47 protein-coding genes and 1 riboswitch (2 of these 48 running past the window's edge) are annotated in these 57,671 nt (G+C 69.5%); of the genes, 22 read left to right on the top strand and 25 right to left on the bottom strand.

Annotated features, from left to right (window positions below; genetic code table 11):
• A protein-coding gene (locus tag ABFT43_RS13300) for a nitroreductase family deazaflavin-dependent oxidoreductase (protein WP_347960835.1) crosses the window boundary here: on the top strand, positions 1 to 264 show its 3' portion. 204 nt of this gene lie to the left of the window's left edge; only the last 264 of its 468 coding nucleotides appear in the window; its start codon lies off the left edge, out of view; its stop codon occupies positions 262 to 264.
• An 82-nt stretch (positions 265 to 346) separates the two neighbouring features.
• On the opposite strand, the gene ABFT43_RS13295 is transcribed toward ABFT43_RS13300, so the two are convergent.
• Both ABFT43_RS13295 and htpG read right to left on the bottom strand, forming a co-directional pair.
• On the bottom strand, positions 347 to 1,309 hold the full coding sequence (locus ABFT43_RS13295) for a hypothetical protein (protein WP_347960834.1): 963 nt from the start codon (positions 1,307 to 1,309) through the stop codon (positions 347 to 349).
• Positions 1,310 to 1,346: 37 nt separating this feature from the next.
• Entirely contained in the window at positions 1,347 to 3,344 is a 1,998-nt protein-coding gene (gene htpG, locus ABFT43_RS13290; protein WP_347960833.1) for a molecular chaperone HtpG, read from the bottom strand.
• 218 nt (positions 3,345 to 3,562) lie between these two features.
• Here htpG and ABFT43_RS13285 point away from each other — a divergent pair, with 218 nt between their 5' ends.
• On the top strand, positions 3,563 to 4,318 hold the full coding sequence (locus ABFT43_RS13285) for a PIG-L family deacetylase (RefSeq protein ID WP_347960832.1): 756 nt from the start codon (positions 3,563 to 3,565) through the stop codon (positions 4,316 to 4,318).
• A 1-nt stretch (position 4,319) separates the two neighbouring features.
• Here the strand turns inward: ABFT43_RS13285 and recD are convergent, their stop codons facing one another.
• From recD to ABFT43_RS13265, 4 genes are all read right to left on the bottom strand, one after another.
• Positions 4,320 to 6,293: an exodeoxyribonuclease V subunit alpha gene (recD, locus tag ABFT43_RS13280; protein ID WP_347960831.1), complete on the bottom strand. Its 1,974-nt coding sequence runs from the start codon at positions 6,291 to 6,293 to the stop codon at positions 4,320 to 4,322.
• Positions 6,290 to 9,733: a UvrD-helicase domain-containing protein gene (locus tag ABFT43_RS13275; protein WP_347960830.1), complete on the bottom strand. Its 3,444-nt coding sequence runs from the start codon at positions 9,731 to 9,733 to the stop codon at positions 6,290 to 6,292. The genes recD and ABFT43_RS13275 overlap by 4 nt, the downstream gene beginning before the upstream one ends.
• Positions 9,730 to 13,149: an exodeoxyribonuclease V subunit gamma gene (gene recC / locus ABFT43_RS13270; protein ID WP_347960829.1), complete on the bottom strand. Its 3,420-nt coding sequence runs from the start codon at positions 13,147 to 13,149 to the stop codon at positions 9,730 to 9,732. The genes ABFT43_RS13275 and recC overlap by 4 nt, the downstream gene beginning before the upstream one ends.
• 121 nt (positions 13,150 to 13,270) lie before the next feature.
• Positions 13,271 to 13,735 (bottom strand): acyl-CoA thioesterase, encoded by a 465-nt coding sequence (locus ABFT43_RS13265; RefSeq protein WP_347960828.1) that lies wholly within the window; start codon positions 13,733 to 13,735, stop codon positions 13,271 to 13,273.
• A 176-nt stretch (positions 13,736 to 13,911) separates the two neighbouring features.
• Here ABFT43_RS13265 and ABFT43_RS13260 point away from each other — a divergent pair, with 176 nt between their 5' ends.
• Together ABFT43_RS13260 and ABFT43_RS13255 are read left to right on the top strand one after the other, a co-directional pair.
• A complete protein-coding gene (locus ABFT43_RS13260) occupies positions 13,912 to 14,526 on the top strand; it encodes a GNAT family N-acetyltransferase (RefSeq protein ID WP_347960827.1) in 615 nt (204 codons plus the stop codon).
• 229 nt (positions 14,527 to 14,755) lie between these two features.
• A complete protein-coding gene (locus ABFT43_RS13255) occupies positions 14,756 to 16,279 on the top strand; it encodes an NAD(P)/FAD-dependent oxidoreductase (protein ID WP_347960826.1) in 1,524 nt (507 codons plus the stop codon).
• A 59-nt stretch (positions 16,280 to 16,338) separates the two neighbouring features.
• Here the strand turns inward: ABFT43_RS13255 and ABFT43_RS13250 are convergent, their stop codons facing one another.
• The 8 genes from ABFT43_RS13250 to ABFT43_RS13215 all read right to left on the bottom strand — a co-directional run bounded on the left by ABFT43_RS13250 (position 16,339) and on the right by ABFT43_RS13215 (position 22,772).
• Positions 16,339 to 17,064 (bottom strand): urease accessory protein UreD, encoded by a 726-nt coding sequence (locus ABFT43_RS13250; protein WP_347960825.1) that lies wholly within the window; start codon positions 17,062 to 17,064, stop codon positions 16,339 to 16,341.
• A gap of 3 nt (positions 17,065 to 17,067) precedes the next feature.
• Positions 17,068 to 17,754, bottom strand: coding sequence for an urease accessory protein UreG (ureG, locus tag ABFT43_RS13245; RefSeq protein ID WP_347960824.1), 687 nt, complete (start codon positions 17,752 to 17,754; stop codon positions 17,068 to 17,070).
• Positions 17,755 to 17,844: 90 nt separating this feature from the next.
• The gene (locus ABFT43_RS13240; RefSeq protein ID WP_347960823.1) at positions 17,845 to 18,522 is read right to left on the bottom strand and encodes an urease accessory protein UreF; all 678 of its coding nucleotides are present in this window, start codon (positions 18,520 to 18,522) and stop codon (positions 17,845 to 17,847) included.
• Positions 18,522 to 20,240: an urease subunit alpha gene (locus tag ABFT43_RS13235; protein WP_347961010.1), complete on the bottom strand. Its 1,719-nt coding sequence runs from the start codon at positions 20,238 to 20,240 to the stop codon at positions 18,522 to 18,524. Before ABFT43_RS13235 ends, ABFT43_RS13240 begins: the two co-directional genes overlap by 1 nt.
• A complete protein-coding gene (locus ABFT43_RS13230) occupies positions 20,240 to 20,614 on the bottom strand; it encodes an urease subunit beta (protein ID WP_347960822.1) in 375 nt (124 codons plus the stop codon). The genes ABFT43_RS13235 and ABFT43_RS13230 overlap by 1 nt, the downstream gene beginning before the upstream one ends.
• 42 nt (positions 20,615 to 20,656) lie before the next feature.
• Positions 20,657 to 20,959 carry an urease subunit gamma gene (locus tag ABFT43_RS13225; protein ID WP_347960821.1) on the bottom strand — a complete coding sequence of 101 codons (303 nt, stop codon included), beginning with the start codon at positions 20,957 to 20,959 and terminating at the stop codon, positions 20,657 to 20,659.
• A 151-nt stretch (positions 20,960 to 21,110) separates the two neighbouring features.
• Positions 21,111 to 22,343 (bottom strand): DUF6986 family protein, encoded by a 1,233-nt coding sequence (locus ABFT43_RS13220; RefSeq protein ID WP_347960820.1) that lies wholly within the window; start codon positions 22,341 to 22,343, stop codon positions 21,111 to 21,113.
• A gap of 9 nt (positions 22,344 to 22,352) precedes the next feature.
• Entirely contained in the window at positions 22,353 to 22,772 is a 420-nt protein-coding gene (locus ABFT43_RS13215; protein WP_347960819.1) for a PaaI family thioesterase, read from the bottom strand.
• A gap of 373 nt (positions 22,773 to 23,145) precedes the next feature.
• On the opposite strand from ABFT43_RS13215, the gene ABFT43_RS13210 reads away from it, so the two are divergent.
• The 9 genes from ABFT43_RS13210 (at position 23,146) to ABFT43_RS13170 (ending at position 34,654) form a co-directional block, all read left to right on the top strand.
• Entirely contained in the window at positions 23,146 to 23,544 is a 399-nt protein-coding gene (locus ABFT43_RS13210; protein ID WP_347960818.1) for a BlaI/MecI/CopY family transcriptional regulator, read from the top strand.
• Between the two features lie 45 nt (positions 23,545 to 23,589).
• Positions 23,590 to 24,540 (top strand): M56 family metallopeptidase, encoded by a 951-nt coding sequence (locus ABFT43_RS13205; RefSeq protein WP_347960817.1) that lies wholly within the window; start codon positions 23,590 to 23,592, stop codon positions 24,538 to 24,540.
• Between the two features lie 106 nt (positions 24,541 to 24,646).
• Positions 24,647 to 26,104, top strand: coding sequence for an NADP-dependent phosphogluconate dehydrogenase (gene gndA, locus ABFT43_RS13200; RefSeq protein ID WP_347960816.1), 1,458 nt, complete (start codon positions 24,647 to 24,649; stop codon positions 26,102 to 26,104).
• A gap of 50 nt (positions 26,105 to 26,154) precedes the next feature.
• On the top strand, positions 26,155 to 27,588 hold the full coding sequence (gene guaB1, locus ABFT43_RS13195; protein ID WP_347960815.1) for a GMP reductase: 1,434 nt from the start codon (positions 26,155 to 26,157) through the stop codon (positions 27,586 to 27,588).
• A gap of 1 nt (position 27,589) precedes the next feature.
• The gene (locus ABFT43_RS13190) at positions 27,590 to 29,005 is read left to right on the top strand and encodes a hemolysin family protein (RefSeq protein WP_347960814.1); all 1,416 of its coding nucleotides are present in this window, start codon (positions 27,590 to 27,592) and stop codon (positions 29,003 to 29,005) included.
• The gene (locus ABFT43_RS13185) at positions 28,998 to 30,071 is read left to right on the top strand and encodes a hemolysin family protein (RefSeq protein WP_347960813.1); all 1,074 of its coding nucleotides are present in this window, start codon (positions 28,998 to 29,000) and stop codon (positions 30,069 to 30,071) included. Before ABFT43_RS13190 ends, ABFT43_RS13185 begins: the two co-directional genes overlap by 8 nt.
• Entirely contained in the window at positions 30,068 to 30,967 is a 900-nt protein-coding gene (locus ABFT43_RS13180; protein ID WP_347960812.1) for a 3-methyladenine DNA glycosylase, read from the top strand. Before ABFT43_RS13185 ends, ABFT43_RS13180 begins: the two co-directional genes overlap by 4 nt.
• A 72-nt stretch (positions 30,968 to 31,039) precedes the next feature.
• Entirely contained in the window at positions 31,040 to 33,271 is a 2,232-nt protein-coding gene (locus tag ABFT43_RS13175) for a malate synthase G (RefSeq protein ID WP_347960811.1), read from the top strand.
• A 147-nt stretch (positions 33,272 to 33,418) separates the two neighbouring features.
• Positions 33,419 to 34,654 carry a hypothetical protein gene (locus tag ABFT43_RS13170; protein WP_347960810.1) on the top strand — a complete coding sequence of 412 codons (1,236 nt, stop codon included), beginning with the start codon at positions 33,419 to 33,421 and terminating at the stop codon, positions 34,652 to 34,654.
• A gap of 70 nt (positions 34,655 to 34,724) precedes the next feature.
• On the opposite strand, the gene gcvP is transcribed toward ABFT43_RS13170, so the two are convergent.
• From gcvP to secA2, 8 genes are all read right to left on the bottom strand, one after another.
• Positions 34,725 to 37,595: an aminomethyl-transferring glycine dehydrogenase gene (gene gcvP, locus ABFT43_RS13165; protein WP_347960809.1), complete on the bottom strand. Its 2,871-nt coding sequence runs from the start codon at positions 37,593 to 37,595 to the stop codon at positions 34,725 to 34,727.
• A gap of 172 nt (positions 37,596 to 37,767) precedes the next feature.
• A riboswitch (glycine riboswitch) is annotated at positions 37,768 to 37,867 on the bottom strand.
• Between the two features lie 92 nt (positions 37,868 to 37,959).
• Positions 37,960 to 38,598 (bottom strand): MerR family transcriptional regulator, encoded by a 639-nt coding sequence (locus tag ABFT43_RS13160; protein WP_347960808.1) that lies wholly within the window; start codon positions 38,596 to 38,598, stop codon positions 37,960 to 37,962.
• Between the two features lie 253 nt (positions 38,599 to 38,851).
• The gene (locus tag ABFT43_RS13155) at positions 38,852 to 39,364 is read right to left on the bottom strand and encodes a bifunctional nuclease family protein (protein ID WP_347960807.1); all 513 of its coding nucleotides are present in this window, start codon (positions 39,362 to 39,364) and stop codon (positions 38,852 to 38,854) included.
• 145 nt (positions 39,365 to 39,509) lie between these two features.
• Positions 39,510 to 40,232, bottom strand: coding sequence for a transcriptional regulator FtsR (gene ftsR, locus ABFT43_RS13150; protein ID WP_457590149.1), 723 nt, complete (start codon positions 40,230 to 40,232; stop codon positions 39,510 to 39,512).
• Between the two features lie 7 nt (positions 40,233 to 40,239).
• Entirely contained in the window at positions 40,240 to 40,692 is a 453-nt protein-coding gene (garA, locus tag ABFT43_RS13145; RefSeq protein WP_347960805.1) for a glycogen accumulation regulator GarA, read from the bottom strand.
• 353 nt (positions 40,693 to 41,045) lie between these two features.
• Positions 41,046 to 41,450 (bottom strand): glycine cleavage system protein GcvH, encoded by a 405-nt coding sequence (gene gcvH / locus ABFT43_RS13140; RefSeq protein WP_347960804.1) that lies wholly within the window; start codon positions 41,448 to 41,450, stop codon positions 41,046 to 41,048.
• Positions 41,451 to 41,489: 39 nt separating this feature from the next.
• Positions 41,490 to 42,101, bottom strand: coding sequence for a CDP-alcohol phosphatidyltransferase family protein (locus tag ABFT43_RS13135; RefSeq protein ID WP_347960803.1), 612 nt, complete (start codon positions 42,099 to 42,101; stop codon positions 41,490 to 41,492).
• A complete protein-coding gene (secA2, locus tag ABFT43_RS13130) occupies positions 42,098 to 44,509 on the bottom strand; it encodes an accessory Sec system translocase SecA2 (RefSeq protein WP_347960802.1) in 2,412 nt (803 codons plus the stop codon). Before secA2 ends, ABFT43_RS13135 begins: the two co-directional genes overlap by 4 nt.
• Positions 44,510 to 44,671: 162 nt before the next feature.
• On the opposite strand from secA2, the gene ABFT43_RS13125 reads away from it, so the two are divergent.
• A complete protein-coding gene (locus tag ABFT43_RS13125) occupies positions 44,672 to 46,210 on the top strand; it encodes a hypothetical protein (RefSeq protein WP_347960801.1) in 1,539 nt (512 codons plus the stop codon).
• 59 nt (positions 46,211 to 46,269) lie between these two features.
• Here the strand turns inward: ABFT43_RS13125 and ABFT43_RS13120 are convergent, their stop codons facing one another.
• The gene (locus ABFT43_RS13120) at positions 46,270 to 47,478 is read right to left on the bottom strand and encodes a hypothetical protein (protein WP_347960800.1); all 1,209 of its coding nucleotides are present in this window, start codon (positions 47,476 to 47,478) and stop codon (positions 46,270 to 46,272) included.
• Positions 47,479 to 47,656: 178 nt separating this feature from the next.
• On the opposite strand from ABFT43_RS13120, the gene ABFT43_RS13115 reads away from it, so the two are divergent.
• From ABFT43_RS13115 to ABFT43_RS13100, 4 genes are read left to right on the top strand one after another with little or no spacing between them, the layout of a single operon-like run.
• On the top strand, positions 47,657 to 48,025 hold the full coding sequence (locus ABFT43_RS13115) for an META domain-containing protein (RefSeq protein ID WP_347960799.1): 369 nt from the start codon (positions 47,657 to 47,659) through the stop codon (positions 48,023 to 48,025).
• A complete protein-coding gene (locus ABFT43_RS13110; protein ID WP_347960798.1) occupies positions 48,022 to 49,005 on the top strand; it encodes a malate dehydrogenase in 984 nt (327 codons plus the stop codon). The genes ABFT43_RS13115 and ABFT43_RS13110 overlap by 4 nt, the downstream gene beginning before the upstream one ends.
• Before the next feature lie 27 nt (positions 49,006 to 49,032).
• Positions 49,033 to 49,863 (top strand): polyphosphate kinase 2, encoded by an 831-nt coding sequence (ppk2, locus tag ABFT43_RS13105; protein ID WP_347960797.1) that lies wholly within the window; start codon positions 49,033 to 49,035, stop codon positions 49,861 to 49,863.
• A complete protein-coding gene (locus ABFT43_RS13100) occupies positions 49,863 to 50,159 on the top strand; it encodes a DUF503 domain-containing protein (RefSeq protein WP_347960796.1) in 297 nt (98 codons plus the stop codon). Before ppk2 ends, ABFT43_RS13100 begins: the two co-directional genes overlap by 1 nt.
• Here the strand turns inward: ABFT43_RS13100 and ABFT43_RS13095 are convergent.
• Positions 50,140 to 50,718, bottom strand: a complete 579-nt coding sequence (locus tag ABFT43_RS13095; protein WP_347960795.1) for a mismatch-specific DNA-glycosylase — start codon at positions 50,716 to 50,718, stop codon at positions 50,140 to 50,142. The genes ABFT43_RS13100 and ABFT43_RS13095 overlap by 20 nt on opposite strands.
• A 16-nt stretch (positions 50,719 to 50,734) precedes the next feature.
• The gene (locus ABFT43_RS13090; protein WP_347960794.1) at positions 50,735 to 51,091 is read right to left on the bottom strand and encodes a VOC family protein; all 357 of its coding nucleotides are present in this window, start codon (positions 51,089 to 51,091) and stop codon (positions 50,735 to 50,737) included.
• A gap of 124 nt (positions 51,092 to 51,215) precedes the next feature.
• On the opposite strand from ABFT43_RS13090, the gene ABFT43_RS13085 reads away from it, so the two are divergent.
• The 4 genes from ABFT43_RS13085 to ABFT43_RS13070 form a co-directional block, all read left to right on the top strand.
• Positions 51,216 to 54,494, top strand: a complete 3,279-nt coding sequence (locus tag ABFT43_RS13085; RefSeq protein ID WP_347960793.1) for a BTAD domain-containing putative transcriptional regulator — start codon at positions 51,216 to 51,218, stop codon at positions 54,492 to 54,494.
• A 134-nt stretch (positions 54,495 to 54,628) separates the two neighbouring features.
• Entirely contained in the window at positions 54,629 to 56,056 is a 1,428-nt protein-coding gene (locus ABFT43_RS13080; protein ID WP_347960792.1) for an FAD-binding oxidoreductase, read from the top strand.
• A 65-nt stretch (positions 56,057 to 56,121) separates the two neighbouring features.
• Complete coding sequence (locus ABFT43_RS13075; RefSeq protein ID WP_347960791.1) at positions 56,122 to 56,556, top strand: hypothetical protein; 435 nt, start codon at positions 56,122 to 56,124, stop codon at positions 56,554 to 56,556.
• A 162-nt stretch (positions 56,557 to 56,718) separates the two neighbouring features.
• Positions 56,719 to 57,671, top strand: partial view of an FAD-dependent monooxygenase gene (locus ABFT43_RS13070; protein ID WP_347960790.1) — the 5' portion only. It continues 679 nt past the right edge of the window; 953 of the gene's 1,632 nt are visible here — the first part of the coding sequence; the start codon lies at positions 56,719 to 56,721; the stop codon falls past the right edge of the window.

Below are 57,671 nucleotides of genomic sequence, written 5' to 3'. Positions count from 1 at the left end.
GCGGTCCCCGACGGTGACGACTGGCTCATCGCCGGCTCCTACTTCGGCGGACCCAAGATGCCGGCCTGGGTGTACAACATCCGCGCGGCAGACCAGATCGAGATCGTGGTCCACGGTGAGACCTCCACCGCGGTGCCGACCGAACTCGAGGGCGACGAGCGGGCCGAGGCGTGGCAGAAGCTACGCACCGTGTGGCCGAACTTCGATCTCTATGAGAAGCGCACGGAGCGACGGATTCCCGTCTTCCGGATCCGCCCGGTCTGATGTAATGACCGGAGGTGCGGGTTGCCACGTCGACCCTTGTGCGGCGGGTCACGGGCTCGCGCCTGTTCGATCCACGTGAGGGTCACGCGGCCGGTTCGGCGCTGAACGTCGGCGGCCCGGCGGTCAGGTCGACCTCACCGACCAGGTACTGGTCGTCGGTCGTCTCGACCCGAGGACCGTTCTCGTCGTATTCGGGCGTGTAGGAGACGCGCCATTCGACGGCGCCCGCGACGTCGACCACCCCGCCGGGGCGTCGGAGCAGATACCGCAGGCCGGAGAGGTCGGTCGGCGCCGTCCAGCGAACGTTGCCGTCGACAGCGGAACGGTGTAGCCGCTGGGTACAGCCGTCGACATCGGAACCCGCGTCGGCGCGGGTGGACGCGGCGCATCGGGTGAGGTATGCCGACACCGCGTCGGTGACCGCGGACACCCCAGTAGGGCTCAGTTCGGCCACGACCGTCACCGACACCGGGGCTTGCGGGGTCAGCGGCGGGTCGTCGACAGCGGTGGCGGTGAAGTCGGTGTCGCGGGAGCCCCATCGCAACGGTCCGGGGAAGACGTGCACCGTATCCCCCTGCTCCACCTCGGCGCCGAAGAGGGTCGGGCGTGGGACCTGCAGCGATTCGATGTGCACGGCGATCGCGCCGTCGACGACGGCCCAGCCGTCACCGGCGCGCCGCGTCGCGATCTCGGTGTCCACCTCCCGGCCGCCGATCCGGTAGCGCGCACGGACGACGCCGACCTGCTCACCCGCCTCCCCTGTCTCGGCATCGGCGACCTCGATGTCGCTGATCGGGGCGTCGGACCGCTGCTGTCGGAGGGTGCGGTCGGTGAGGAACCGTTCGTCGGGACGCGGATAGATCACCGACAGCGCGTGCGACGCGTCGGCGTCGGCCAGGGCCGTCAGATAGGTGCGGACGGCCTCGCCGGGCGTGCGGGCGTGTTCGTCCTCGCGGGACAGGCCCACGAGGAGCACGGACACCAGCACGACCGCGAGCAGCAGCGCCCCGATCCCGAAGAGGATCGTCCATGCGCGGCGGCTCATCGGCGCCGCCGCGCATGGACGTCGGCCAAGGCGCCGATCAGGACGCGTTTCCGCCGGTGAACGACTCGGTGAGCCGGCCGGCGAGCAGCTTCGCGAACTCCGCCGGATCCTCGAGTTCACCGCCCTCGGCGATCACCGCCATGCCGTAGACGAGCTTCGCGACGGGCTCCAGCTTCTCGCGGTCACCGTCGGCGAATGCCTTGTTGAGCTCGGTGATCAGCGGGTGGTCCGGGTTCAGCTCCAGGGCGCGCTTGGTCTTGGGCAGGGTCTGGCCCGAAGCGCGGTACAGCTTCTCCAACTGCGGCGACATCGACCAGGTGTCACCGACGAGGCAGGCCGGGGACTCGGTGAGGCGCGAGGACAACCGGGTCTCGCTGACGTCGTCGGACAGCGTCTCGGTCATCCACTTCATCAGATCCTCGAAGGCCTTGTTCTGCTCCTCCTTGGCCTTCTCGTCCTTTTCCTCGTCGTCATCGTCGAGATCGACCGCACCCTTGGCGATGGACTGGAAGCGCTTGCCCTCGAACTCGACACCGGAGGTCACCCACATCTCGTCGACCGGGTCGGACAGGATGAGCACCTCGATGCCCTTGGCGCGGAACGCCTCCATGTGCGGCGAGTTGACGATCTGCTGGCGCGACTCGCCGGTCATGTAGTAGATCGCGTCCTGGCCACTCTTCATCCGGCCGACGTAGTCGGCGAGCGTCGTCGGTTCCTCCTCGGAGTTCGTGCTCTGGAAGACCGACGCCTTGAGCAGTGCCTCACGGTTGTCGAAATCGTTGACGAGGCCTTCTTTGAAGACCCGGCCGAACACGTCCCAGAACTTGCGGTAGTCCTCGGGACGGGTGTCGCGCATCTCGGTGATCGTCGAGATGACCTTCTTGGTGAGGCGACGGCGGATCGCGCGGATCTGGCGGTCCTGCTGCAGGATCTCGCGGGAGACGTTGAGCGAGAGGTCTGCGGCGTCGACGACGCCCTTGACGAACCGCAGGTACTCGGGCATGAGTTCCGCGCAGTCGTCCATGATGAACACGCGCTTGACGTACAGGTGGATGCCCACCTTGGAGTCGCGCATGAACAGGTCGAACGGCGGCTGCGTCGGGATGAACAGCAGGGCCTGGTATTCGAAGGTGCCCTCGGCCTGCAGCGTGATGGTCTCCAGCGGGGAATCCCAGGCGTGCGAGACGTGCCGGTAGAACTCCTGGTACTCCTCGTCGGAGACCTCCGAGCGCGGCTTGGCCCACAGGGCCTTCATCGAGTTGACGGTCTCCTCCTCGACGACCGTCTTGGTCTCGGGAGTCTTCTTCTCGCCGGACTCCTGGTCACCGTCGCCCTCCGACTCCGGCTTCTCCACCGGGACGGTCTTCTCGACGTCCATCCGGATGGGCCAGGCGATGAAGTCGGAGTACCGCTTCACCAGCTGACGCAGCTTGGTCTTGTCGGTGTAGTCGTAGAGGTGGTTCTCGGTGTCGACGGGCTTGAGGTGCAGCGTGACCGCGGTGCCCTGGGGTGCGTCGGGCACCTCGTCGATCGTGTAGGTGCCGTCCCCGGTCGACTCCCACCGGGTGCCGGTGGTCTCGCCGGCCTTCCGGGTCACCAGCGTGACCTTGTCGGCGACCATGAAGGTCGAGTAGAAGCCGATGCCGAACTGGCCGATGAGCTCCTCGGCCGCGGCTTCCGACAGCCCCTTCTCCCGGGCCTCGGCGAGCGAACGGCGCAGTTCGGCGGTGCCGGACCGGGCGAGGGTGCCGATGAGCTCGATGACCTCGTCACGGCTCATGCCGATGCCGTTGTCGACCACAGTGAGCGTGCGCTTCTCGGCGTCCGGGACGAGCTTGATGTGCAGGTCGGAGGTGTCGACGTCGAGGTCCTTGTCGACCAGCGACTCCAGGCGCAGCTTGTCGAGGGCGTCGGACGCGTTCGAGATCAGCTCGCGAAGGAAGCTGTCCTTGTTCGAATAGATCGAGTGGACCATGAGATCCAGCAGCTGCCGCGTCTCCGCTTGGAACTCATGAACTTCGGGCGCAACGCTCATCGCAGTCCTCCGTGTTCTGTTCTTCCATGTTCTGTTCTCGCCTGATGTGGTCTCGGCGGACGTGTGCACGGCACGCGCTGACGCCCGGCGCGACACGTCGTCACGGACACCGACTTTACCGAGCACCGGAGTGGCTACCCTGGGTCGGGACCGACTACCCCGAATGTGGATCGAACCCGTCGGGTCGATGCACCGGGAACGATCAGGAAGCCAGGTGGATGGGTACACCTCGACTGCTGTTGGTGCATGCGCACCCCGACGACGAGTCGCTGTGGACCGGCGGGTTGACCGCCCGTCACGTCGACGCGGGGGGCGAGGCGGATCTCGTGATGTGCACGTGGGCCGAGGGCACCATCCGGCACAAGGAACTCACCGATGCCGTCGACATCCTCGGGATGCCGCGCCCACCGATCATGCTCGGGTACGCCGACGACCGCCGGCCCGAGTCCGCACCCGACACCGAGCGGCTGTGCGCGGCGTCCTTCGACGATCAGGTCCGGACGCTGACCAAGCACATTCGGGACCTGCAGCCGGACATCGTCGTCACCTACGACGCGCTGGGCATCTACGGGCACCCCGATCACATCCACGCGCATCGTCTCGCGGTGGCGGCCGTCGACGCCGCCGCGTCGCACAAGCTCTATCACCGTGCCGGGCCGGCATGGCGGGTCCGTTCCCTGTACTTCGCGACGATCCCCGAGTGGATGATGGACCTGCTCGCACCCAGCCTGTTCCCGGAGATCCCGCGCGAACAGCTGCCCGGGACCCCCGACTCCGACATCGACGTGGTGGTAGACGTCGCCGATCTCGCCGCCCGCAAGAAGGCCGCGGTCGTCGCGCACCGGTCGGAGGCATCGCGCAGCCGCGCCATCTCGGGATTCCTCGGGCTGCCCGACGAGGTGCAGGAGCGCCTGCTGAGCGTCGAGTGCTACCAGCGCCGGGACCTGGTGCCGGGTGGGTGTGAGCTGATCTGAGCTACAGCTCGGTGAGCGCCGAGCGCAGGCCGCTGGCACGCTGCACCCGGCGGTTGACCGCCGCGGCGAGCACCTCGGGGGTCCCGATGATCCGGACATGGCTCTTGGCACGCGTGATCGCGGTGTAGAGGAGCTCCCGGGTCAGCAGCTCCGAGCCGGCCGGCGGGAGCACGACGGTCACCCGGTCGAACTGGCTGCCCTGACTGCGATGGATGGTCATCGCGTGCACCGACACCACGTCGGCGAGCTGGGTGGGGTGCAGCAGCCGGATGTGGCCGCCCCGCCGGAATGCGACCCGCACCGCGTCGGTACCCGTGGTCTGCGCGGTCCCGGTGGTCTGGGAGGCCTCGGGGTCGGCGATGACCACGCCGGTGTCGCCGTTGAAGGTGCCGGTCTGGGTGTCGTTGGCGGTCACCAGGATCGGTTGTCCCACGTACCAACCCAGATGTTCGGCCTCCGTGGTGCCGAGCCAGTCGGTGATCCGAGTCGTCCACCCGCGGACACCCCAGGCGCCCTCGCGGTGGGCGCAGAGCACCCGGTGGCTGTCGAGGGCGTCGAGGGCCGCCTCCGCGTCGGCGCGCCGCGCCGCCGTGCGCAGTGCCCGCCCCCACGCGAGGATCCCCTCGGTGACCGTGTCGAGGTCGTCGGGTGCGACGAGTTCGACGTCATCGACGTCCGCCGCGGTGACCAGGTCGAGGACGGTGTCCGGGTCGCCGGCGTTTACGGCCGCGGCGACCTTCGAGATGCCACCGCCGAACCGGAACTGCCGCCGGAGAGTGATGACGCCGTCGGCCATGCGCGCCAGGTCCTCCGCATCGATGCCCTCGGCCTCGACTCCCTTGACGTCGGTTCCCCTGAGGTCGGCTCCATCGGCGCCGACCTCCTCGGGCACCCGGCCGGTGTCCGGGTCCAATCCCACGGCGGAGAACGCCTGCGCGAGCGCCGCCGGGGGCCTGCCGTCGGCGGCTTCGGGCAGGTCTGCGCGCTCGACCAGGTCGGCGAGCACCGCACCCGCCTCCACCGAGGCGAGCTGGTGCGGGTCGCCGACGAAGACGAGCCGCGCGTCGGGCCGCACCGCCTCGAGTAGCCGGCTCATCGCGGTCATCGACAGCATCGAGGTCTCGTCCACGACGATGACGTCGTGCGGGAGGGTGCGGCCACGCCCATGCCGCGGGTTCGATCCCGGCCGCCAGCCCAGCAGGGAGTGCAGCGTGACGGCGTGCGCGGTGACCGGCAGGGTCGCCTCCGACTCGACCGAGGCCTGCAGCTGCGCGGCGGCACGGCCGGTGGGCGCGCACAGGCCGATCCTCAGACCCGGTCCCTGGAGTCGGTCGAGGACGGCGAGGATACGGGCGACGGTATAGGTCTTGCCGGTACCCGGACCGCCGGCGAGGACGGTCGTCCAGCGAGTGGCGGCAACGGCGGCGGCGAGCTTCTGCCGCATCCCGTCGGCGGGCGAGGAGTAGACCGCGGCGATGGCCTCTGCGAGGGCGTCGGCGTCCACGGCGGGCGCAGACCTCGCGCGCCGTTCGAGGATCTCGCGGATGGTCTGTTCCTGCCGGAAGTACTTCTGCAGGTACACGAGTGGGCCGTCGGCAGAATCCCGCACGACCAGCGGCCTCAGTGGTCCGGCGGCGCTGCCGGTGACAAGCGGGCTGGCGGCGAGTGCGTCGAGGATCTCCTGCGCGGGCGGCAGGCTCAGGTCCGGCGTCTCACCGTCGACACGCTCGTCGGCGGCACCCTCGGCCGCGACGAGTTCGCCGAGGCGGTCGAGTGCCAGGCAGGTCGAGCCGAGCCGGACGGCACGGACCGCGAGAGCGGCGCCGAGTCTTGCCTTTTCACTCACCGGCTCGCCGCACATCCGGATCAGCCGGTCGGTGATGTGGACGTCCGCGGCGGCGAGCACGCCGGCGGCGTTGAGGTCCGCGAGGAGTCCGGTGGCGGTGTCGACGAGCTGGACGTCGGGCAGACTCATCGCGCACCTCCGGTTCGGGCCGGGCTCGTCGTGTCCGCCCCGGCGAGCGCGTCGGACAGCTCCACGACGAGTCCCGGCGGGAGATCCCACTGGAAGACACCGCATCCGGCCGGGGTGTCGGGTCCGGCCATGCCGCGCACGAAGTGATACTGCACCGGCCCCAGGTGCCGGGCGGGATCGTAATCCGGTATCCGCCAACGCAGATACCGGTGCAGCGCAACCGAATACAGCATCGCCTGCAACGGATAGTGGGCGGCGATCATCTCACCGGCCATCGCCTCGGCGTCGAAGTCCTCCACGACGAGGTCGCCGGGCCGGATGCGGTTGGTCTTGTAGTCGACGATCACATACCGGCCGTCCGGGATCCGCAGCACGGAATCGATGCTGCCGGTGAGGAATCCGCGCAGCCTCCGGCCGGGGACGGCGCGGAGGTGCTCGGCATAGGGCCGCAACGGATCCCCCGGCGGGAGGTGCTGTTCCATCAGGTCGGCGAGATGTCCCAGCGTGGTGCCGATGCGGCCGTGTGACGCGGCGGCACCGGCCGGCCCGAGCGGCAACTCGAAGTCGAGCTCGGCGAGCCGGTCACCCGGCGCGATGCTCCACAGGTCTCCGAAACCCAGCGGGGTGGTGAGCACACCGACCAGCGCCGCGACGAGCTGCTCGGGATCGATGTCGCCGGCGAGACCGCCGAGCGCCCTCGAACAGAGTTCCCGGACGTGCTCGACGATGTCGGTAGCGGAGGTGTCGACGTATTCGAGGACCTCGTGCACGAGGGTGCCGAAGGCGGCGCCGAACGGCATGCCGTTCATCAGCGACGGCGTACCGGGACGCGCTGCACCGGAACCGATCTCATCGTCGAGCGAGTCGTCGGGCACGGTGATCGGTTCGTCGTCGAGGAGGACGGCCGCCTCGTCGTCGGGTTCGCTGCCGGTGCCGACGATCGGCTGGGCCGGTCCGCCCGGGGCCCCGTGCGCTCCATGGGCGACGTCGGCGGTGAGCGCCGAGTACGAGGTCCTCCGCCAGTCCTGGTCGATGCGGCGTTCGAAACCGGCGACGTCCAGGGCGTCGGGGTCGATCCCCGGGTCTACCGGCGGCGCAACGGCGTCGGTGGCGTGTCGTCCGGCGGGTTCGATGGAGATCGCCGGATCACGTTCGGCGAGCGAGCGCAGTACGGAGACGCACTCGGAATCGGCTTCGGGGATCGGCACCTCGGAGGCGACCGTCCACTCCCCCATCATGCCGGGCTGCCGCCGGGCCTCCTCACCACCGAAGACCAACCGGTGCAGCGGCCCGGTGGGTGTGTTGACCGACGGCGCCCACCAGGCCACCACCTGTGACTGGGCGCGGGTCAACGCGACGTACAGCAGGCGGAGGTCCTCATTGGCGACCTCGGCGGCGTAGCGACGCCGGCGTTCTTGGCGTCCCGGGGCCCCGAGGCCACCCACATCGAGTCGGCGGGTCCCCTTCTCGTCGTGGTACGTCAGGTTGCCGCGGTCGCCGATCCAGGTGCCGTCCCACCCGAAGGGCACGTAGACGATCGGGAATTGGAGCCCCTTGCTCGCGTGCACGGTCATGATCTGGACGGCCCGGGTGTCACGGTCGAGTCGGCGACTCTGGTCCTCGTACCGCTGCCGGGACGAGGTGTCGGTGACGCGTTCGGTCAGCCATTCGACCACGGCGCTGAGCCCCTCGCCGCTCTCCACGACGTGCTTGTTGCACAGCGCCGACACCTGGATGAGGTCGGTGAGGGTGCGTTCGCCGTTCTCCACCGCGAGGACGCGCGCGGCCACCCGATGGCCGTCGAAGAGTCGCTGAGCCATCGCCGCGAAACCCGCCTCCGTGAAAACCCTTGCCAGCGAGGCAAGCTCGGCGGCCAGCTCGGCGACCTCGGATTCGGAGGCGGTCGCGACCCGTTCGGCGGACCAACCGAAAAGGGTGGTCATCGCGGCCAACCGCACACGATCGGAGCGGGACGGCTGTTCGAGGGCGCGCAACACCCACAGCCAGTGGCGGGCCGCGGCCGTGGTGAAGACGTTCACGCCGGAACCGATGACGGAGTTGATGCCGCGGTCGGCGAGTTCGCGCTGCAACGGTTCGATGGTGCTGTTCTGCCGGACGAGCACGGCGATGTCGCCGGGGTCCACGGGACGGGTTCTGCCACCGTCGTCGATCCGCGTCCCGCGCGCGAGCGTGGCAGCGACGTCGTCTGCGACGTCGGCGATGATGCGCGACCGGACATCACCGACCGAGGGCAGGTTGTACGAGTTGAGCGCTGTGAAGTCCGTGCGCAGGAAAGCACGTATCCGCAGCGGCGGGCACCCTTCCTCGAGCCGGCTGCCCTCGAACGCCGCGCGTACCGGTCGGGCGACGATGTCGGGGTGGCCCAGGGTGGCGTCGCCGTAGATCTGTCCGAGAGCGTCGACCAGGGCGCCGTCGGAGCGCCGGTTCACGTCGAGGGCCTTGAGGGTGTCGGCCGACGACACCGCGGACAGGTAGCTGAGCACCTCGGCGCCGCGGAAGCCGTAGATCGACTGCTTGGGGTCGCCGACGAGGATCATGCGGCGGTGGCCGTGGAAGCAGCGACGCAGGATCTCCCACTGCAGCGGGTCGGTGTCCTGGAACTCGTCCACGAGAACGACCGAGAAGGTGTCCCGGATCCGTTTGCAGGCACGCTCCCCTACCACGTCGTCGGTGACGATGCGGTGCAGGATCGCCTGCAGGTCGTCGTAGGTGCGCACACGGGCGTCGCGCTTGCGGTTCTCGACGTGCTGTCGCACCGCGCGGGCGAAGCTGACCCGTCGTGCCGCGATCGGGTCCTCGGCGAGCTCGGCGTCGGTGGGCGCCAGGTCGACCGAGGCCTGGCGCACCGCGTCACGAGCGATGTCCCGGGCGTCGGAGAAACTGAATTCCGGGGCGTCGCTGGCCCAGAAGCCGCGCAGGTACAGGTCGAGGGCGACCTCCTCGGTGAGCTCGTCGACCTCCTCGACGATGGAGTGGACGAGTTCGCGTTCCCCGAGGAAACCGAGCGCCTCGAGCATCCGGTTGCAGAACGTGTGGGTGGTCGCGATGGTCGACGCGTCGAAGTCGCTCAGTGCCCGGGCCAGGTGACGTCGACGTGCGTCAACCTCTTCCGGCACGCCGCTCGCCAGTTCGCGCAGCAGGAGGTCCTCGGTCCGCTCCGCGGTGGCCAGGGCGCCGGCCGGATCGGTGAGGGTCTCGAGCAGCTCACGCACCCGGGACCGCATGCGTTCGCGCAGCTCGGCGGTGGCCGCACGACTGAACGTGACCAGCAGCATCTCCGAGATGGGCACGCCGGCGGCCAGATGGCGGGCGGCGAGGCCGACGATCGCGTAGGTCTTGCCGGTGCCTGCGGACGCCTCCAGCACGGTGGTGTGTTCGGGCAGGTCCGCGGTGATGTCGAAGGGTTCGGGCTGTCTCACGTGGTCTCCCGGTGCTCTGCGACGGGCGCCCAGACCGCGCGGGCCAGTCCGGCGAACAGCGAATCCCCTTCGGTGAGGGCGAGTTCCACGCCGCCGAGGGTGCGGTCGGCGGGTGGTGTCACCGCGAGGACATCGTCGAATCCGACCTCGGCGCGTACGTCTCCGCCGAACGCGAGCCTGACGTAGGGACTCGTCGCCGGACCGAACCGGTCCTCGAACGCGCGGCGTGCGCTGGTCAGGGCCCACTGGGCACGACGGCCCGGGCCGTCGTGGTCGACGAAGGCGAGCGCGGGTTCGAGTGGCAGCGGCAATGGCCGGCGCAGGCCCTCGTCGCGCAGTCGCACGAGGTCGTAGAGCAGCGCATGTGCGTCGTCGGGGCGGCGGAACGTCACCGTCGAGGTGCCGCTGCCCTTCGGTGCGCGTCCGACGAACACGCCGCTGCCGACGCGCTGCGCCGCGGCGTTGCCCTGGTCGGCCGCGGCGGCGACGGCGAGCAACGTGATCCAGAGTGTCAGTTGCTGTTTCGCCTTCAGTTTGGAATAGGTGGCGCGCACGATGCGGGCGCGGTCGTCGTCGCCGGTGAACACGTCGCCGATGGTGCCGTGGACGCGGCGCCCGTCTGGTAGGGCGACGAGGACGTCGAGGGTCTGCGGCGCCCCCGGGCGCAGCGGCGCGACCACGCCGTGGAGACGGGTCACCGCCGACGAGATCGCCTGTAGCTCGCGGGTGCCGAAGGCGAAGGGCGGCAACGTGCCCCGGCGCAGCTCGGCGGCCTCGCAGTCGGCGAGCGGGACGCCGGACAACATCCGGGTGAGGAAGCGGTCGCCGATCCCCCACTTGTCGAGGGGCTCGAGTTCGACATCGAGTTGGTCGTCGTGGGGCGTCTCGTCGTCCGGGATGCGGGCGCCGAGCCGCTGGCGGACGAAACCGGTGATCGGGTCGACGTGGAACTCGATCAGCGTCGACAGGTCGATGTCGGAGTCCTCGAGAGTCGTCTCCGGCCCGGGCAGCTCCCGTCGTGCGACCGGGACGATCGCCTCGACCCGTCCGCGCAGCGCCTTCGCGCCGTCGAGCAGGGAGGCGTCGTGGCTGAAGGGGCCGGGGATGCCGGGCACACCGCCGTCGACGAAGTTGCGGGCGTCGAAGCCGTGCAGGGTGTGCCGGCGCACGATCGAGTCGTCACCGGCGCCGGTGAGACCGTCGAGGGTGTCGATGAGTTCACTGACCACCACCGCAGGCGGGATGGGCCGGCCCGACACCGGGTCGGCGCCGCTGTAGAAGACGAGCAGCGCCTCGCGCGCCGCGTTGATCGCGTCGAGGAAGCACTGGCGGTCCTCGTCGCGCGGATTGCGCTCGCCGACGAGCGGGTCGACGCCGAGGATGTCGTCGCCGTCCATGCGCTGCACGCGCGGGAACACCTCCGCGTCGATCCCGAGCAACACGATGACGCGATGCGGCACCGACCGCATCGGCACCATGGTGCACACCGTGAGTTCCCCGGTGCGGAAGTTGGAGCGGGTGGGCCGACCGGCGACCAGCGCAGACAGCAGGTCCCGGACATCGGCGAGCCGGAGTGTCTCGTCGGTGTCGGCGAAGGCGTCCTCGAGCATCCGGATCGCCTGTGCGCGTTGCCAGTCCTCGGTGGGTGCGGTGGCCGTCAGCGAGCCGACCGCCCCGACCAGTGTCTGCGCCCAGTGCCGGGAGGGCGCGGGGGCGCCGAGCGCGCGGAGGATGCGGCCGAGTCGGTCGAGGAATTCGTCGAGGCGCCCGACCAGGTCGATGCCGGTGCTCTCGACGCCGGCGAGCGGCAATGCGGCACCGAGCCATTCGTCGTCGGTCTCCTCGGCGACGACACCGAGGGCGATACGGTCGAGGCCGGCGTCGAAGGTGCCGTGCCGGAACCGTTCGAGGCCGAAGCGCTTGCGTTCGGCGGTGCCGAGGCCCCAGCGGACGTTGCTGTGGATCAGCCATTCCCGGACGAGGTCGAGGTCGTCGTCGGTGAACGCGAACCGGGCACGGACCGGCGGGGCCGCGAGCAGGTCGAGGACGTCGCCGGCGGTGACGCGTCCGGCGGCGAGTTCGACGACCGCGACGATGGTGTCGATGATCGGGTTGACGTGACGCAGCCCGCGGTCGGCGAGGCGGACCCGCAGATCGAACGCGGGATGGGGCAATCCGGTCTGCCCGAACGCGCCGCGGATGAGGGGGGCGAAGGTCTCCACGTCCGGGCACATGACGAGCACGTCGCGGGGTTCGAGCGTCGGGTCGGCGGCGAACAGGTGCAGCAGGCGGTCGCGGAGCACCTCGACCTGCCGTTCCGGACCATGACACGCGTGGACCTCGACCGAGCCGTCGTCGGTGACGTCGCCCGCGCCCACCCGGACGGCGTCGTCACGGATGCCCGCCTGCAACGCGCCGAGCAGGGTGTCGGTGCGGGGAGGCCCCGCCGGTTCGTGATGGAGGTCGGCGTCGACGATGCCGTCGAGCCGCAGCTGCAGTTCCTGCAGGTCACGGGAGAGTCCGGCCAGCAGCGGGTTGTTCAGCTCGGGCACCGGCCGCGCGCGCCTGCGCGGCGGAACCCCGACGCCGGGCGCGGCGGTGTCGAGGGCACGCAGGTGGTCCCAGAGCCTCGGACTCGGATGCGGGACGAACAGGTGTACGTCGTGGTGGACGGCGACCGCGGCGATGATGTTTCGGAACGACTCGGTGATCCGAGTGGGACCGAAAACCGACAGGCGCTCGGGCAGGTCGGCGGCCTGCGGGTCGGCGCGGAGCCGGTCGCACACCTCGTCGAGCAGTTCGGCCGGGTGCGGGCGCCCGATCTCGGCGCGGACCGCGCGCCAGAAATCGGCCTGCCAGGCGAGGTCCTCGCGCAGCGGTGCGCCGGCGCCGTCGAGATCGTCGCCGGACGCCCATCCGGCGATCATCGAGGGCCGGGACCGGCCATACCGCTCGAAGAGTTCGGCGAGATGGTGGGCGGTCGCGTAGCGGCGCCCGATGTTCGGGGACGACTCGTCGCCGAAGCCGACGTGCCGGGCGATGACGGTCAGCTCCGGATCGTCGATGCGCTCGTCGAGCACCCGGAGCACCGGCCACACGAGTTCCGCGGCGCGCCAGGGATTCTCGATAGACAGAGGAGTGCCGGTGACGAGCCGGTTTCCCTCGAGCACGGCATCGGCGACGGCGTCGGCCAGCCGGGCGGGGCCGGTGAAGTCGATGTTCGCCGCGATGCCGTCGGCCCCGCCGGGACCGGCGCCGAGCCGGCACGCGAGGTGCTGGGCGATCCATCGTTCGACACCCGCGGCGGGCACCGAGACGATCTCGGTTCGCATCGGGTCGCGCAGCGGGGTGGACAGGACCTCGGCGAGCGCGTCGGCGAGGGTGTCGGTCCGTTCCGCTCGGTGAAGGATCAGCATCCGTGGGTCTCGGGATTCGGGGGTCTCGGGATTCGGGGGCCTCGGGATTCGGGGGTTCGGGATTCGGGGGCCTCGGGAATCGGGGTGTCGGGCGCCCTGACGAGCGGGCCGCCGACCGGGATCAGCTCGCGGTGTTCGCGCGACGGCCGCCGAACTCGATCGGCCGGCCGAGGCTACGGGTCAAGACCTCGCGCAGCTTGTCCTGGATCGGCGCGGGCCGCCCGGCCGCGGGGTCGACGACGACCATCGTGGTCTCTGCGGACGCACAGTGCACGCCCTCCTTGTCGAACAGGCGCAGGGCCATCGTGAACGACGAGTTGCCGACCCGGCCGATGCAGGACTTCACGATCACGGGATGCGTCGAGTAGTGGACGGGCGCATGGAACTCGATGTCCTGCCGGACCACGAGGAACGAGAAATCGCGCGGTCCGTCCGAGATCCAGGTGTGGAACGAGCGGACGCGTGCCTCCTCGAAGAGGCGTGCGATCTGCACGTTGTTGATGTGGTTGTTGATGTCCATGTCGCCCCACCGCAGATGGACGGGGATCTCGAGGACGTAGTCGGCTGTCGCGGAGTCAGATGCCACGAGGCAACCTTATCGGCGGGACACGCGCATGGTGAACAACGGTGCACACCGCGCCGAGACCGTAGACTCGCGGCGGGGGAACCGCAGGACCATACGCCGTGCACCGGACCGGGAGGACACAGGACCGGGAGGACACAGGACCGGGAGGGCACGGCGGCCGCAGTGAGGGGACTCGGGTGAACATCGACACCGCACGGGCACGGCTGCGCCCGGTGTCCGCGCACGACATCGACGACCTCGTCCATCTCGACAGCGATCCCGAGGTCATGCGATACGTCAGCGGCGGGACGCCGACGCCGCGCGCCGTGATCGAGGAATGGATGGTCCCGCGCGCCGAGGCCGAACGACGACGCCACGGCACCGGCACGTGGGTACTGTGCGATCCGGCCACGGGCGCGTTCCTCGGCTGGACGTCGTTGCGGACCCCGCGGCACAGCAACCGGGCCGAACTCGAACTGAGCTACCGCCTGCGTCGAACGGTGTGGGGCCGGGGCCTGGCGACCGAGGCCGCGTTCGCCCTCATCGCCTTCGCGTTCGACCATCTGAAGACCGAGCGCGTCTTCGCCAGCACGCTCGCCAGCAACCTGCCGTCGCGGCGTGTCATGGAGAAGGTCGGCATGTCGCTCACCGGCATCCATCTCTGCGACGAGTCCGACGCGCCCGGGCACGGTAGGAATTCGGCTCCCCCCGCCTACGACCCCGATCGCTACGAGGTGGAGTACGAGATCTTGCAGACCGAGTGGCGACAGCGTTCTCTTCGCTGGTCATCGCACCGCGACCTGTCCGCGTGAACCGGCATTCCGCCCGTTCGGGGGTTCCCCGACCTGCCCGGCGACCCGGAATACGCGACTCTGGCCGCGCCCGGCGCGCAGTCATTGACTACCGTTGTGGGCATGCACGGTTTCTCGTCGGCTCGCACGACGATCTGAACGGCCTCCCGCGGTCCGATCAGACCACCATCAGCCCCCGCGGCACCGACGACGAACCGTCCACCATCGAGCGAGAAGGAGATGTCTGGAGATGAGCAGCCCCGCCGCCCAGGCCCCCGCACCTGCGGGCAACGACCGCAGGAAAGTGGTCATCATCGGCTCCGGCTTCGGCGGATTGTTCGCCGCCCAGCGTCTGGCCAAGGCCGACGTCGACGTGACGTTGATCGCCAAGACCACGCACCATCTCTTCCAGCCGATGCTCTACCAGGTCGCGACCGGCATCGTCGCCGAGGGTGAGATCGCCCCGGCCACCCGCGTCGTCCTGCGCAAGCAGAAGAACACTCAGGTGCTCTTGGGGAACGTCTTCGACATCGACCTCCAGGCGAAGACCGTCACCTCACGATTCCTCGAGCGCATCACGGTCACCCCGTACGACGACCTGATCGTCGCGGCCGGCGCCGACCAGTCGTACTTCGGCAACGACCACTTCGCCGAGTACGCGCCCGGCATGAAGACCATCGACCACGCCCTCGAACTGCGCGGCCGCATCCTCGGGGCCTTCGAGCAGGCCGAGCTCTCGCATGATCCGGCCGAGCGCGCCAAGCTGCTGACCTTCGTCGTCGTCGGCGCCGGTCCGACCGGTGTCGAGCTCGCCGGCCAGATCGCCGAGATGAGCGACAAGACCCTCAAGGGCGCGTTCCGCAACATCGACCCCACCGAGGCCCGCGTCATCCTCCTCGACGCGGCGCCGTCCGTGCTGCCGCCGTTCGGCCCGAAGCTCGGCAAGAAGGCCGCCGACCGCCTGGAGAAGCTGGGCGTCGAGATCCAGCTCAACGCGATGGTGATCGACGTCGACTACGACGGCCTCGTGGTCAAGGAGAAGGACGGCACCACCCGCCGCATCGAGTCGCAGTGCAAGGTGTGGTCGGCAGGTGTCCAGGCCAGCCCGCTGGGCAAGTTGCTGGCCGACCAGTCCGGCGCCGAGCTCGACCGCGCCGGCCGCGTCAAGGTGCTGCCCGACCTGACCATCCCGGGCCACCCGGAGGTCTTCGTGGTCGGCGACATGATGGCCGTTGACGGTGTCCCGGGTGTCGCGCAGGGCGCGATCCAGGGTGGCCGTTACGCCGCGGACGCGATCAAGGCGTCGATGAAGGGCCAGACCCCCGAGCAGCGCAAGCCGTTCAGCTACTTCGACAAGGGCTCGATGGCGACCATCTCGCGCTACTCCGCGGTGATGCAGGTCCCGATCCCGGGCACCAAGAAGAAGTTCGAGACCGAGGGCTACTTCGCGTGGCTCGGTTGGCTCGCGCTGCACCTCGTGTACCTGGTCGGCTTCCGCAACCGCCTGAACACGCTGATCAACTGGTTCTTCGCGTTCACCACCCGCGGCCGCTCGCAGCTCGCGGTCACCGAACAGCAGGTCTACGCGCGCACCGCGCTGTCGGCACTGGAGAAGCAGAACGCCGAGATCGAGGAAGCAGCCAAGCAGCGGGCGAAGTCCGGTGCCGCCGCCGAGTCCGATCCGGGGACCGTGGCGTCGAGCGAGACTGACGCCACCGGCTCGGTGCCGACCGAGGGCGAGAACTCCAAGGAGAAAGAGCCCGAGGCCAGCTGACCGGCCGGCCCCACGACTTCCGCAACCCTGGTTCCCCGTCCGGAACCAGGGCTGCGGTGTCAGTTGGGGGCGAGTGCGGCGGTGTCCAGGGCATCGGTCAGGCGCCGGGTCGCGGTCACCGACCGGCCGAGGGCACTGGTCAGCGTCGCTTCCCCGCTGAGGCGGAGGCGCGCCGCGAACGCGGTGGGATGCACGTCCTCGCCACGGTCGTCGGGGTAGCGGAAGACACTGCTCATCGCCCGATGACCCGTCGCGGCGGCCGGCGTCGAGGCCCCGAGCGCGACCCGGTGCGCGAGCATGATCTCTCCCCCGACCTCGACGCGCAGGCCTCCGGTCCACCGGCCGGCGCGGTCGCGTTCGTCCCGTACCGGGTCGTCGGCGCTCGACGCCCGCCCGATCTGGACATGCTCGTGCAGATCCAGGGCTGCGCCCGGGTGCAGGCCGACGACCAGATCCGAGGTGTGGACGGCGCCGCCGGCGACGATCGTCGGCTGCGGTTCCACCCTCAGCCGTCCACCCGCGCCGACCTCGAGCTCCCAGCGTGCCCGGGAGTCGGCGCGGTCGTGCGCCGGCAGCGCGATGGTGGCTGCGACGCTGCCCACGTCGAGGTACGCGCCCGGCTCGACGCACACCCGGACGACGATCTCGTCACCGCCGAGCGGGGTCGCCGCGGTGCCGACGAGCTGGACCGCACCCGGTGAGGTGACCCGGACGGCGAGACCGCCGGTTGCGCTGTGCCGCACCCCGCGGTCGGCGGTCGCGACGATCTCGACGTGGGTGCGCACCGGTCAACCGGCCGTCACGGGTGCGGCGAGCTGCTCACGCACCCACTTCAGCACGTCGGTCGCGGCCGGGTCCTCGGTCAGCGAGATCATCGCCGTCGGCCGGCCCTCGCGGACCTTCTCCGCGTCGCGCCTCATCACCTCGAGGTCGGCGCCCACGCGCTCGGCGAGATCGGTCTTGTTGATCACCAGCAGGTCCGAGAAGGTGACGCCGGGACCACCCTTGCGGGGAACCTTGTCACCGCCGGCGACGTCGATCACGAAGATCTGCACATCGATGAGACCGGTCGAGAAGGTCGCGGTGAGGTTGTCGCCGCCGGACTCGACGAGGATCAGGTCCAGTGGCGGGTTCGCCTCGATGAGGTCGTCGATGGCGTCGAGGTTGGCGGTGATGTCGTCGCGGATCGCGGTGTGCGGGCAGCCGCCGGTCTGGACGGCGGTGATCCGCTCGTCCGGGAGAACCGCGTTGCGGCGCAGGAAGTCCGCGTCCTCGGTGGTGTAGATGTCGTTGGTCAGGACCGCGACCGACAGTTCGTCGCGGAGCTGGCGGCAGAGTGCGGCGACCAGCGCGGTCTTCCCGGAACCGACGGGGCCGCCGACTCCGATCCGCAGCGGCTCCCCCGGTTCACGCTTGCGACGGGGCCGGTCGTGGTCGTGGGTGTGGGGCTGCCCGTCGATGAGATGCGGGGGCATCGGTGACTCCTCTCGGTCGGGGCTTGCTCGGCCTCGGGTGTTGCTCGGCTTCGGGTGTTGCTCGGCCGGGTCCCGGTCAGGGGTTCACGATCAGGACATGAACAACGGCATCGGTTGGCGCTCATGACGTTCGGCGAGAACGTCGAGCACCGGATCGGACAGGTCCGCGAGTCCGACGGCCGCCTCGGCGGCGACGCGTTCACACTCGGCGCCGAGATCGGCGATCATGATCGACACGTCGGCCGGGTCGAGCGCGAGAAGGCGCTGGCCCGCGGTCGCCGAACCGCTCATGGTCGTGTACACGAGGACCAGTGCGGTGTGGAATCCCGACAACGACGACGCGGCGCCGATGGACCCGCTGATCACCGGCAGGTGGGTGGTCGGACGGTGTGGCGACCAGTCGTGGTCGGGGAACATCCGGCGCGCGAGGCGGACCATCCCCCTCCCCTGCGCCAGCGACGCCTTTCGCGCGGCCGCCGACGGGGTGCGGGCGTCGGTCTCCCGTTGAGCCGCCGCGACGTCGAGCTTGCCGTCGGCCACCGCCGCGGCGATCGACGCCGCCACCAGTCCGCTCGTCGTCACGCGGCGGTACAGGAAGTCCGCGAGATCGCCCGCGGTGCGGACGAATCCGTCGGCGATCGCCTGTTCGACACCGCCCGAGTGGACATGTCCGCCCACCGGCAACCGCGAGTCGGCCAACGAGAGCATCATCGCGAGCGGTGCATATCCGGGCGAGGACGGTGTCGCCGGCATCGGGTTCCCGGACATCAGAACAGGAAGTAGCGCTGTGCCATCGGGAGCTCGGAGACGGGTTCGGCCTCCCACACCTCACCGTCGACCCTCACCGCGAACGTGTCCGGATCCACCTCGATGGTCGGACAGGCGTCGTTGTTGACCATGTCCGCCTTGCCGACCCCGCGCGTGTTCTTCACCGGGACCAACCGGCGGTCGACACCGATGCGCCCGGCCAGGTCGGGGTCCGCACCGGGCGCCACGAAGCCGACCGAGGTGGCGGCCGCGAGCTTCGGTGCCGCACCGAACATCGGGCGCGGCAGCACCGGCTGCGGGGTCGGGATCGACGCGTTCGCGTCACCCATCGCCGCCCAGGCGATGGCGCCGCCCTTGATGACGAGCTCCGGCCGGACGCCGAAGAATTTCGGATCCCATACGACCAGATCGGCGAGCTTGCCGACCTCGACCGAGCCGATCTCGTCGTCGAAGCCGTGGGCGACGGCCGGACAGATCGTGTACTTCGCGACATACCGCCGGGCGCGGTTGTTGTCGGCACGGCCGTCCCCGGGCAGCGAACCGCGCTTGCGCTTCATCACATGCGCGGTCTGCCAGGTGCGCAGCACGACCTCGCCGACCCGGCCCATCGCCTGCGAGTCCGAGCCGATCATCGAGATCGCGCCGAGGTCGTGCAGCAGGTCCTCGGCGGCGATCGTCGAGGGTCGGATCCGGCTCTCCGCGAACGCGAGATCCTCGGGCACCGTCGGGTTCAGGTGATGGCACACCATCAGCATGTCGAGGTGCTCGTCGAGGGTGTTCACGGTGTGCGGACGCGTCGGATTCGTCGACGACGGAAGCACATTGGGGTACGTGGCGACCGTGATGATGTCGGGCGCGTGTCCGCCGCCGGCGCCTTCGGTGTGATACGCGTGGATACCACGCCCGGCGATCGCGCCGAGCGTCGACTCGACGAAGCCGGCCTCGTTGAGCGTGTCGGAATGCAGGGCGACCTGGACCCCCGTCTCGTCGGCGACCCTCAGGCATGCGTCGATCGCCGCCGGGGTGCTGCCCCAGTCCTCGTGGAGCTTGAAACCGGAAGCGCCGGCACGGATCTGCTCGTGCATCGCCTCGGCGCTGACGGTGTTGCCCTTGCCGAGCAGGGCGATGTTCATCGGCCAGTGATCGGTCGCGGCCAGGATCGACGACAGGTGCCACGCGCCGGGCGTGACCGTGGTCGCCTTGCTGCCCTCCGCCGGGCCGGTGCCGCCGCCGATGAGCGTGGTGATGCCGTTGCCGAGCGCCTCGTCCATGATCTGCGGACAGATGAAGTGGACGTGGCAGTCGATGGCCCCGGCGGTGACGATCTTGCCGTTGCCCGCGATGATCTCGGTCGACGGCCCGATGACGAGGTCGGGATGGACGCCGTCCATCGTGTCGGGGTTGCCGGCCTTGCCCAGCGCCACGATGCGTCCGTCGCGAATACCCAGGTCCGCCTTGATGATTCCCCAGTGGTCGAGGACGATAACGCCGGTGATGACGGTGTCCGGGGCGCCGTCGGCACGGGTTGCGCGACTCTGCCCCATCGACTCGCGTATCACCTTGCCGCCGCCGAAGACGGCCTCCTCGCCCGCGCGGCCGGGGCCACCCGACAGGTCGTCGGTCACCTCGATCAGCAGGTCGGTGTCCGCGAGGCGCACCAGGTCACCGGTCGTCGGACCGAAGAGCTGCGCGTACCGGTCACGTCCGAGGATCGCCATCATGCCCTCCCGTCGTCGGGGTCGGTCACCGGCCCGAGCGCGCCCGGCGGATCCAACGAGATCCCGTGCACCTCACGGGATCCCCCGAGCGGGACGAGGGTGACGGTCATCTCGATTCCCGGCTCGAACCGCACCGCGGTCCCGGCCGGGATGTCCAGGCGCCGGCCACGCGCGAGTCCACGGTCGAACTCGAGCGCGGCGTTCGCCTGGGGAAAGTGGACGTGGCTGCCCACTTGCACCGGCCGGTCACCGGAGTTGACCACGGTCACCTGCACGGTGTCGGCGCCGGCGTTCAGCTCGATGGTGCCGTCCGCGGCGATCACCTCGCCGGGGACGACTGCGGACCGTGTCCCGGTGGATGGCGTACCCGACATCTCGGCCTCTCTCGGTTGCGTAAACGACTGGGGCGTGCGGTTCTACGAGATCGGGTCGTGCACGGTCACCAGCTTGGTGCCGTCCGGGAAGGTCGCCTCGACCTGGACGTCGTGCAACATCTCCGGCACACCGTCCATGACGTCCTCGCGGCGCAGCACCTCGCGCCCCGAGGTCATGAGTTCGGCGACCGACCGGCCGTCACGGGCGCCCTCGAGGACATGGTCGGTGATGATCGCGACCGCCTCCGGATGGTTGAGCCTGAGTCCGCGGGCCTGCCTTCGTCGCGCGAGTTCGGCCGCGTACGAGATCAACAGCCGTTCCTGTTCATGCGGCGACAATCGCACCGAGATCGCTCCTCGCAGTTCGCCGACCGTGGTCGTGCTCGTGTTCGTGACAGCGTCGACACATCTCGACACGGGGACATCCTGCCACGCACGACGGCACTCGGCGCGCCGACACGAATCCGGCGGACCGGATGACCCCGGGACGTGCCGATCAGCTCCCGACGGCGAGACCGCCGCCGCTCGACCGCAACTCGTCGAGCCACTCAGCGGTGACAAGCGGGGCGACCGCGGTGACCTCGCCGTGGGTGAAGGCGCCCGCGTGCACACCGCGCCGGATGACGAGGGCGAGCGACATCGCGGTGGCGGGTTCGTCCATGACGTCCGAGCCGGTGCGTTCGGCGTAGGCCTGCAGCCGCTTCGCCGCGACCGGCATGGCGGACCGGTAGAACCCCGCGACCGCGAGCCAGCGCGTCACCAGATGGCCGGGATGCATGTCCCAGCCCTGGTAGAAGCCGCGTTCGAGGGAGCGCACGACCAGGCCGTGGTGGCGCCGCACGGCGGCCTCGACGACATCCGGTGTGCCGACCGGGACCACCTGGGTGGAGCCGTCGCTGACCCAGACCCCGGTCTGGGCCGCCGCCACCTGCATGACGGCCTTGGCGTGATCGGCGACCGGATGGGCCAGTGACTGCTGCGCGGACACGATGCCGCAGGCCGCGCTGTAGTCGTAGGTGCCGTAGTGCAGCGCGCGCACGCGGGGCCGGCCGCGGTGGATGGCCTCGGCGACGGTCGCGCGGCCGTCGGCGCCGAGCACCGCCTGCGGGATCTCCACCTGCAGCTCGTAGCCGAGCGCACCCTCCGGGAGCCCGTGGACACGTTCGAATTCCGCGCAGATCAGGTTGACCGCGTCCACTTGTCGGGCGTCGCGCAGCTTCGGGACGGTGAAGACGAATCCGTCGGGCACACCGCCCGCGGCGTCGAGGACCAGTTCGAGCGTGCGCAGCCCGCGGCGTCGTTCGCCGGCGCCGAGACCCTTGGCGCGCACCCCGGCGAGGCGGGGCGCATGCGGGCGCATCGAGGTCCACGCGGCGAGCACCTCGCCCGCGTGCCGGGCGTGTGCGTCCTCGACCGCGTCGTCGCGCCGGCCGTACCCGTCCTCGAGATCGATGCGCAGATCCTCGATCGGGTTGTTCTCCAGGCGCGTGCGCGCGACCTCCGCGGCCTCTGCGCCGGCGAGGTCGACGAGGACCGGACGGACGTCGTCGGCGAGCGCGAGCGCACGACTCCCCCAGTCACGCGGTGTCTCGACGTCCACGTCGGCGGCGCTGACGTAGACGGTGTGCACCGGCTGCGGCTCGGGTCGGTCGCCCGGGAACCCTGCGGCCAGGTCGGCGTCGACAGCGGTGAGGATCTCCTCGATTCGGGAACTGGTCTCGCGATCCACCGGCGCTCGCTACGCCTCGAGGTTCTGGAGGCGGACCTGCGTCTTGGCGAGCAACCGGCCGTCCTGGTCGACCATGTCGACGGCCCACAGCTGCTGACGGCGTCCCCGGTGGATCGGGGTGGAGGTGGCGGTGACCGTGCCGGACGAGACCGAGCGCAGGAAGTCGGTGTTGTTGTTGACGCCGACCGCGTGACCGCCGATCCCCGTCTCGTGCAGCCAGAGGAAGCCGCTCATGCTCGCGACGCTCTCGCCGATCGCGCAGTACACACCGCCGTGGACGATGCCGAACGGCTGATGGTGCTTCTCGGTGATCTCCATCTTCGCGACGATCCGGTCGGGACCGGCCTCGACGACCTCGAGTCCGAGCACGCCGTCGAGCCCCTTGCCGACGGAGCCCTGGATGATTTCGTCCGCACTGTTCGCAGTCATGGCGTCAACATTCGCACGAGCGGGCCGGGCTCCGCGAGAACGACCCGCGGACGCCCGGACAGAGAGTGCGCGACAGATCAGTGAACCGGGGGGAACACTGCCGCGCCTCCGGTCGTTGAGTGTTCACAAACCGGAGAAACCGGAAGGCCCCGCACCTCGTGGAGATGCGGGACCTTCCGCGGCGTGGACCGGGGGTCTCTGCAGCCCTCAGGACTCTCGCACGGTCCGACGTGACACTTAATGTAGGCTAGCCTTACCAACGTGTCAAGGCCAGGGCGAAACGACACGTGAACGGCGAAAACGTCCGAGCCGAACCACAATGGAGTGGAGCGCAGCGGGCCGGCGGACACACAGAGGAAGGCACAGCGGTAAAATGCGAAAGATGAATGGGCTCGGCGACCTCGAACGCGCGGTGATGGACACGTTGTGGGCCAGCTCGGAGCCGCAGACCGTCCGGCAGGTACATGCCGCGCTGTCGCGCGACCGGTCGCTGGCGTACACCACGGTGATGACCGTGCTGCAGCGCCTGGCGAAGAAGAACCTGGTCACCCAGATCCGGGACGACCGGGCACACAAATACGTCCCGACCCACCCCCGTGAGGACCTGGTGGCGAGCCTGATGGTCGACGCCCTCGCCGAGGCCGACGCCCCCGGATCGCGGCATGCCGCTCTCGTCTCGTTCGTCGGACGGGTCGGCGAGGACGAGGCCGCCGCTCTCCGCCACGCACTCGATGAGCTCGAAGCCGCACGAGGAACACGCGAGAAGAGTTAGATTCGCGGCACGCCCCCACACAGCCCACCCTGAGGAAGTCACCGGATGACCGCCCTGCTCTTCGGCATCGTCAGCCTGGTGCTCGCAGGTCCCGTCCCCGAGGCACTGTCCCGGGCCCGGTGGCCGATGCGAGCCCCACGCGCGGCGATGACCCTGTGGCAGGCCATCGCACTCGCCGCCGTGTTGTCGGCGTTCAGCTGTGGCCTCGCGATCGCGGCGAATCTCCTCGTCATCGGCCCGGACGGGCGGCCCTCCACGAATCCGCTGCACGAGATCGACCGGCTCGGCCTCCCCTTGTGGCTGGTCTGCGTTGCCGTCTTCGTCTTGACGCTGCTGATCGGCGCCCGCCTCTTCTTCACGACCATCCGCGTGGGCATGCGCACCCGCGCCCGCCGCAAGGCCCATCGCCAGCTGATCGACATCCTCGACCGCTGCAACCGCACCGACGCCGACGACCCGCTGTACGCACGTGACGTCCGGATGATCGACGTCGAGCAGCCACTCGCGTATTGCCTTCCCGGACTACGGCAGCGCGTCGTCGTCAGCGAAGGCGTCGTCCACCGACTCACCCGCGACGAACTCGTCGCGGTCATCGCTCATGAGCGCGCACATCTGCGTGCCCGCCACGACCTCGTCCTCGAGGCCTTCATCGCGCTGCACGAGGCGTTCCCGCGCTTCGTCCGCTCGCAGTCGGCGCTGGGCGCCGCGGAACTGCTGGTGGAGGCACTCGCCGACGACCAGGCCGTCCGCAAGACCGCGCCCACCACGCTCGGACGCGCCCTCGTCGCCTGTGCCGACGCGGTCGCCCCGCGCGGCGCCATGGCCGTCGGCGGACCGACCACTCTCACGCGTGTCCACCGGCTGCGCGACGACCGGCCGGCCCGCTGGATCGCGGTCGGCGCCTACACAGCGGCCGCGGCCATCCTGGTCCTGCCGACCCTGGCGGTGGCGATCCCCTGGCTCACCGAGCTCAACCGGCTGATGTCGGCGTTCTAGTTCCCCGGTCGCGGCCCGACGTGCATATCGGCGTGAACCCGCACCGGAGAGTCACATCGGGTGAGGCAGATCGCCGTCAGGGGTCGCTAGGCAATAGGCTGTCCGCATGAACAACGTCGAGGCATCGTCATCGTCCGGTAAAGCGCAGATCGGTGTGACCGGTCTGGCCGTCATGGGTTCGAACATCGCGCGCAATTTCGCCCGCCACGGGTACACCGTCGCGCTGCACAACCGCAGCATCGCCAAGACCGACGCCCTCATCGCCAACCACGGCGACGAGGGCAACTTCATCCGCACCGAGACCGTCGAGGAGTTCGTCGCCGCGCTCGAGCGTCCGCGCCGGGTGCTCATCATGGTGAAGGCCGGCGAGGCGACCGACGCGGTGATCAACGAGCTCGCCGACGCGATGGAGCCCGGCGACATCATCATCGACGGCGGCAACGCCCTCTACACCGACACCATCCGCCGTGAGGCCGCGATGTCGGCCCGCGGACTGAACTTCGTCGGCGCCGGCATCTCCGGCGGCGAGGAGGGCGCACTCAACGGACCGTCGATCATGCCCGGCGGCCCGGCCGAGTCGTACAAGTCACTCGGGCCGATGCTCGAGTCGATCGCCGCGCAGGTCGACGGCGAGCCCTGCTGCACCCACATCGGCCCCGACGGCAGCGGACACTTCGTCAAGATGGTCCACAACGGCATCGAGTACGCCGACATGCAGCTCATCGGCGAGGCCTACGACCTCATGCGCAAGGCCCTCGACATGCCGGTCGCCGAGATCGCCGACGTCTTCCGCGAGTGGAACAAGACCGAACTCGAGAGCTACCTGATCGAGATCACCGCCGAGGTGCTCAGTCAGGTCGACGCCGAGACGGGAAAGCCGCTCGTCGACGTGATCGTCGACGCCGCCGGACAGAAGGGCACCGGCCGCTGGACCGTGAAGTCCGCCCTGGACCTGGGCATCCCGACCACCGGCATCGCCGAGGCCGTTTTCGCCCGCGCCCTGTCGAGCTCGACCGACCAGCGCGTCGCAGCCCGCGGCCTCAAGCCGGGCAACCTCGGCGACGCCCCCGCCGACAGGGCCCAGTTCATCGAGGACATCAAGTCCGCGCTCTACGCATCCAAGGTCGTCGCCTACGCCCAGGGCTTCGATCAGATCGCCGCCGGCAGCGCCGAGTACGGCTGGAACGTCGACCGCGGCAAGCTCGCCACCATCTGGCGCGGCGGCTGCATCATCCGCGCCCAGTTCCTCAACCGCATCCGCGAGGCCTACCAGGAGAACCCCGAGCTGCCCAGCCTGCTGCTGGCGCCCTACTTCCGCGACGCGGTCGAGGTCGGCATCGACAGCTGGCGTCGTGTGGTCTCCACCGCCACCCTGCTCGGCATCCCGGTGCCGGCGTTCGCCTCCTCGCTGTCCTACTACGACGGCCTGCGCGCCGAGCGTCTGCCCGCCGCGCTCACGCAGGGTCTGCGCGACTTCTTCGGCGCCCACACCTACCAGCGCGTGGACAAGGAGGGCACCTTCCACACGCTGTGGAGCGGAGACCGCTCCGAGGTCACCGAATAACAAGGTCCCCGAACAACGAGGTCACCGAACCAGGAGCCAGCGAGCAACCGGTGCGATTCATCGAAGGCCATCGGCCGACCCACGATCTGACCTACGACGATGTGTTCATCGTCCCGGGGAGATCCGATGTCACCTCGCGCTTCGACGTCGACCTGTCGACGTCGGACGGCACGGGATGCACCATCCCGATCGTCGTCGCGAACATGACCGCGGTCGCCGGTAAGCGCATGGCCGAGACGGTCGCCCGCCGCGGCGGACTCGTGGTCCTCCCCCAGGACCTGCCCATCGAGGCAGCCGCGGCGTCGATCGCCTACGTGAAATCGCGTCACCTCGTGGCCGACACGCCGGTCACGCTGAGTCCGTCCGACTCGGTGACCGACGCGGTCGCACTCATCCCCAAGCGCGCCCACGGACTGGCCGTCGTCGTCGAGGACGGCCGTCCCGTGGGTGTCGTCACCGAGAAGCGGTGTCGCGACATCGACCGGTTCGCCCGTGTCCGGGAGGTGCTCGACCCCGACATCGTCACGATGCCCGTCGACACACCGCCGCGCGAGGTCTTCGACGCGCTCGGCGACCTCCATCTCGGGCTCGCGATCCTCGTCGACGACGACGGGAGACTCGCCGGGGTCCTGACCCGACTCGGCGCGCTGCGGCACTCGATCTACCAACCGAACGTCGACGCGTCGGGCCGGCTGCGCATCGCCGCGGCGGTCGGCATCAACGGCGACGTGGTCGGCAAGGCGCGGGCGCTGGTGGCAGCCGGCGCCGACGTACTGGTCGTCGACACCGCGCACGGACACCAGGAGAAGATGCTCTCGGTGTTGAGAACGGTCGCCGACGCCGACCTCGGTGTGCCGATCGCGGCCGGCAACGTGGTGTCCGCGGAGGGCACCCTCGACCTCATCGCGGCGGGCGCGTCGATCGTCAAGGTCGGCGTGGGTCCGGGCGCGATGTGCACGACCCGCATGATGACCGGCGTCGGCCGCCCGCAGTTCTCCGCGGTCGCCGAATGCGCCGGCGTCGCGGCGAGCCACGGGGCATCGGTCTGGGCCGACGGCGGGATCCGGCATCCCCGCGACGTCGCGCTGGCCATCGCGGCCGGTGCGTCGAACGTGATGATCGGGTCGTGGTTCGCCGGGACGCACGAGTCGCCGGGCGACCTCCTCGAAGACGAGGTCGGGCCGTACAAGGTGAGCTTCGGTATGGCGTCGAAACGCGCGGTGGCCGCGCGCTCGAGCGGTGACAGCGCCTACGACCGCGCCCGTAAGGCCCTGTTCGAGGAGGGCATCTCATCTTCGCGTATCCGGCTCGACCCCGACCGCCCCGGCGTCGAGGACCTGATCGACCACATCTGTTCCGGAATCCGCAGCACCGCGACCTACACCGGTGCGCGCAACCTGCGAGAGCTGCACGACAAGGTGGTTCTCGGGGTCCAGTCGCCCGCCGGTTTCGCCGAAGGGCGTCCCCTGCCGGGCGGGTGGTGACGTGGAGGTCCTGCTTCTCGTCGTCAGCCTTGTCGGATTCATCGCCCTGACCCTCGGCACGGCCTTGTTCGTGGCGGCGGAGTTCTCCCTGACCGCGCTGGAACGCTCCACGATCAATGCCGATGTCGCCGCCCGCGGCGACCGGCGGTCGCGCCTGGTCCAACGCGCGCATTCGACGTTGTCGTTCCAGCTGTCCGGCGCCCAGCTGGGCATCACGATCACCACCCTGATCACCGGCTATATCGCCGAACCCGTGCTGGCCCGCATCCTCAGGCCGCCGATGACCGCGCTCGGCGTCAGCGAATCCGTCGCCGCGGGAACGTCTCTCGCGCTCGCGCTGATCATCGCGACCTCGTTGTCGATGGTGCTCGGCGAGCTCATCCCGAAAAACCTCGCGATCTCCAAGGCCCTGGCGGTCGCCCGCGCGACGGCCGGGCCGATGACGATGTTCTCGGCCGTGTTCCGCTGGGCCATCAACGGACTCAACGGGACCGCCAACTGGATCGTGCGCCGTTTCGGCATCGAACCCACCGACGAACTCGCCTCGGCCCGCTCCCCGCAGGAGCTGGTCTCCCTCGTTCGCAACTCGGCGCGCCGGGGCGCGATGGACGAGCAGACCGCGGCGCTGGTCGACCGCTCCCTGCGATTCGGCGAACTCACCGCCGAGGACCTCATGACCCCGCGCGTCACCATCGACACACTCGACCGCGGCGACACCGTCCGCGACCTCGTGATCGCGTCGTCGCGCACCGGCCACTCGCGGTTCCCGGTGGTCGTCGACGGCGACCTCGACGACCTCGTCGGCGTGGTCCACATCAAGCAGGCCTTCACGATCCCGCCCGAACAGCAGGCGACCACACCGGTGACGTCCATCGCGCGGGCCGTGCCGCGCGTGCCGGCGAGCCTCGACGGTGACGCCCTCATGGAACGCATCCGCGCCGACGGCATGGAACTGTGCGTCGTCATCGACGAGTACGGCGGAACGGCGGGCATCGTCACCACCGAGGACCTGATCGAGGAGATCCTCGGCGACGTCACCGACGAACACGACGACGAGCGTGCCGATGTCGCAGTCGAGGGCAACGGCTACGTCTGCTCGGGTCTGCTGCGCATCGACGAGCTCTACGCCGCCACCGGCTACCACGCCCCGGACGGGCCGTACGACACGCTCGGCGGACTGATCATGTATTGCCTCGGACGCGTCCCCGAGGTCGACGACGTGGTGGATCTCCCGCACCGCTCCCCCGTCGGCGACGGCCGCGAGGACGGCGACGACTCCCCCGAGACGCCCGACACGGGCCCGGAGATCACGTGGCGTGCCACCGTGACACATATGGACGGCCGGCGCGTCGACGTCGTCGCGTTGCGTCCCGCGCCTGCGGACGGCCCCCGACTCCCGGAGGCCGTCGATGGGTGATCTCTGGGCGGTTGTGCTGGCGGTCGTGCTCCTCGCGGGCAACGCCTTCTTCGTCGGCGCCGAGTTCTCGCTGATCTCGGCGCGCCGCGACCGGCTCGAGGCACTCGCCGAGAGCGGGAAGAAGCGTGCCCGCACGGTCATCCGGGCCGGTGAGCACCTGTCGTTGATGCTGGCGGGCGCGCAACTGGGCATCACGATCTGTTCGATCCTGCTGGGTCGCGTCGGCGAGCCGGCGGTCGCGCATCTCATCGAGAAACCGCTCGACCTGCTGCACGTGCCGCACTCCCTACTGCACCCGATCTCGTTCACGGTGGCGCTCTCCCTGGTCGTGGTGCTGCACATCCTGCTCGGCGAGATGGTGCCGAAGAACATCGCGCTCGCCGGCCCCGAGTCGGCGGCGATGCTGCTGGTCCCGATCCACCTGGCCTTCATCCGCCTGGTCCGACCGCTGATCGCGTTCTACAACTGGACCGCCAACATCTCGCTGCGCCTCATGCGCGTGGAGCCGAAGGACGAGCTGGAGTCGACGGTGTCGCTCGGCGAGCTCGCCCAGATGCTTGGTGAGTCCAAGCAGGAGGGCCTCATCGACGCCGAGGAGCACGAGCGTCTGACCCGAGCGCTGCGATCGGTGGGCCGCAGGGTCACCGAGGTGATGATCCCGCTCGAGGCGATGCGCAGCGTCAAGGTCCAGGTGTCGCCGACCGGCGCCGTCGGCCCGACCCTCGGCGCGGTCGAGAAGGCGGTGAGCGAGACCGGTTTCTCGCGGTTCCCCGTCCGCGGCACCGACGGCACCTTCACCGGCTACCTGCATCTGAAGGACGTGCTCGACGAGATCCTCGACGAGCACATCGGACCGGACACCATCATCGGCGCCGACAAGATCCGGCCGCTGCCGGTCATCGCGTCGGACGCCCCGCTCGACGAGGCGACCACGATCCTGCGGCGGACCAGTTCACACCTCGGCGCCGTCGTCGACGAGACCGGTCGTACCATCGGCATCGTCGCCCTGGCCGACCTCGTCGAGGAGTTCGTCGGCAACGTACGCGACGAGACCCACCGGGTGTGAGTGCCGTGACAGTTCGACTCGAATCGCAGACCGTGTTGAGCGGGACCGAATGGCGGGCGCGTCGGGATGCGCACCGCCGCCGCGTCGACGCCCTGATCGGCCCCTACCTCGCGGCCCGTCGTCGCGGGCTCAAGCACCCGGTCATCGACTTCCTCTTCACCTACTACTCGTCGCGCCCGTCGCACGTCCTGCGCTGGCATCCCGGTTTCGGGATCACGCTCGCCGACGCCGACGAGTATCTCTCGCTGCGCGGCTACGAACGGACCGACGACGCCGTGTCGGGGGTGCGCGTCGGCGAGGAGTATGTCCGGCGCCGCACCGACACCCTGGAATCGACCGTGGCACTGCTGCGCGCCACCGCCTCGCGGCCGGCGCGCCTGGGCTGCTTCGGGCTGCACGAGTGGGCGATGGTCTACCGCGCCGACGAGACCCGCCACGACATCCCGCTGCGCCTCGGAGCGGACGGAACCGACCGCGTCGTCGAGTCGATGCCGTTGCGCTGCACACACTTCGACGCGTTCCGCTTCTTCACCGAGCCGGCCCGGCCGCGCAACGAGAACCAGCTGACCCGCTCCACCCAGATCGACCACGAGCAGCCGGGATGCCTGCATGCGACGATGGACCTCTACCGGTACTGCTTCGGGCTCGCGCCCCTGCTGCCGGCCGGGCTCACCGTCGATTGTTTCGAAGTCGCACTACGGGCCCGTGATCTCGACATGCGGGCCAGCCCGTACGATCTACGACATCTCGGATACGACCCGGTCCCGGTGGAGACCCCGGCCGGACGGGCGGAATACGTGCGCGAGCAGTCGGCCATCGCCGAACAGGGCTCACGGCTGCGCGCCGAGGTTCTCAGACGCTGCGAAGAGCTGCTGGAGATCGTGTCGCAACGGTGATCCGATGTGCATGGTCGCCCACTCTTACCGGCAAGTAACATAGACGAGTCGTCATTCTCGAGAAAGGCAATCATGTCGGACCGGATCACCGTCAACGGGTTGCAGGTCGCCAAAGTCCTGTACGACTTCATCAACAACGAGGCGCTCCCCGGCACCGGTGTAGAGGCTGATGCCTTCTGGTCCAGTGCGGCATCGGTGATCGCCGACCTCGCGCCGCGCAACCGCGAGCTGCTGAAGGTCCGCGACGAGCTGCAGAGCAAGATCGATGCCTGGCACCGCGACCACAAGGGCGCCGACCTCACCCCGGGTAGCGCGGACTTCGACGCCTACAAGTCCTTCCTCACCGAGATCGGCTACCTCGCCGAGGTTCCCGCCGATTTCCAGATCACCACCGACAACGTCGACCGCGAGATCTCCGAGACCGCCGGTCCGCAGCTGGTGGTGCCGGTCCTCAACGCCCGCTTCGCGCTCAACGCCGCGAACGCGCGTTGGGGTTCGCTGTACGACGCGCTGTACGGCACCGACGCCATCCCGGAGACCGACGGCGCAGAGAAGGGCACCTCGTACAACAAGGTCCGCGGCGACAAGGTCATCGCGTACGCCAAGGAGTTCCTGGACAAGGCCGTCCCGCTGGAGCAGTGCAGCTACACCGACGTCCGCGGCTTCGCCGTCGTCGACGGAGCGCTGCAGGTGACCCTCGACGGCGGCGCCACCTCCACCCTGGCCGACCCGTCCTCCTTCGTCGGCTACCGCGGTGACGCCGCCTCGCCGTCGAGCGTGCTGCTGCGCAACAACGGCCTGCACCTCGACATCGAGATCGACCCGTCGTCGCCGATCGGCTCGACCGATCCCGCCGGCATCAAGGACGTCGTCGTCGAGTCCGCGATCACCACGATCATGGACTTCGAGGACTCGGTCGCCGCGGTCGACGCCGACGACAAGGTGCTCGGTTACCGCAACTGGCTGGGCCTGAACAAGGGTGACCTGGCCGAAGAGGTCTCCAAGGGCGGCAAGACCTTCACCCGCGTCCTCAACGGCAACCGCGAGTACACCGCGCCCGACGGCTCGACCTTCGAGCTGCACGGCCGTTCGCTGCTGTTCGTCCGCAACGTCGGCCACCTGATGACCAGCGACGCGGTCCTCGACGCCGAGGGCAACGAGGTCCCCGAGGGCATCCTGGACGGCCTGGTCACCTCGCTGATCGGCATCCACGGCCTCTCCGGCGCGGGGAGCGAGGCGAGCGGGCCGAATGGTGCACGGGCCGAGGGTCTGCAGAACTCGCGCACCGGCTCGATCTACATCGTGAAGCCGAAGATGCACGGCCCCGACGAGGTCGCCTTCACCGTCGAGCTGTTCGGCCGCGTCGAAGAGGTCCTCGGGCTGCCGAAGAACACCCTCAAGGTGGGCATCATGGACGAGGAGCGGCGCACCACGGTCAACCTCAAGGCCTGCATCAAGGCGGCCTCCGAGCGCGTGGTGTTCATCAACACCGGCTTCCTCGACCGCACCGGCGACGAGATCCACACCTCGATGGAGGCGGGTGCGATGGTGCGCAAGGCCGAGATGAAGAAGCAGAAGTGGATCGCGGCGTACGAGGACTTCAACGTCGACACCGGTCTGCACGCGGGTCTGCAGCACAAGGCCCAGATCGGCAAGGGCATGTGGGCCATGCCGGACCTGATGGCCGACATGCTCGAGCAGAAGATCGGCCATCCGAAGGCCGGTGCCACCACCGCGTGGGTTCCGTCGCCGACCGCCGCGACCCTGCACGCGCTGCATTACCACTACGTCGACGTGTTCGAGCGCCAGGACGAGATCGCCAAGCGCGAGCCGGCCTCGGTCGACGACATCCTCACCATCCCGCTGGCCAAGAAGACCGACTGGTCCGACGCCGAGAAGCAGGAGGAGCTGGACAACAACTGCCAGTCGATCCTGGGCTACGTCGTCCGCTGGATCGACCAGGGTGTGGGCTGCTCGAAGGTGCCCGACATCCACGACGTCGCACTGATGGAGGACCGCGCCACCCTGCGCATCTCCAGCCAGCTCCTGGCCAACTGGCTGCGTCACGGTATCGTCTCCGAGGCCGACATCGTCGCCTCGCTGGAGCGGATGGCCCCGGTCGTCGACCGACAGAACGCCGGTGACCCGAAGTACCGCCCGATGGCGCCGGACTTCGACTCCAGCATCGCCTTCCAGGCGGCGAAGGAACTCATCCTCGAGGGCGCCACGCAGCCGAACGGCTACACCGAGCCGATCCTGCACCGCCGTCGTCGCGAGTTCAAGGCCGCCAACCCGGCCGGCTGACCCGCCGGAGCACGCTCTGATACGACCGTGCCGGACCGTCTCGGTCCGGCACGGCGTATCGTCGTACCCTGCGCCTGATGGTCGAGCATGCGGACCGGTGCGGCGCGGCGTGTTATTTTGCGCACAACAGCAGGGAGGACATGGGCGTTGGCACATCATCGCAGTGGCGGCGGGCAGAGCATCCGCAGCCGGGGTGTCAGCCGTGGTGTCGTCGCCGCCATGCTCTCGATCCTGCTGATCGCCGCCGTCGTCGTCGCCTGGCGCGGTCTCGGTGACGTCATCGACAAGCAGGGCGACGCCGCCGCCGCCCAGTGTGTCGAGGGTGCGGCGTCGGTGCCGATCATCGCCGATCCCGACATCGCACCGGGCCTCACCGCGATCGCCGAGGCATTCGCCGAGACCAAGCCCGTGGTGCGCGACCACTGCGTCACCATCGCGGTCCGTCCCGGTGACGCCAAGGTCACCCTCGACGGACTCACCGGCACCTGGGAGGCCGAGTCCATGGGCGACTACCCCGCCGCCTGGGTCCCGCAGTCGTCGGTGTGGTCGGCCGACCTCGCCGCGGCAAAACCCGGATTGATCGAGGGCAACACCCGCTCGCTCGTGTCGACGCCGGTGGTCCTCGCCGTCTCCCCCGAACTCGCGAGCGCCGTCGGCGACCGACTCGACTGGTCGGCGATCCCGACCCTGCAGCGTCGCGACGGCTCCCTGACCGACTTCGGGCTGCGTGGTTGGGGATCGCTGCGCATGGCCATGCCGGTCGGTGCTCGGTCCGACGCCAGTGCGCTTGCGGCCCAGGCGGTCGCGACCAGCGTCACTCGCACCACCGGTCCGCTCACCACCGCCGACGCGGAGTCACCGCGGGTCACGTCGAGCGTGCGGGCCATGCTGCAGGGTGCGCCCGTCTCCCCCGACGGCACGCCGCAGGGAGCGGCCACGGTCATCGCCGATGCCCCGGATCCCGCGCGCGCCTCGATCCACGTCGTCCCGATCACCGAGCAGCGGCTGTACCAGATGACCAGGTCCGACACCGAGTCCCGGCTCGCCGAGCTAGTGCCCGGCGGACCGACCCCGATCGCCGACTACCCCGTCATCCGGCTGTCCGGGGAGCAGGTCAGCGACGTCGCCACCGACGCGGTGTCCGAGTTCATCTCCTTCGCGTCCGAACCGGAGCAGCTGCAACAGCTCACCGAACTGGGCTTCCGCGGCGACGCCCCGTTGCCGCCGCCGACGCCCACGGTCAACTTCCCACGCACGCCCGACCCGATGCCCACCCCGGAGAACGGCGCGATCGTCGCGATCAACCGGGTAGTCTACGGACCGGCGAGCGTGCCCGCGAGCTCGGCCACCACACCGGCCCCGTCGGGCACCGCAGGCGGATAGTGGCCGGCCAGACGACGAGGTGCTCCTCACCCACCCCGGGTGAGGAGCGCCTCGCGCCGTCGCAGATCCGTCAGCTGCTGTAGGCCTCGATCGGGGCGCAGCTGCACACCAGGTTGCGGTCGCCGTAGGCACCGTCGATCCGGCGCACCGCCGGCCACACCTTGGTGCGGCCACCCGCGGACGGGAGACCCGACGGGTACACGGCGATCTCCCGCGAGTACGGGTGATCCCACTCGCCCACCAGGCACTCCGCCGTGTGCGGGGCGCCGCGCAGGGGATTGTCGTCGACCGGCCACTCGCCGCGGCCGACGCGGTCGATCTCCTGTCGGATCGCGATCATCGCGTCGCAGAACGCGTCGATCTCGTCGAGATTCTCGCTCTCGGTGGGCTCGACCATCAGGGTGCCCGCCACCGGGAAGCTCATCGTCGGCGCATGGAAACCGTAGTCGGCCAATCGCTTCGCGACGTCGTCGACGGTCACGCCGGTCTCCTTGGTGATGGCGCGCAGGTCGAGGATGCACTCGTGGGCGACGAATCCACCCTCGCCGGTGTAGAGCACCGGGTAGTGCTCGCCGAGCCGCTTGGCGACGTAGTTGGCGGCGGTGATCGCCGACAGCGTCGCCATGCGCAGGCCGGCCGCACCCATCATCGCGATGTACGCGTAGGTGATCGGCAGGATCGTGGCCGACCCGTAGGGCGCCGCCGAGACCGCGCCGGTGTCGGGCAGCTCATCGGCCAGCGGGTGACCGGGCAGGAACGGCGCGAGGTGCTCACGCACCGCGACCGGGCCGACGCCGGGGCCGCCACCGCCGTGCGGGATGCAAAACGTCTTGTGCAGGTTGAGATGGCTGACGTCGCCGCCGAAGTGTCCGGGACGGGCCACTCCCACCAGCGCGTTGAGGTTCGCGCCGTCGACGTACACCTGGCCGCCGGCATCGTGGACCGCGGCGCATATCTCGCGGATGTCGTGCTCGAACACACCGTGTGTCGACGGATAGGTGATCATGATCGCCGCGATCCGGCCCTCGTTGGCCGCGATCTTGGCGCGCAGGTCGTCGAGGTCCACGTCGCCGTTCTCGCGGCAGGCGACCACGACGACGCGCATGCCGGCCATCACGGCCGAGGCGGCGTTGGTGCCGTGGGCGCTCGACGGGATCAGGCACACGTCGCGGTCGAGGTCGCCGCGGCTGCGGTGGTACCCGCGGATCGCGAGGAGGCCCGCGAGCTCGCCCTGTGAACCGGCATTGGGCTGCAGGGATATCCGGTCGTAGCCGGTGACGGACACGAGCCAGTTCTCCAGGGTGGAGATCATCTCCCGGAAGCCGACGGAGTCCTCCGCGGGCGCGAACGGGTGCAGCTCGGCGAAACCGGGCCAGGTGATCGGCTCCATCTCGGTGGTCGCGTTGAGCTTCATCGTGCACGAGCCCAGCGGGATCATGCTGCGATCGAGCGCGACGTCCTTGTCGGACAGAGCACGGAGGTAGCGCAGCATCGCGGTCTCGGTCCGGTACCGGTTGAACGCCGGGTGGGTCAGGTATTCGCTGGTGCGGTTCTCGATCGGCAGCGCGAAGCGCATCGGCTCGACGCCGGCGACGCCGAACGCGCGGAGCACGGCGTCGAGGTCGGCGGCGGTGGTGGTCTCGTCGCAGGCGATCGAGACCGTGTCGGCGTCGACGCGACGCAGGTTGATGCCCTCGTTGCGCGCATGTGCGATGACGGCGTCGGCCTGGCCGGGCGTGCGCACCTCGATGGTGTCGAAGAACGACGCGTGCTCGACGGTGAGTCCGGCCGCGGCAAGCGAGTTCGCCAGTGTTGCCGCGGCGTCGTGGGTGCGGCGCGCGATGGCCCGCAACCCGTCGGGCCCGTGGTAGGAGGCGTACATCGCGGCCATCACCGCCAGCAGCACCTGCGCGGTGCAGATGTTGCTGGTGGCCTTCTCGCGACGGATGTGCTGTTCGCGGGTCTGCAGCGCAAGACGGTAGGCGAGGTTGCCGTCGGCGTCCTTCGAGACACCGACGAGGCGCCCGGGCAGCTGGCGCGTGTGCTTGGCGTTGACCGCGAGGTAGCCGGCGTGCGGGCCGCCGAAGCCCATCGGGACGCCGAAGCGCTGTGTGGTCCCGAAGCAGGCGTCGGCTCCCTGTTCGCCGGGCGGGGTGATCAGGGTCATGGCGAGCAGGTCGGCCCCGACCGCGACGAGTGCGCCGCGCTCGTGGGCCGCGGAGATGATCGGGCCGGCGTCGACGATGCGGCCGGTTGCGCCGGGCACCTGCAGGATGACACCGAAGAACTCGCCCTCGGGCAGCCCGGCGCCGGGCAGTTCCGGATGCAACGACGCCCCGACGACCTCGATGCCGAGTGGCTCGGCCCGGGTCTCGATGACCGCCCGGGTCTGCGGGAAGAGGTCGGCGTCGACGACGACGCGCGGCGACTTCGACTTGCCGGCGCGGCGCAGCAGCGTCATCGCCTCGGCGGCCGCGGTGGCCTCGTCGAGCATCGATGCGTTCGCGACCTCCATGCCGGTGAGGTCGGCGACCATGGTCTGGTAGTTGAGCAGCGCCTCGAGGCGTCCCTGGCTGATCTCCGGCTGGTAGGGCGTGTAGGCCGTGTACCAGGCGGGGTTCTCCAACACGTTGCGCAGGATTACGCCCGGGGTGTGGGTGCCGTAGTAGCCGAGGCCGATCATCGATCGCTTGACCGTGTTCTTCGCTGCCAGCGCGGCCAGCTGTTCGAGGACCTCGCGCTCGCCCATGGGCTCGGGCAGCGCGCCGAGTACGTCCGAGTCGAGTTCGTCGGCGATGACGGCCGGGATGACGCGGTGGGCGAGTTCATCGAGCGACGAGACACCGATCACCGCCAGCATGCGCTGCAGCTCGTCGGCGTCGGGTCCGATGTGGCGATCGACGAAGCCCGCGGGAGCGGACGAGGAATCGGAGGAGGACATGGAGGGCAACCTCTCGCGGGCGCCGGCGTCTACGGCCGGCGAGCTGGCCTCCCCCTCTGTCATGTCACCGGCGCTGGACCGGCGGACGCCTGAGAGATTCGGTGCCGCGCGACCTCGCGCGACGACCTTTCACCGTGGGCGGACGAACATGTCGTCACTTTCCAGAGACGCCGTCACCACCACGGTCCGGGTGCCTGAGAGTTTGTCGGAGAGGTGTTGCTCCTTCGGCGGCCACCTGGTCGGAACCGGTGACTCTCTCCCGTGGCGTAGCGACGCGGAACCAAGTGTACGCAGCACGCCGTGCCGATGGGACCGGCGACGCGGCGAGAGTCATCCAGATCACTCGCCGCACGCCCCGTGGGGATCAGCCGGTGCGGCGTGCGCGGTTCTTGCGGCGCGCGGCCAGCTCGTCCTCGGGCGCGGCCTCGCTCACGCCGCCGTCGGCGCGTTCACCGGGGAAGTCGGCGATGGTGCCGGTCAGCTCCCGCATGGCGCCGCTGACGGCGATGCCGAAGACCCCCTGGCCGCCCTGCAGCAGGTCGACGACCTCCTCGGCGGAGGTGCACTCGTAGACGGTGGTGCCGTCGGAGAACAGAGTGATCTTGGCGAAGTCCTCGACACCGCGCTTGCGCAGGTGGTCGACCGCGACGCGGATGTTCTGCAGCGAGATGCCGGTGTCGAGCAGGCGCTTGACGATCTTCAGGACGAGGATGTCCTTGAACGAGTAGAGGCGCTGGCTGCCCGAACCCGCAGCTCCGCGGATCGACGGGACGACGAGGCCGGTGCGGGCCCAGTAGTCGAGCTGGCGGTAGGTGATGCCGGCGATCTGGCAGGCGCTCGGGACGCGGTAGCCGATGAGCTCGTCGGGCACGGTGTCGTCCGGGAACAGGCCCGGCTCGATGTCCTCGAGGGTCCCCTGGACCGGTGCCGCGGGACGCTCGGTCGAATGCTGAGCCGACGGGTCGCTCGACTTCACTTCGCTGTCGACCGGACGATCGCCCACTTCTGACTCCCTCGCAAAGCTCGGACCGGATGCGCGCCACGTGCCTGACATCCACGTCCACAGTACGCGGTCCAGGCCCTGCCGGGTCACCCGATCATCATCTTCATCGGCCCGTGTGTGGTGCGCGATGTCTCCGATGACGCTATGCCGGGAAGGGAACCCGATCAACGCGACGCGCCCTAGATCTCAACCTCAAGTTGAGATTGAGATAAACGGTGACCTCTCGGTTGCCGATCCGTGACCGGCCGAACCGTCAGGCGCCGCTGGCCTTGAAGTCGTCGGGCGACACGTTGTCGAGGAACTCCTTGAACTTCTCGACCTCGTCCTCGGCCGAGTCGTCGGCGGCCTCGCCGCCCATCTCGTCGGGCTCCTCGTCCGGGATGATCAGACCCGCCTCGGCGAGGACCTCCTCGTCGGCGATGATCGGGACCCCGGCACGCATCGCGACCGCGATGGAATCCGACGGCCGGGCCGACACGCGCAGATCGTCGGCGAAGACCATCTCGGCGTAGAAGGTGCCCTCCTGCATATCCACGATCCGGACCTCGAGCAGGGTCTGGCCGAACTCGCGGATGAGGTTCACGATCAGATCGTGGGTCAACGGACGCGGGGGCTCGATCCCCTTCTGCCGCAGGGCGATCGACGCAGCCTCACTCTGTCCGATCCAGATCGGCAGGTATCGCTCACCGTCGACCTCACGGAGCAGGAGCACCGGCTGGCTCTGCGGGGGCTCGACCCTGATGCCCACCACACGCATCTCGCTCATCTCGCACCTCCCAGACGCCTCGTACGGCGATCGATTGCTGATGTCGACGCTACACCGCTCCGGCGCGGTGCGGCGGTCGACTCGCGGCGGGGCGGTGGGGTATTCGCAGCTCGAAGCCCTGCGGACGCACGAGTCCGGCGACGGATCAGTCGAGGACGTCGCGGACGGCGGCCTTGACCAACTGCGTGTGCAGGGTCACCGACAACGCCGCGATCTCGCGCACGAGTTCCTCGGCACGGTCGCGTGCACCGGTCCCCTTGCCCTTCGCGATGGGGCTGGCGATCTGGGCGACCAGCCCGGCCTCACGATCGGCGGACACCTTGAACGCGCGGAGGTGACGGGTCTCGAGCCCGTAACTGGCCAGCGCCGCAGCGGCTTCGACGAGACGCACCGCGTCCTCGTCGAAGAACCCGGCCGGACCGGGCGTGAGCAGCCCGTTGCGCTGCAGCTCGGTCACGAACGCCGAGTCGACGCCCGTGCGCTCGATGAGCTGCTCACGGGAGACGCGTCCACCCCGGGAACCGAAATCGGTCGCCGGGGCGACGGTGCCCCGGGCGGTGGACAGCGCCACCGTGCCCCCGGGGCCGAACCCGCCCTCGCCCTTGTCGATCGCGTCGAGCTGTTCCTTGATGACCTTGAGCGGGAGGTACCGGTCTCGCTGGGCGGTCAGCACGAAGCGCAACCGCTCGCAGTCGGCCTCGCTGAACCGCCGGTAGCCGGACGGCGCCCGCTCAGGGGTCACCAGACCCTCCGACTCCAGGAATCGGATCTTCGAGATCGTGATGTCGGGAAAATCATCACGCAACCGGGCGAGGACCGCGCCGATCGACATCGATCCTTCGCCTCGAGGGGCCGCAGACGCCGTCACGACCGGGTCAGGCGTCGGATTCGTCGCGCGGACCGCTCAGGAAGACCAGCCGGAACTTGCCGATCTGGACCTCGTCGCCGTTGGACAGCGTGGCGGTGTCGACGGGCTCGCGGTTGACGTAGGTGCCGTTGAGGCTGCCCACGTCGACAACCTGGAATTCGTTGTCGCCAAGGCGGAATTCGGCATGACGACGACTGACGGTGACGTCGTCGAGGAAGATGTCGCTGTCGGGATGACGACCCGCGGAGGTCGTCGGCTGGTCGAGGAGGAACCGCGATCCCGCGTTGGGTCCCCGCTTCACGACAAGCAGCGCGGTCCCGGGAGCGAGTCGTTCGACTCCCGTGTCGGCCGGCTCACTCGAGGTGCTCGCTCCGGAATCGAGTTCATTGATGAACTCCTCCCGGAACACCGAGGTGGTCTCCACCGGCGCCTCGAAGTCCCTGTCGTTATCGCTCACCACTTCTCCTTCGTCGTCGTCAGTGCAACCGCACTGTCAGTGCGCATTCGCACTGTTGGGCCAACCGCACTCCTCCGGCCACCACGTCGGCGTCCCCGACCACTTGGCGCATCGGGTCGGCGTCGGTTCTCACCGAGTCGGCCGGTCGAAACTACATGACAGTGCGGACGGGTAGATCTCGGTGCGTGATCGCGCAGTTTCGCCTGCCACGTCACGCCTCGTTCCCACTGCCGTAACCGTACCGGTCACACCGATCGCGCCGGCGAGCGAGTCGACTCCGGCAACGTCGATCATATCGTCACCGGAGGTCCTGCCGGGCCGATCGAGGTCACCGGGACCCCCCACGGCGGGGAGTGCTACCCCTCGATGACGGCGCGGTACCCCGCGGCGTCCAGGGTGGCCCCGAGCTGTTCGGCCAGGGCCGCCTCGTCGGAGACCTCGATCTCCACCAGCCAACCCTCGCCGTACGGGTCGGAATTGACCAGTTCGGGCGACGCGTCGAGCGCGCTGTTGACCGCACTGACCGTACCCGTGACGGGGCCGTAGATGTCGGAGACACTCTTGGTGGATTCGACCTCGGCGAAGGACTCGCCGGAGGTCACCTCCGTCCCGGTCTCCGGTAGCTGCACGAACACCACGTCGCCGAGCGCGTCCTGTGCGAAGTCGGTGATGCCGACCCGCACGGTGGTCGGACCGGTCTTCTCGATCCATTCGTGCTCCGCGGTGTAGCGCAGGCTGTCTGGCACGTTGCTGTCGGTCACGAGAGCCCCTTTCGTCTCGGCTCAGACTCTACTGTCTGCTCAGGTGTGCTCTGCACGACGCGGCGGCATGTGTCGCAGCACCAGCACCGTCTGATACCAGTACAGGACGAAAGACCACAGGTAGAGGCCTACGCCCCAGAGCAGGAAAGCCCATCCGATCGGGTACGCGATGGTCCCCACGATCGAATCGAGTTGTCCGGCAAGCAACCACGGGAACGCGCTCATAAGCGCGAACGTCGCCGCCTTGCCGATGTAGAGCACCGGCAGCGCCAGCACTCCCCTGGTCTTCAGCAACGGCGCGGTGGCGAACAGAAGCACGTCGCGGCCGATGATCACGCCGATGAGCCACCACGGGATGAACTCCCGCACCCCGAAGGCCAGCGGGATGATCACGATGTAGAGCCGGTCGGCGAGCGGATCCAGCAGGGCGCCGATCCGCGACGACTGGTCCAGCAGCCGCGCCAGCTTCCCGTCGAGCCAGTCGGAGAAGCCGGAGAACATCAGGATCGCGAACGCCCAGCCATCGGCCTTCTCGACCAGCAGCATCCAGACGAAGACCGGGATGAGGACGAGCCGCAGCACGCTCAGGGCGTTCGGGACCGTGAGGATCCGGTCGGGAGCCGGCGCGGCGGCCGCCTCCTCGTCCGTCACCGGAAGATCCCGATGATGCCCTGCAGTGTCTTCGCCCCGCCCGAGGAGAATAGATTGTCGTGGACCATGTAGGTCCAGGTCGTCGTCGAGCGGTGCAGGGACGCCGAGTCGAGGTCGACGCCGTCGGCGGTGATCTTCGCCTCCCGGAACGTCTTCCGCGCGTTCTCGAGGGCCTCGGCGGGCAGATTCGAGAACTCGTGGACGATCATCCGGTGGAACTCGTCGAGCGGGCTCTCCTTGCCGAGCGCGCGCAGGTGGATGCTCGAGCGGGCGTCGGCGACGAACGCGAGATGGTCGGCCCAGGCACGGTCGAGGTGATAGAGCATGATCTCGCGTGCGGCCTGGGACAGCACCTCGCGCGGCACCGGCGCGACGGCTGTCGCGGTCGACTCGTCCGCCTTCTCCGGCTCGTCTGTCTTCGCCTCGTCGGACTTCGCCTCGTCGCCGGCCTCCGCCGCCGCGTCGGTCGCCGGTGACCGCTCACCGGTGAGTTCGGCATAGCGCTCGGGTTCGAGCTCGGCGAGCTCCTCGAGCGCGAGGTCCGTGGTGAGGAGCTTCATGCGCCGTTCGACCACGATCTCGCGCTGCTGGTTGACCAGCTTGTTGTAGCGCCACGTGTTCGCGTGCAGTTCGAGGCGGACACCCTCGGCGATGCGCTGGGCCTGCTCGATGAGGTCGATGCCCTTGCTGCCCATCGAACCGTCCTCGTTCGGCGAGACCGGGTCGCGCTTGAAGGCCATGTTCTTGGTGACGAGCGGGTCCTCGAGGCTGGAGAAGAACACCGAGGTGCCCGGGTCGCCCTGGCGTCCCGCGCGGCCGCGGAGCTGATCGTCGAGTCGGGCGGTGTCGTACCGACCGGTGCCGACGACGCACAGGCCGCCGAGATCGACGACCTCCTGGCGTGCCTCCGGATCGTCAGCGGAACCGCCGAGACGGATGTCGGTGCCGCGTCCGGCCATCTGGGTGGACACGGTGACCGCGCCCTTCTTGCCGGCCTCGGCGATGATCTTCGCCTCCTGGGCGTCGTTCTTCGCGTTCAGCACGACCGACTGCACGCCCGCCTTCTCGAGGAAGTACGCCAGCTCCTCGGACTCGGCGACGTCGTGGGTGCCGATGAGCACCGGCTGTCCGGTCTCGTGCACCTCCTTCACGTACTTCACTATCGCCTCGACCTTGTTGGCCTTGGTGTCGTAGACGCGGTCGGGCAGGTCGGTGCGGATGTTCGGCGTGTTCGGCGGGATCTGAGAGATCCGCAGGTCGTAGAACTGACGGAACTGCTCGCCCGCGGGCAGGGCGGTGCCGGTCATGCCGCACACCTTCGGGTAGCGGCCGATGAGCGCTTGCACGGTGATCGTGTCGATGACCTCGCCGGAGTCGGTCTGCGCGAGCCCCTCCTTGAGCTCGACGGCCGCCTGCACTCCATCAGGCCAGCGTTGCAGCTGCGCGACGCGACCGCGGGAGGCGTTGATCAGGTGGACGCCGCCGTCGCGGACGATGTAGTGGATGTCGCGCTCGAGCAGGAAGTGCGCGTGCATCGCGACGTTGAGGTGCACCAGCGTGGTGCCGACGTGTTCCTCGCTGTAGAGGTCGATCCCGCCCAGTTCCTCCTCGACGAAGGCGGCGCCCTCGTCGGTGAGGGTGACGTTGCGGCCCTCCGGATCGATCTCGTAATGCTTCTTCTTCATCCGCGACACGACGTCGTGGATGGCCTGGTCGGGCACCTCGGTCTCGGTCGAACCGGCGAGCACGAGCGGGACCAGCGCCTCGTCGACGAGGACGGAGTCCGCCTCGTCGATGATGGCGACGTCGGGTTTCGGGGAGACCAGGTCGCCCTCGGACAGCGCGAGCTGGTCGCGCAGGACGTCGAAGCCGATCTCGTTCACCGACGCGTAGGTGACGTCACCGGCGTAGGCCGCCCGGCGCTCGTCGCGGCCGGAGTTCTCCGACAACGCGTGGACCTCGATGCCGAAGAACTCGAACAGCGGGCCCATCCACTCCGCGTCGCGGCCGGCGAGATAATCGTTGACGGAGATGACGTGGACCTGATGGCCCTGCAGCACATAGCCGATCGCGGCGATGGCGCCGGCGAGCGTCTTGCCCTCACCGGTGGCCATCTCGACGACGTCGCCCTCGAGCAGGCGCAACGCGCCCTGGAGCTGGACGTCGAAGGGGCGCAGCCCGATCGAGCGGTCGGCGGCCTCCCGGACCAGCGCGAGAAACCTGGCGCGGTCGGCGGTCCGGGCGCCGATGTCGAGCTTCTCCGCCTCCGCGACGAAGGCGTCGTCGGCCAGATCGGCAGCCCAGTCGGTGTGGTTTCCGGCCTCCTTGATCAACGCCAGCGACTTCGACTGGTTGCGCGTCGACTGGGCGCCAAGAAGTCGCCACATGCTGTTGGTCAGCTTTCCCACCGAAACACTTCTCCTGATCGTTTACCGGCCAACTACCCGACCCGCGGGCCACTCGGGGCCGTCAGGTCAGGAACAACGGTACGCGGACCCTGGTAGAGCGGGGTCGGCGACATTATGATCACTCCATTTCCGACGTCGAGTCCCGAGCCCTGAGGACGGCCGATGCCCAGCAGCCCAGCGAGCAGACGCAGATTCCGTGTCGTCCGGGCCGTGGTCGCGGGCCTCGTCGTGGCCACCGGCGTCGGCCTCGGCGCATTCAACGCCTGGTGGGTGGCGCTGTTCATCGGCGTCCCACTCGTCTTCGCCGGTCTCGCGATCGGTCCCCGCGCCTCGCGGATGTCCGAGCTCCCCGGCTTCCGGCGCGGCGTCACCCGGGACTCGCCGCGGATCGAGGTGGAGGCCCTGACCCGCAGCAGCCTCACCGCCGAGGACCTCCAGCCGACGCTCGTCTCCGCGACGATCCACCCACCGGATGACACGTCCTACCGCGCGCGGTGGCTCACCTCGATGGGCAGGGGCCACTTCCAGGCCCTGGCGTCGAATCCGTTCACGACTGTCCCGCCAGAGCAGTTGCCGCCCCGCGATCGGACGCCGTCCCCGACGTTCGACGACCAGCCCGGCCGCTGGGCGGTGGTCTATCCCGCGGTCACGTTCCTGTCGGCGTGCACGTTGTTGTTCGGCGTCGCAGAGAACTGGGAGATCACCGCGCCCTCGCTGCCGTCGCTGACGCCGGTCACCGGTTTCGGCGGGTCCGACGACGCGGACGCGACGCTCGCCGACCGGCACGAGCGCCTGCTCGACGAGATCGTCGACCACCTCGGCCCCGATGCGGTGCAAGATGTGCTGCGGCTCAACTACAACCTCGGCTCCGGTTCGGACCAGGCCGTGGTGTTCGACCCGTCGAACGGGCGCGCCACCAGCATCAACGTGTGGGACGGCGGTTCCAACGCCTCGCCGGTGCCGAACACCGACCGCGCCGACAAGACCTTCGACGCCGCGGCGATCGAGCCCCGGTCGCTCGGCCGGATCGCAGAGTCGATGCTCTCCGAGGTGTCGGAGATGCTGCCCGACTCCGGGCTCGAGCGGCTCGGCATCCAGCGGCCGCAACCGAATGCGCCGGTCACCCTGACCGGGACCATCGACCCCGGCGACGCGTACATCCGCGACGTGGACGTCCAGGCGCTCACCGACGGCACGGTCGCGAAGTTCTTCGATCCCGCAGACTTCCCCGTCGCGTTCACGGTCGCACGTGAGGCACTCGCCGACGCCGGTATCCCCACCGACGCACCGTTTGTCGACGATTTCGTCCTGCGCGGCATAGCGGACAACACTCCGATCATCAGCGCCAGCAGCATCCAGAACAGCGGCGGCGTGCTGTTCCGATACACGACGCCCGACCGCACCGGTCAGATCGTGGTGGCTCCGGGCAGGTTCCCCGAGATCAGCACGTCCACCGGCAGGTACCGGCCCGACGGCTTCGCGTTCGACGCCCTCTCACCGCAGCTCTTCGACCGGATCCGCGACGACGCGATGAGACGAGGCTCGATCCCCGGATACGACCGGGCCGCGGTGACCATCGACGTGAGCGACGTCCCCACGGTCGACCAGGAGCACGTGATCCGGATCGAGATGGCCCGGGTCGACGCGTCGAAGGGCATGTACTCACTCGACGGGACGTTCATCAAACCCGCCCACCACTGAGCCGTTGCGGCACCGGGGGCGACTGGCGACCGCTCGGCGGAGCAACTGCGCCGGACCGCTCACCGGGAGCGCGACGTCCCTGCCTCCAGTGCGCGCCTCGTGACGTTCGCCAGCTCCGTGATCGCCGCCTCCGGCGGGTGGAGCACCCCGCGGTCGGTCATCGTCGAGACGATGTCGCGGACCCGTCCGTAGTAGGTCGCCTGTTCGGTTGGCGTGTTGCTGGCCTCGGCGTGCTTGTAGAGCTTCAACGCGGTCTCCAGCGAGTTCTGATCCGCGGGGTCCAGGTAGTCGGTGCCCACGCGACGTCCGTGCTTCTCGCATGCGATCCAGGCGCGGCGCAGCCGACGCACGGCCTGCTGGTACGCATCGGCGACGCCACGGTCGCCCGGGTAGGTGTCGGTGCGCAGCGCGGTCGCCTCGTCGAGCGCGTGGTGGAAGTCCTGGGTCTGCTCGACGGTCACATCCGTGACGGCCGGATACCGCAACACCATGGCCGGATCGAGCTCGTAGGTCGCATAGGCGCCCAGGATCTCGTCGTGGCGGCGCGTCGACTCCTCCCAGAGACGGCGCGCGGCCTCCTCGGTGCCCGCGTCGGCGATACGTGGGCGGTGCAGGTCGACGGGCGCGGGATCGACGCGGGGCGGGTCGGGCTCCGGTGCGGGCGATCCGACCGACACGGTGACCGGGGCCTTGTCGACGGTCACCGGGGCAGCACGCTTGTCGGTCGTCGACACCCGCTGTGGGGCATGCGCCCGCAGACGGTCGACGATCACCTCGGCAGCCGGGTCGCCCTCGACGATCGCGACCCGCCAGAGGTCGGTGTCGAGATCCTCGTCGGGACGCGAACCCACCGTCGGGACGTCGCGGGCGAAGGTCAACTTCAGGTACTTCTGCCCGAGAACGGTCAGGTGCCGCGCCCGATCGCCGGTCATGGGCGAGGTCTCGTCGGCCGGACCGCCGATCGCGAACGACCGCAGCGCTGTCAACGGGTAGGCCTCCAACGTGCGGTCCTCGTTGCCGAAGTAGACGGTGTCGTCGTCGACGGTCAGCAGCACGGCCCGGCGCGGGCCGAGCCTGCCGTACGCGGCGACACACAGCGAGAGACCCAGCAGGGCGGCGACGACCATTGCGATCGTCATCCCGTCGAACCCGGCGACGTTCAATCCGACGAGCGTCACCAGCGCCGCGACCACCAGCAGCCAGGCGGCCGAGGCGGAGTGGTGGTGACGACCCGTCAGATACTCGGCTCGGCATGTAACCGGGACCACGAACCCCACCTCCGAACTCCGTATCGCTTCCGTCGTCCGGTCGGCTACCGTGGTGAGCGTGAGCCTCGGGGATCGCACTCAGTCATCACACAGTCGACGCACGACCCGTGGACGTCGCATCAGCTTACGCAGTCTGGCGCTGGTCAGCGCGTTTTCCACGGCAGTAGGGGCCGGCGCGATGTCCGCTGCATCCGCACCGGCGGCGCCCGCAGTGCCCCATTTCGTCGGCAAGTCGTACTCGTCCACGGTCGTGACCGGCGCCCAGATCCCCGGCGGCGGCCCCTTGCAGGTGGCATTCCCGGCCGCCAACCGCATATCCCTCGACGCGGGCTGCAACCGCCACGTCGGCGAGCTCCAGATCGATGGCACGGTCCTGCGGCTGGGGTCGCTGGCATCGACGATGATGGCCTGTCCAGGCCCCCGCGCACAGGCCGACAACTGGATCACCTCGTTCACCTCCCAACCGCTGACCTGGTACTCGGTGGGTCAGGCACTCGTCCTGGTCGGGCCCGACGCACAGGTCCTGCTGACGGAGAAGTACTCGTGAGCAGTCCCGCGCCGGCGGTCGTCACCGTGACCGGCGCGGCGGGCAGCATCGGCTATGCAAGCGTCTTCCGCATCGCTGCCGGCGCCATGCTCGGCCACCACCAGCCGATCGCGCTGCGGTTGCTCGAACTGCCCCAGGCGATCCCGGCGGCCGTCGGCACGGCGATGGAACTCGACGACGGCGCCTTCGGCCTGCTGAAGTCGGTCGACGTCCTCGACGACCCGCGCAAGGCATTCGACGGCGCGAGCTTCGCGCTGCTGATAGGTGCGCGCCCGCGCACCAAGGGCATGGAACGGGCGGATCTGCTGGCCGCGAACTCGAGCATCTTCGCCGCACAGGGCGAGGTGATCAACGATGTTGCGGCGGAGGACATCCGGGTGATCGTCGTCGGCAATCCCGCCAACACCAACGCCGCGGTCGCCGCCGCCCACGCGCCCGATGTGCCGCCGGAGCGGTTCACCGCGCTGACCCGCCTCGACCACAACCGCGCGATCGCACAACTCGCCCGCCACACGGGTGTGGAGGTCGGCGAGATCAGCCGTGTGACCATCTGGGGAAACCATTCGGCGACCCAGTATCCCGACATCTTCCACGCGCGAGTCGGTCGCCGCGGTGGGGCCGAATTCGCGGCCGACCGTGACTGGCTCGTCGACGACTTCATCCCCACCGTCGCCAAGCGCGGCACCGCGATCCTCGAGGCACGCGGCGCGTCGTCGGCGGCCTCGGCCGCCAACGCGACCATCGACCACGTCCGTGACTGGGTGCTCGGCACGCCGCCGGACGACTGGACCTCGGCGGCCCTGCCGTCCCCCGGCGCGTACGGGGTGCCCGAGGGCCTGGTCAGCAGCTTCCCGGTGCGCTCTGTCGACGGCCGGTGGGAGATCGTCGAGGGGCTGGAGATCAACGAGTTCTCGCGTGCCCGGATCGACGCTTCGGTCGCAGAATTGCAGGCCGAGCGCGACGCCGCGTTGCGTCGCTGACCGGCGCCGAGGCCGTAGGCTCATGCCATGGCCAAGAAGGACAAGGCGAAGCAGCAGAAGATCTCGAACAAGGTCTACGAGGCCGAACTCTTCCGACTGCAGACCGAGTTGGTCAAGCTGCAGGAGTGGGTGCGCGCGAGCGGCGCCCGCATCGTGGTGGTCTTCGAGGGGCGGGACGCGGCCGGCAAGGGCGGCACGATCAAACGGATCACCCAGTATCTGAGTCCCCGTGTGGTGCGGGTCGCCGCACTACCAGTGCCCACCGAACGTGAACGCGGCCAGTGGTACTACCAGCGCTACGTCGCCCATCTGCCCGCGCCCGGCGAGATCGTGCTCTTCGACCGCTCCTGGTACAACCGCGCCGGGGTGGAGAAGGTGATGGGCTTCTGCACCCCCGAAGAACACACCCGTTTCCTGCGGCAGACACCGATCTTCGAGCAGATGCTCATCGACGACGGCATCATCCTGCGCAAGTACTGGTTCTCGGTCTCGGTCGAGGAGCAACTCCGGCGGTTCCGTGCGCGAATGAAAGATCCGGTGCGGCAATGGAAGCTGAGTCCGATGGATCTCGAGTCGGTGTACCGCTGGGAGGACTACTCACGCGCCAAGGACGAGATGATGGTGCATACCGACACACCCCAGAGTCCCTGGTACGTCGTCGAATCCGATGTGAAGAAACACGCGCGCCTCAACATGATCGCGCACCTGCTCGACAGCATCGACTACCATGAGGTGCCGCGCCCGGAGGTGACGCTGCCGAAGAAGCCGGTCGAGTCCGAGAACTACCGCCGGCCGCCACGGTCGCTGTCGAAGTACGTGCCCGACCACGTGGCGACCCTCATCCGCACCGACAACTGATGTGGATCGGGTTCTGCGAGTTCGACTATCGGCTCGGTGACGTCCACTCGCTCAAGGAGAAGCGTTCGGTGGTGCGACCGATCGTCGCCGAGATCCGGCGGCGCTATCAGGTCTCGGTCGCCGAGGTCGGGCACCTGGACATGCATCGACGCGCGCTGATCGGTGCGAGCGTGGTCGCGGCGGATCGCGGGCACGTCGTCGAGCTACTCGACGCGATCGAACGATCGGCCGCGAATCACCCTGAGATCGAATTGCTCTCGGCGCGCCGCCGAATCATCAGCTCCGACGATCTGTGACGACGCCCGCCGCGATCGCCGCCTCCCGGTACGCCCCGGCAAGGGTGTCGACGGTCTCGTGGGCGTTCAGGCCGCTCGGATTCGGGACCACCCACAGCTGCGCACCGTCCCAGGTCTCGTCCTGGAGACCGGGCACGGCGCCACGACGACCGAAAGCCGTTCGGTATGCGGTGATCCCGGCGACGGCCACGACCCGGGGCCGCACCTCGGCCACCCGTTCGCGCAGCCGTCGGCCACCTTCCCGGAGCTCGTCGGCGGACAGCTCCGCCGCGGTCGCGGTGGCCCGTGCGACGACGTTGGTGATGCCGACCCCCCGCCGGATGAGCAGTGCGGCATCCTCCGCCGACATGCCCTGAGAGGCATCGATGACCCTGTCGACGATCCCGGCCCGGGCGAGCGCCGGGTAGAAGCGGTTGCCCGGCCGGGCGAAGTGGGCGCCGGTCGCCGCGGTCCACAGGCCCGGGTTGATGCCGACGAACAGCAGACGGCAGCCGGGACCGACCAGGTCGTCGACGGTGCGGTCCTGATAGGAGAGCAATTCGGCTCGGGTGAATCCCATGCGTGAACGGGTCGACTCAGGCCTCGTGTTTCTCGGCGACGCAGAACTCGTTGCCGTCGGGGTCGGCGAGGGTCACCCACGCAAAACCGGGCATCTGCCGTTCGGCGATCCTGGTGGCGCCCGCCGCGACCAGCCGGGCCACCTCCGCGTCGACGTTGTCGGCGGTCAGGTCGAGGTGCATCTTGTTCTTGCCCGGGGTCGGATCGTCGACCTTCTGGAACGCGAGCAGCGGGCCGCCCTCACCGAGCGACACGACGGGGAAGAAACCGTCATTCTCCTGAATGATGTTTCCGCCCAGCTGTTCGGCCCACCAACGCGCGAGCGGCATCGGGTCCGTGGTGTCGAGCGTGACCATTCCTACCGTGAGACTCATGGGAACAACCTAGCGCCGCACCCCGACATCGCCGCCCGGGACCCGCCCGCCCACGAGTCCGCGCGGTCGTCACGGGTTGCTCAGGACGGCCCGAAGCGCCCCGGCGAACACTACACTCACGCTGATGCTCGGATTGTCGTACACGGTGCTGGGCGGACTCGGAGCTCAGATCGGTTCTGAACCCGTGGAACTCGGCACCCGCAAACAGCGGGCCACCCTGGCGCAGCTCATCCTCGCCGAGGGTGCGCCCCTGCGTGCCGATCGACTGATCGAGGGCATCTGGGGTGACGCACCTCCCGAACGCGCCGAGGTATCACTGCAGTCCTATATCTCGGGACTACGCAAGGCCCTCGAACCCGACCGCAAACCCCGTGCGCCGTCGACGGTTCTGCTCACCCACGGCACCGGATACAGCCTCCCGACGACCCCGGAACAGGTTGACCTGCGACGTCTGACCGCCGGCATCGCCTCCGCACGCGACCTGATGCAGGCCGGCGACACCGCGGCCGCCGCGCCGCTGTTGCAGAACGTCCTCGATTCCTACCGGCCCCTCCTGCCCGAATTCGAAGGTCTCGCCTTCCGCGACGAGGCCGCCGACCACCTCGACCGCATGCTCCGCGCGGCCCGTGAGCTGTCCTTCGAGGCGCGCATGGCCGCGGGCGATCACCGGATCCTCGTCACCGAGCTCGAGAGCGCCGTCGAGCGCTCACCCCTCGACGAGGGACTGTGGGTGCTGCTGGCCACGGCTCTCTACCGGGTGGGACGTCAGTCGGATGCGTTGGGCGCGATCGCAAGTGCACGCCGCATCCTCGCCGAGGAGATCGGCGTCGACCCCGGGCCCCGGCTGCGCGATCTCGAACGCGACATCCTCGATCAGGCACCACATCTCGACACCCCTGCCACGCCACGCGAGACCGTCCCCGTGGCCGCTCCCCAGGCCATCTCACCGACGCATCCCGAGGCAGGGTCGGCCGGCGAGACCTCGCGCACCGACGCCACACCGGACACCGACGGGGCCGACACCCGAGAGCCCGAGATCGAGGACCCCGACGATCTCCCCTCGCTGGTGGGCCGCGTCGACGAACTGGCAACCCTGCACCGCGCGGTACTGTCCTCGATGACCGGCCACGGCGGCGTGGTCGTCGTCGAGGGCGAGCCGGGAGCGGGCAAGACCGCACTGATCGACGAAGCCGGGCGACGCGCAGCCGGCGCCGCCGACCTGTTCGTGCTGTGGGGACGCTGCGTCGACGACCCGGCGGCGCCGTCGATGTGGCCGTGGGTCCAGATCCTCGGCGCGGTGCTCCCCCGCCTCGATCCCGCCGACCGTGAGCGCCTGCTCGACAGTCCACTCGGCCGCATGGTCACCGAGGGCGTCAACGTCATCCCGCCGCCACGCCAGATGCCCGACGCCGCAGCACGATTCCAGTTCTACGACCAGGCCGCCGACCTGCTCGACGGGGTGGCCGAACGACACGAGTTGATCATCGTGCTCGACGACCTACAGTGGGCCGACGGCGCGTCGCTGGAACTGTTCGCACACATGGCCTCCCGCCGGACCCCGGGCGTCACGTTCTTCGCGTCGGTGCGCACGCCGACCCGCCGGCGCATCGTCGCGTCGACCCTGGCCCGGCTCGCCCGCCTTCCCGAACACCGGCGTATCGCGGTCGGCCCGCTCAACGGTGACGACATCTCCGAGCTGATCCGCCGCGAGACCCTGCAGTGGCCCGAGGTTGCGACGGTGTCGTCGATCGAACGGCGCACCGGCGGCAACGCCTTCTTCGTCCGCGAGCTCGCGCGCATCCTCGCCGCGCAGGGCTCGATCGCGGGCAACGCGGTCCCGTCCGGCGTCCGCGACGTCGTGCGACAGCGTCTTCTCGGCCTGTCATCTCAGACATCGGAACTCCTCGACATCGCGGCGCTCATCGGCACCCGCGTCGATCTCGTCCTCCTCGCGTCGGCCGCGGACATGCCGGTCGACGAGGCACTCGAACTGCTCGAATCGGCAGCGGCCGCGGGCGTCATCGACCTCGGTCCCGAAGACCCGTTCGGGTTCAGCTTCAGCCACGACATCATCCGCGAGGCGATCGCCGACGGGATCTCGTCGATGCGCGCGCGGCGCATCCATCTCGCGATCGCCGATGCCCTGTCGGAGAACTCGTCGCCACATGCGGTCACGCGCATGGCACGGCATCTCTGGTCGGCGGGTCCGCTGGCCGATCGCCACCGCACCACCGACGCCTTGCTCACCGCCGGCGGCATCGCCTTGCGGACATACGATTTCGATGGTGCAAGCAGGCATCTGGGCGACGCGGCGACGCTGGCCCACGCGACCGGCGACCAGGAGGCCGAGTTGCGGGCCATCGCGACGCAACACGCGAGTGAGGTGTCCGCCCACGGTTACTTCGCCGCCGATCCCGAACTCCGGGAACGCGCCCGCACCCTCGCGTCGGCACTCGGCGACACCCGACTGCTCGCCGACCTCGACTACGCGCGCTGCGCCGCACACATCCAGGTCTCCGACACCGAGACCGGACACCGCCTCGCCGCCGAGCTGAAGGCACGAGCCGACCGCTCCGACGACCCGGTGGTGGTCCACCTGGGTATGCAGATCGCCGGATTCGACGAGTTCACGCGGGGCAACTTCGGGGCGGCCCACCGCATCCTCGACGAGTACGCCCCCATCCAGGCCGTGACGGGGTTGCGCGACGACCAGATGGCGATGGCGCGCGGCTACCGCGCCTGGGCGGCCGCGATCCACCGCGGCCGCGACGCCGGACGATCGCTCTTCGCGACCATGGCCGACATGCTGCCCGACCCGCGGTCGCGCCTGGGCACCGCGATCTTCGCGGTGGGCGCGGCCGCGATGATCGGCGACACCGAGTGGGCACTCGAGGCCGGGCAGATCATCGACTCCGACCGGCCCGGCCCGCTCGCCTATCTCCGCCGCAGCGGGGAACGCATGTACTGGTGGGCACGCGCGATGTCCGGCGACGTCGACGACGCGCTCGTCCGCATCGAACAGCTCGATGCGGCCGCGGCCGGCACCGACGACGCCGCCGGCATGTCGGGGAACAACGCCCGACAGCGCACCGGCGAGGGTTTCTGGCTCGGCCTGCACGCCGAGGTCCTCCTCGCGGCGGGCGAACTCACCGAGGCCGCCGCGCTCCTCGACCGTGCCGACGACCTGGCCGCACGGACCGGCGAACGATACGGCGACGCGCACCGCATCCTGGTGCGGGCCCGCCACGAACACGCCGACGACCGAACGCCCGAGGAGGTCGCCGACACCCTGCTCCGGGCCCGTCGGACCGCTGTCGACCAGGAGGCGAATGCCCTGGTGGAGCGCATCGACGCGCTCGCCGACGGCTGGGGACTCCGTCTCCCCGCCCGTCCGGGCGGTTGAGACCGGCACGGCCCAAGTCCGCTTCAAGTCGCCCCCAAGCCCTCTCGGCCAGGCTGGTCGTCAGACCCGAGGCGATGCCCCCGGTATCCGATCCGCTCCCGGCGACGACGCCGACTCCAATCGAGGACAACTACATGACCGCAACACCCGCCTCGCCGACCGGCGGGCCCGAGAACCTCACGGTCCGAACCCGTGGTTCCGTACTCGCGCAGCTGCGCGCACGCATCGCCGGCGAGGTACTCGGACCCGGCGACCCCGGCTACCGCCGGGCGCGCGCCGGTTTCAACCGCCTGGTCACCCATCGGCCCGCGGTGATCGCCCTGCCCGAGAATCACTTCGACGTCGTCGAAGCCGTCCGGTTCGCCGCCGAAGAAGATCTGCGCATCTCCGTGCAGTGCACCGGACACGGCACCAGCGCGCCGGTCGACGGCGGACTGCTCATCAACACCTCCGGACTGAACCGGGTCACCGTGGACCCGATCGCGCGGACCGCACGGGTCTCCGCCGGCGCGACCTGGAGGTCCGTGCTCGACGCCGCTGCCCCGTTCGGCCTGGCACCCCTTATGGGGTCGTCGAGCGGGGTGGGCGCGGTCGGTTACACCCTCGGTGGTGGTTTCGGCTGGCTCGGGCGCCGGTTCGGGCTCGCGGCCGACCACGTCCGCGCCTTCGATCTCGTCACCCCCGACGGCACGCCCCGCCGGGTGACCGAGGCGGGGCATCCGCACCTGTTCTGGGCGCTCCGCGGCGGAGGCGCCGGGAGCCTGGGCGTGGTCACCTCGATGGAGATCGACCTCGTCGAGGTCTCGACGGTGTACGCGGGCAACCTCTTCTATCCCGTCGAGGACGCCGAGGAGGTCTTCGCCCGCTTCCGCGACTGGGCACCCGCCCAGTCCGAGGAGCTCACCTCTGCCGTCGCCATCCTGAACCTCCCCCCCGACGAGGACGTCCCGGAACCCCTGCGCGGCGGCAGCTTCGCGGTGGTGCGCGGCTGCTGGTCGGGTGAGCCGGCCGCGGGCGCGAAGCTCGTCGACGAGTGGCGCGAGTGGAGGACGCCGGCGGTCGACATGTGGGGCGAGATGCCGTTCAGCGCCGCCGATTCGATCAGCATGGACCCCACCGACCCGATGCCGCACATGGTCACCGCCGAGTGGTTCGACGACCTACCCGATGCCGCGATCGACGTCATCGCGCAGAGGTCCCGCCCGGCGCCGGGCACCGCGCCGCTGATCGTCGTCGGCGAGATCCGCCATGCCGGCGGCGCCGTCGCCCGTGGCGCCGCCGCGGCCGCCAACGACCGGGCTCGGTCCGGTCGGTTCCTGTTCGAGATGATCGCCGTGGTCCCCGACCCCCATGTCGCCCTGACGGTCGAGTCGACGCTGCGCGTCACGCGGCAAGAGCTGGCGCCTTTCGTGACCGGCGCGGCCTACCTCAACCTCATCTCCGGACCGGAACGCGCGGCCCGCGCCGAGCACGCCTTCAGCGCCGGCAATCGCCGGCGACTGACCGAGATCAAGGAGGCGGTCGATCCGCTCAATCGGTTCAGTCGCAGCGACATCGGCTGACAGGCGTCGGAGCATACCCGGCGACACACTTGCGCCAGGAGCGCGCCTGTGGGCTGATGGTCGGCATGAACGATCCGGCCCGGCAGCTCGTCCCCCTCGTCGTCGTCGACGCCGCGAACGTCGTCGGGTCGGTGCCCGACGGCTGGTGGCGGGACCGCCGGGGAGCCGCGGAACGACTGCGGGACCGCCTCGCACGGCTGGCCGACTCGGGCCTCGACGCGGTGCCCGGACCGGTCGAGATCGTCCTCGTGGTCGAGGGCAAGGCGCGCGGCGTCGCCCCCGTCGACGGCGTCGAGGTGGTCGAGGCGCGCGGGTCCGGTGACGATGCGATCGTCGACGTGGTCCGCGAGCGGCGGGATCGTCGTCGGATCGTGGTGACCGCCGACCGCGGGCTGCGCACCCGCGTGGCCGGGCTCGGCGCCGAGGTGTGCGGTCCGTCATCGATCCCGCGCCGCCCGATCCCGCGCCGCCCGATCCCGCACCGCCCGACTCGGGAATAGCAACTCCCCCGCGCGACCGGATCCCCGGCGCGCACGGATCCCCAGGACGGACCGACGGCGCCGGAGGTAGATTTTCGCGCCCTCTTTTCCGCCGACCGTGCACCACTCGTGCCGATCACGGCGATAATCCGTGGCGAGCACACCGTCGAGAGGGAACCTCGTATGCACGATGTCGACGTACTGATCGCGGGCGCCGGCCCGATCGGACTCACCGCAGCCATCGAATTGCGGCGCCGGGGCGTCGGGGTGCGGATCGTCGATCCGCGGCTCGAACCACCGCAGTACGCGAAAGCCATTGGCATCCAGCCCCGTACGCTCGAGGTGTTCGAGAGCATGGGGATCATCGAACCGATCCTCGACGCGGGCCTGGAGATGCGCGGACAGCTGATCTACGTCAACGGCGAACAGGTGTCGCGCTTCGACCTGTCGCTGCCGGACGACGTCCCGTATCGCTTCCATCTGGTACCGCAGTACGCCACCGAGCAGGTGCTGCGCGACCGGCTCGACGACTTCGACACACCCATCGAGCGCGGCGTCCGCGTGACGGCGTTCGACCAGGACGACGACGGCGTGACGGTCACGCTCACCGATCTCGACGGACGGTCGACCACCGCCCGCGCCCGCTATCTGGTCGGGGCAGACGGCGCGCACAGCACGGTGCGCAAGGGGCTCGGCCTGACGTTCGAGGGCGGTGCGTTCCCGGAGCAGTACATGCTCGGCGACGTGGTGGTGGACTGGTCCATGCCGCGCGGCTACGCGGTCCGCGCGATGCATCAGAAGGACGACGGCACCACCGACGACCTGCTGGTGGCGATCCCGTTGCCCGGCCGGGGCCGGTACCGGATGTCGATGTTCGTGCCCGACGAACTGGCCGCGGAACCCGATTCCTCCGGGGACGGTGTCGCGCACGGCTTCGAGGGGCCACGAAAACCGGATCTGTCCCACATCCAGGCGGTCGTCGACCGGTTGGCCCCCGAACCCGCAACCGTCTCCGACCTGAGGTGGTCGTCGGTCTTCCGCATCAGCCACCGGATCGTCGACTCCTACGGCCGCGGACGGGTGTTCGTCGCCGGCGACGCCGCGCACATCCACCCGCCGACCGGGGCACAGGGCAT

Source organism: Gordonia aurantiaca (genome assembly GCF_039939235.1).
In the GTDB taxonomy this organism is placed as follows: domain Bacteria; phylum Actinomycetota; class Actinomycetes; order Mycobacteriales; family Mycobacteriaceae; genus Gordonia.
Note: the sequence above shows the minus strand (reverse complement) of the source record. Positions and strands in the feature narration are given on the sequence as shown.

Bases quoted from the DNA above. Each gene is read 5' to 3' on its own strand.
- ABFT43_RS13210 (WP_347960818.1), top strand. From the start codon at position 23,146: ATGCGAAAGATGAATGGGCTCGGCGACCTCGAACGCGCGGTGATGGAC.
- ABFT43_RS13235 (WP_347961010.1), bottom strand. From the start codon at position 20,240: ATGGCGATCCTCGGACGTGACCGGTACGCGCAGCTCTTCGGTCCGACG.
- ABFT43_RS13230 (WP_347960822.1), bottom strand. From the start codon at position 20,614: ATGTCGGGTACGCCATCCACCGGGACACGGTCCGCAGTCGTCCCCGGC.
- ppk2 (WP_347960797.1), top strand. From the start codon at position 49,033: ATGGCCAAGAAGGACAAGGCGAAGCAGCAGAAGATCTCGAACAAGGTC.
- htpG (WP_347960833.1), bottom strand. From the start codon at position 3,344: ATGAGCGTTGCGCCCGAAGTTCATGAGTTCCAAGCGGAGACGCGGCAG.
- ABFT43_RS13215 (WP_347960819.1), bottom strand. From the start codon at position 22,772: ATGACTGCGAACAGTGCGGACGAAATCATCCAGGGCTCCGTCGGCAAG.
- ABFT43_RS13295 (WP_347960834.1), bottom strand. From the start codon at position 1,309: ATGAGCCGCCGCGCATGGACGATCCTCTTCGGGATCGGGGCGCTGCTG.
- ABFT43_RS13255 (WP_347960826.1), top strand. From the start codon at position 14,756: ATGAGCAGCCCCGCCGCCCAGGCCCCCGCACCTGCGGGCAACGACCGC.
- ABFT43_RS13155 (WP_347960807.1), bottom strand. From the start codon at position 39,364: ATGAGCGAGATGCGTGTGGTGGGCATCAGGGTCGAGCCCCCGCAGAGC.
- ABFT43_RS13125 (WP_347960801.1), top strand. From the start codon at position 44,672: ATGCCCAGCAGCCCAGCGAGCAGACGCAGATTCCGTGTCGTCCGGGCC.
- ABFT43_RS13205 (WP_347960817.1), top strand. From the start codon at position 23,590: ATGACCGCCCTGCTCTTCGGCATCGTCAGCCTGGTGCTCGCAGGTCCC.
- gcvP (WP_347960809.1), bottom strand. From the start codon at position 37,595: ATGTCCTCCTCCGATTCCTCGTCCGCTCCCGCGGGCTTCGTCGATCGC.
- gndA (WP_347960816.1), top strand. From the start codon at position 24,647: ATGAACAACGTCGAGGCATCGTCATCGTCCGGTAAAGCGCAGATCGGT.
- recC (WP_347960829.1), bottom strand. From the start codon at position 13,149: ATGCTGATCCTTCACCGAGCGGAACGGACCGACACCCTCGCCGACGCG.
- ABFT43_RS13175 (WP_347960811.1), top strand. From the start codon at position 31,040: ATGTCGGACCGGATCACCGTCAACGGGTTGCAGGTCGCCAAAGTCCTG.
- ureG (WP_347960824.1), bottom strand. From the start codon at position 17,754: ATGCCCCCGCATCTCATCGACGGGCAGCCCCACACCCACGACCACGAC.
- recD (WP_347960831.1), bottom strand. From the start codon at position 6,293: ATGAGTCTGCCCGACGTCCAGCTCGTCGACACCGCCACCGGACTCCTC.
- ABFT43_RS13075 (WP_347960791.1), top strand. From the start codon at position 56,122: ATGAACGATCCGGCCCGGCAGCTCGTCCCCCTCGTCGTCGTCGACGCC.
- ABFT43_RS13185 (WP_347960813.1), top strand. From the start codon at position 28,998: ATGGGTGATCTCTGGGCGGTTGTGCTGGCGGTCGTGCTCCTCGCGGGC.
- ABFT43_RS13080 (WP_347960792.1), top strand. From the start codon at position 54,629: ATGACCGCAACACCCGCCTCGCCGACCGGCGGGCCCGAGAACCTCACG.
- ABFT43_RS13285 (WP_347960832.1), top strand. From the start codon at position 3,563: ATGGGTACACCTCGACTGCTGTTGGTGCATGCGCACCCCGACGACGAG.
- ABFT43_RS13100 (WP_347960796.1), top strand. From the start codon at position 49,863: ATGTGGATCGGGTTCTGCGAGTTCGACTATCGGCTCGGTGACGTCCAC.
- ABFT43_RS13090 (WP_347960794.1), bottom strand. From the start codon at position 51,091: ATGAGTCTCACGGTAGGAATGGTCACGCTCGACACCACGGACCCGATG.
- ABFT43_RS13115 (WP_347960799.1), top strand. From the start codon at position 47,657: ATGTCCGCTGCATCCGCACCGGCGGCGCCCGCAGTGCCCCATTTCGTC.
- ABFT43_RS13095 (WP_347960795.1), bottom strand. From the start codon at position 50,718: ATGGGATTCACCCGAGCCGAATTGCTCTCCTATCAGGACCGCACCGTC.
- ABFT43_RS13240 (WP_347960823.1), bottom strand. From the start codon at position 18,522: ATGTCCGGGAACCCGATGCCGGCGACACCGTCCTCGCCCGGATATGCA.
- ABFT43_RS13085 (WP_347960793.1), top strand. From the start codon at position 51,216: ATGCTCGGATTGTCGTACACGGTGCTGGGCGGACTCGGAGCTCAGATC.